We start from the raw sequence: 52,749 nt of genomic DNA, 5'->3' as shown, positions 1-52,749 counted from the left end.
GCCGCGACGGGGCCGCCTTCCGCGTGATCTCGGCCGGCGCGTCCCCGGCCCTGGTCGAAACCTGAAGCGGCCCGGGACCGGCCGCCCCGACTCCCCATTTCCTCGATGACGAGATTTCACACGATGTTTGACAACTACCTGACCCTCGCGATCCCGATCGTTCTGATCCTCGTCGCGCTCATCATCATCGGCATCATCCTGACCCGGCTTTACCGGCGCTCGTCCAAGGAGGTCGCCTTCGTCCGCACCGGCTTCGGCGGCCAGAAGGTGATCGTCGACGGCGGCGCCCTGGTGCTGCCGATCCTGCACGAGATCATCCCGGTCAACATGAACACGCTGCGGCTGGAGGTGCGGCGCGCCAACGAGCAGGCGCTGATCACCCGTGACCGCATGCGCGTCGACGTGCAGGCGGAGTTCTATGTCCGCGTCCAGCCGACGGCCGAGAGCATCGCCAACGCCGCCCAGACCTTGGGCCAGAAGACGATGCATCCGGACCAGCTGAAGGACCTGGTCGAGGGCAAGTTCGTCGACTCGCTGCGCGCCGTGGCCGCCGAGATGGCGATGGAGGAGTTGCACGAGCAACGGGTGAACTTCGTGCAGAAGGTCCAGATGGCGGTGACCGAGGACCTGCTGAAGAACGGGCTTGAGCTGGAGACCGTCTCGCTGACCGGACTGGACCAGACCAACCGCGAGTTCTTCAATCCGAACAACGCCTTCGATGCCGAAGGCCTGACCAAGCTGACGATGGAGATCGAGGAGAAGCGCCGCCGCCGCAACGACATCGAGCAGGACACCGAGGTCGCGGTCCGGCAGAAGAACCTGCAGGCCGAGAAGCTGAAGCTCGATGTCGCCCGCGACGAGGAATACGCGAGGCTGCAGCAGCAGCAGGAGATCGCGATTCGCCGGGCCGAGCAGCAGGCCGGCGTCACCCTGACCGAGGCGCTGAAGCAGCGCGAGGCCGAACAGGCTCGGATCCAGTCCGAGCAGGGGGTGCAGCAGTCCCGCATCCTGGCCGAGCGCCAGGTCGAGGAGGATCGCATCGAGAAGGAGCGGCTGGTGCGCGAGAAAGACATCGCCCGCGAGCGGTCGGTGCAGATCGCCGAGGTCGAGAAGCGCAAGACGCTGGAGCTGGCGGAGCAGGAGCGCGTCATCGCCATCGCCGAGAAGTCGCAGGCCCAGAGTCAGGCCGAGGCCGCGGCGAACGCGGCCCGCGCCGCGGCGGTGCGGTCCGAGGAAGCGGTCACCACGGTGCGTGAAACCGAGATCGCCGAACGCCAGAAGGCGATCGAGCTGGTCGAGGCGCGCAAGGCGGCCGAGCGCGACGCCATCGGCCAGGTGGTCGCGGCCGAGACCGAGAAGCAGGCGGCCGAGGACCGGGCCGAGGCGATCCGCGTTCTCGCTCATGCCGACGCCGAGCGGCACCGCATCGCCGCCGAGGGCGAGAGCGAGGCCGACAAGCTGCGCGCCGCGGCGGCCGAGATCCGCTACGCGATCGACGCGACCGGCCGCAAGGCGCTGAACGAGGCCGAGAACATCCTGTCGTCCGAGATCGTGGCGCTTCGCCTCAAGCTGGCTCTGCTGGAGCGGTTGCCGGAGATCATCGCCCAGAGCGTCAAGCCGATGGAGCGGATCGACGGCATCAAGATCATCCAGGTGGATGGCATCACCGGTGGCGGCAGCGGCTCCGCGGCGGCCGGAGAAGCGGGCGGCAACCTGGCCGACCAGCTGGTCTCCACCGCGCTGCGCTATCGCGGCCAGGCGCCGCTGGTCGACGCGCTGCTGAACGAGATCGGCCTGTCGGGCGGCAGCCTCGACGGGTTGGTGCAGGCCGCAAGGACGGCCCAGCCGCCGGCCAAAGCCAACGGGGCGGCGGATCCGGGCGGCATCGCGCCGCCGGTCCGGTCCGAATAGCCCTCCAGTAACAGAACCGACAATATCCGGGCCCCGCTTCGGCGGGGCCTTCCACATCGGGAACGACCCTGTTCCCGGCACAGCGGCTTCGATTGACAGATGCCGGGCCGCGACCCATGCTGCAACCGGTTCGCCATGGATGCGGAAGCCGGTGCAATTCCGGCACGGTCGCGCCACTGTGACCGGGATGGCGTCGCCGACGCGGTTCCGGAAGTCAGACCTCACCATGGCCCGGTGCACATCAACGGGACGCGTTTATCCCAGGGGAGCGCTATCATGTCCGACATCACTGCCGCGGCACGGCCCATTTCCATCCCCGTCGGCCCGATCCCGGTCGGCGAGGTGCTGCCCTGGGCGGTGTTCGCCGGGCTGATCCTGCTGCTGGCGGTGTATTTCGTCGGCGCCGAGCAGGGCGCGACCGCGCTCTTCTCCGGCAGCTATGTGCACGAATTCGTGCATGACGGCCGCCATCTGCTCGGCTTCCCCTGCCACTGAGGCCAACCGCCATGGTTGGAAGCCTTCTGCTGCGCGGCATGCTGGTCGGCGTGCTGGCGGGGCTGCTCGCCTTCGGCTTCGCTCGGATCTTCGGCGAACCGCAGGTGGACCGGGCCATCGCCCTGGAAGGGACGCTGGGCCATTCGCATGACCATGGCGACCATGACCACGCTGCGGCCCCGGCCGGCGGCGAGGCGGAGGAGCCCGAGCTGGTCAGCCGCGAGACCCAGGCCGGTCTTGGCCTGCTGACCGGCGCGGTTGTCTACGGCGCCGCCATCGGCGGGCTGTTCGCGCTGGTCTTCGCCTTCACCTATGGCCGCGTCGGCCGCCTCGATGCCCGCGCCACCGCGGCGCTGCTGGCGCTGGCCGCCTTCATCGCGCTGGTGGTGGTGCCCGGCCTGAAATATCCGGCCAACCCGCCCGCGGTCGGCAACCCGGACACGATCGGCGAGCGCACCGCGCTGTTCTTCGTCATGCTGGCGATCTCGGTCGCGGCCCTGGTGCTGGCGGTCAACCTCGCCCTCGGCCTGGCCCGGCGCCAGGGCGGCTGGACCGCAGGCCTGATCGCCGGCGCCGTCTACATCGCGATCATCGCCGTCGCGCAGATCGCCCTGCCGGTGGTGAACGATGTGCCGGAGGGCTTCCCGGCCGACCTGCTGTGGCAGTTCCGGATCGCCTCGCTGGGCATGCACGCGGTGCTGTGGGCCACGATCGGCCTGGCCTTCGGCGCCCTGGCCGAGCGGTCCTTCGCCCGCCGCACCGGCGGACGGTTCGCACTGTCCCGCTGACCCGCTACGCCGGCAGCAGATCCGCGAAGCGGCCCAGCCGTGCCGAGTCCTCGACCGGCACGGCCGGGCCGGTGCCCCAGTCGACGATCCGGCAGGGCACCCCGGCCGCCCGGGCGCAGGCCAGGTCGATGCCGGTGTCGCCGACATAGACCGTCTCGCCCGGCGCCACGCCCAGCGCCTCGAGCGTGTGCAGCAGCGGCCGCGGGTCCGGCTTCACATGCGGCGTGGTGTCGGCGCCGACCAACGCGGACAGGTGCTGCAGCAGCCCGAGCCGGTCGAGCACCAGCTCCGCCAGCGCCTGCGGCTTGTTGGTGCAGACCCCGAGCCGGATGCCCGCGGCCCGCAGCGCCGGCAGCGCCGTCGCCGCATCGGCATAGAGCCGGGAGTCCGCCACCGGCCGGGCGGCGTAGTAATCGAGGTAGATCCGGGTGTCGCGGTCGACATCCTCCGCCGGCAGGCCCAGCGCGCGATGCAGCTTGGCCACCAGCGCCCGCGCCCCCTCGCCCACCAGCGTCTCGATGAAGGCCACGGCTTGAGCCGGCGCGCCGCGATCGGCCAGCATACGGTTGACCGCATGGGCGATGTCCGGCGCGCTGTCCACCAGGGTGCCGTCGAGATCGAAGATGGCGGCCTTCATGCCGGATCTGCCTGCTGTGGGTCCGGCCTAGCCGGTGATGAACCGGTAACGGCCGGTGACCGGAAAGTCGAGCAGCCGATCCTCCAGCCGCGTGCCGCCGCCGATGTTGTGGACCACCAGCGGCGCCCCACCGGCGCCGGTTTGGCCGGTGACGATGGCGATGTGCGGCAGATTCCCCGGCAGCATCTGAGTGACCAGGTCGCCCTCGGCGAAGTCCGCCGGCGATTCGGCGGGCAGCGCCCGTCCGTGGCGGCGGAAGAAGGCCTGCAGGTTCGGCACCCGGCGGTGATCGATGTTGCGGTCCGGCCGCGACAACCCCCAGGACCGGGGATAGCGCGAGAAGTTGGTCCGCATGTCCTCGTGGACCAGGCGCTGCAGGTCGATGCCGAAGGCGTCGCGATAGGCGCGGATCACCACATCGGTGCAGACGCCGCGATCGCGCGGCACGTCGCCGTTGGGATAGGCCAGCCGGACATAGGCCGGATCGTAGGTCACGGTCACGCCGATCTGAGCCTCGGCCGCCGCCACCAGCCGTCGCGGCCAGTCCGGCGCCTCGGCCCGGGCGATGCGGCCGGCGACCGGCAGAAGACCGAAAGAGAGGAAGAGGCGACGTCGAAGCATCCGGCGATCGAAGCAGCATCCGATGGCCGGATTGCGGCAGACGGTTCAGCCGATGCGGCGGAACGGATAGGCGTCGCGGATGCGGGCGTTCACGAACCGGCCCTTCGACTCCGCCCGCAGCAGCTGCCGGTAGACGCGGTCCGGGACGGGATAGTAGCGATACACGGCGCCGCCGGCATATTCGACGTCGAGTGCCTTGGTCCGCGGATCATAGCCGACGGAGTTTACGGCGCTGGAGTCGAGTGGAGCCCGCCTGATGCGCGGCATGGCACAGCCTCCTTCCCTCTCGAATGGCCCGCGATCCCGGCGGGTTCCAGCCACGCGGTCGGTCCTGTAAATCCGCCTCTATCCGAACCGCCTCCTGGTGCCCTAATATCGTCGTACAATTTGCCTTTGGTGGGGCGCCGACGCAAAGTGCGGCGCTTGGAGGAAAGAAGACGATGGCCGGCCAAGATCGATCGCGACCGCTGCGGTCCCAGCAGTGGTTCGACAACCCCGACGACCCGGGGATGACTGCCCTGTATATCGAGCGCTACCTGAATTTCGGGATCACGCGCGAGGAGCTCCAGTCCGGCAAGCCGATGATCGGCATCGCCCAGACCGGGTCGGATCTGTCGCCCTGCAACCGGCATCACATCGAGCTGGCGAAGCGGGTCAGCGCCGGCATCCGCGCCGCCGGCGGCGTGCCGTTCGAGTTTCCCTGCCATCCGATCCAGGAAACCGGCAAGCGCCCCTCGGCCACGCTGGACCGCAACCTCACCTACCTGTCGCTGGTCGAGGTGCTGTACGGCTATCCGCTCGACGGCGTCGTGCTGACCGTCGGCTGCGACAAGACCACCCCGGCGCTGCTGATGGCGGCCGCCACCGTCAACATCCCGGCCATCGCCCTGTCGGTCGGGCCGATGCTGAACGGCTGGCACAAGGGCGAGCGGGTCGGGTCCGGCACCATCGTCTGGCGGTCGCGCGAGCGGCTGGCCACCGGCGAGATTAACTACGACGAATTCATGGACATCGTCGCCGCCTCGGCCCCGTCGGTCGGCTACTGCAACACCATGGGCACGGCCTCGACGATGAACTCGCTGGCCGAGGCGCTGGGCATGCAGCTGCCGGGGGCGGCCGCCATCCCGGCCCCCTACCGTGAGCGCGGCCAGATCGCCTATGTGACTGGCCAGCGCATCGTCGAGATGGTCGAGCAGGACATCAAGCCGTCCGACATCATGACCCGCGAAGCGTTCGAGAACGCGATCGTGATCAACTCCGCCATCGGCGGGTCGACCAACGCGCCGATCCATCTGAACGCCATCGCCGGCCATCTCGGCGTGCCGCTCGACAACGATGATTGGGAGAAGATCGGCCACGACATCCCGCTGCTGGTCAACCTGCAGCCGGCCGGGGAGTATCTCGGCGAGGACTTCCATCAGGCGGGCGGCGTGCCGGCGGTGGTGGCGGAGCTGCTGAAGGCCGGCCTGCTGCCGCATCCCGAGGCGGTCACGGTCAACGGCCGCGGCATCGGCGACAACTGCCGCGACGTCGAGAACCTGAACCCCGAGGTGATCCGGCCGGTCGACCGGCCGCTGAAAGCCCATTCGGGCTTCCTGAACCTCAAGGGCAATCTGTTCGACAGCGCGATCATGAAGACCAGCGTGATCTCGCCGGAATTCCGCGACCGCTATCTGGCGAACCCGCAGGACCCGGAGGCCTTCGTCGGCAAGGCCGTGGTCTTCGACGGGCCCGAGGACTACCACCACCGGATCGAGGATCCCTCGCTCGAGATCGACGCGTTCTCGATCCTGGTGATCCGTGGCACCGGGCCGATCGGCTATCCCGGCGCCGCCGAGGTGGTGAACATGCAGCCGCCGGCGCGTCTGATCCAGCAGGGCGTCCACGCCCTGCCCTGCATCGGCGACGGCCGCCAGTCCGGCACCTCGGGGTCGCCCTCGATCCTGAACGCGTCGCCCGAGGCGGCGGCCGGCGGCGGCCTGGCCCTGCTGCAGACCGGCGACAAGGTCCGGGTCGATCTGCGCCAGCGCACTGTGAACGTGCTGGTCTCCGATGAGGAGCTGGCGCGCCGGCGGACCGCGCTGGACGCCCAGGGCGGCTACAAGTACCCGGCGAGCCAGACCCCGTGGCAGGAGATCCAGCGCGGCATGACCGACCAGCTGGCCGGGGGCATGGCGCTCAAGCCGGCGCTGAAGTACCAGCGCGTCGCCCAGACCATGGGCGTGCCGCGCAACAACCACTGAAGTAGGAGCCAGTCCCTTTACTGTCATTGCCGGGCTTGACCCGGCAATCCAGAAGATGTCGACAGCCTCTGGATGCCCGGGTCAAGCCCGGGCATGACAGCTTTGGGTTTCGTTATTGCTCCGAGCGACCTCGATGCGGGGCGATCCTTCAGATCACCCGCACCAGGTCGTGGAACAGCCCGCCCATCCGCTCCGCGGTGCCGCGCGCGACCTCGAGGATGTGCTCGTGGTCGAGATCGGCTCCCGGCAGGCCGGCGGCGAGGTTGGTGACCAGCGATAGGCCCAGCACCTCGGCGCCGAGATGGCGGGCGGCGATCGCCTCCAGCACCGTCGACATGCCGACCATGTCGCCGCCCCAGCGGCCGACCATCTGGATCTCGGCCGGGGTCTCGAACATCGGGCCGGGGAAGCCGACATAGACGCCTTCGGTCAGCGTCGGGTCCAGCGCCTGCGCCGCCTGCCGCAGCCGGGGCGAGTAGCAGCCGGTGAGGTCGACGAAGCGCGGCCCCAGCTTCTCCGGATTCGGCCCGAACAGCGGCGACACGCCGGTGAAGTTGATGTGATCGCGGAGCAGCACCGGCTCGCCCGGCTTCATGCCCGGCCGCAGCCCGCCGCAGGCGTTGGTTAGGACGATGATCTTCGTCCCCGCCAGCACCATGCTGCGCACGCCATGCACCACCTCGGCCGGCGGGTGGCCCTCATAGAGATGCACCCGCCCGGCCATCACCAGGATGCGCCGGTCGCCGGCCCGGACGCTGCGGAACACGCCCTTGTGGCCGAGCACGGTGGTCGGCGGGAAGCCGGGGATCTCGGTGAACGGCACCTCGGCCACGGTCTCGCCGATCCTGTCCACCGCCGGCCCCCAGCCGGAGCCGAGCACGATCGCGGCGTGATGGTCGGCGCCAAGCTTCTGCTTCAGCGCCGCGGCGGCGGCTTCCGCCAGGACATAGGGGTCTTCCATCGCGGCGTCTCCTCTTCGGGCGTTCAGGCCATGGCCCGACGCCGGCGCCGCCCGCGGGCGACGACCAGCGCGACCAGGGTGATGACATAGGGTGCCATATCGGTGAGCTGGTTCGGCAGCCCCCGGCCCTGAAACCGCAGGCCGGCGGCGTCGGCGAAGCCGAACAGCAGGCAGGCCAGTGCGACGCCGACGGGATGGCCGCGGCCCAGCATCACCGCCACCACCGCGATCCAGCCTCGCCCGGCGCTCATATCCTCGGCGAACAGGGTGACGCTGCCGAGCGACAGCTGCGCCCCGGCCAGGCCGCACAGGGCACCGCCGGCCAGCACCGCGGCGACGCGGGTGCGGGCGACATCGGCGCCCAGCGTCTCCGCCGCGTCCGGCCGCTCGCCGACGCCGCGCAGGCGCAGGCCCCAGACCGTGCGGAACAGGAACACGGCGATCACCGCCACCAGGATCCAGGCCGCCCAGGTCAGCACGCTGTGGCTGCCGAAGACGCGGTTGAACCAGGGCACCGCCGCGATCCGCGGCAGCACCACGCGCGGCAGGTCCTGCATGGTCGGGTCGGTGAAGGTGCCGGACATGCCGAACAGGATGCGCAGCAGGAAGGCGGTCAGGCCGGAGGCCAGCAGGTTGAGGCCGATGCCGATGACGATCGGATCGCCGCGGAACCAGGTCGAGCCGAAGGCCAGGATGGCCGAGAACGCCATGGTGCCGATGAGGGCCACAGCCACGCCGCCGGCGACGCTGCCGGTATACCAGGTGCCGGCGATGGCGGCAAAGGCGCCGATCAGCATCTGGCCTTCCAGCGCGATGTTGAACACGCCGGCGCGGTCGCACAGCACGCCGGCCAGGGCGGCCAGCAGGATCGGCGTCACCGCCTGGATGGTCTGGGCGAACAGCACGGCGTTGAACAGCGACAGCCAGTCCATCACCGTCGCCTCAGGCCGTGCCGCATGGCCAGCAGCAGGATGATCACCGCCTGCAGCACCAGGGTCAGCACCCGCGGCACCTCGGTCGCCCGCTCCATGGCGAAGCCGCCGGTCTGCAGCGCGGCGAAGAACAGCCCGGCGCAGACGGCGCCGATCGGCTCGCCCATCGCCAGCAGCGCCGCCATCAGCCCGGACCAGGTGTAGGCCGGCGACAGCAACGCGTTGTCGGTGAAGCGGAACTGGTCGCCCAGCACCAGCATGGCGCCGACCAGCCCGGCGACGGCGCCGCTGGCGAACAGGGTCCGCACCGTCTGGCGGCCGAGATCGACCCCGCCATAGGCGACGAAGCGCGGGTTCAGGCCGCGGAGCCGCAGCTCGTAGCCGGCGGCGCCGCGCCGGTCGACGAACACGGTCACCGCAATCACCAGCAGCAGCAGGACGAGGCCCCAGGTGATCGGCGTGCCCGGCACCAGCACCGGCAGCCGCGCCGCCTCCTCGAGCCGGTAGGTCTCGGGCATGCCGGTCGCCGGGTCGCGCAGCGGGAACCGCGCCAGGTAGGAGCTGACGCCCTGGGCCGGGTAGCTGAGCAGCAGGGTCGAGATCAGCAGCGGCACGCCGAACCGCACCTCACCCCAGGCGGCCAGCGCGGCATAGGCTCCGGAGACGGCCATCGCCGCCAGGATCGCCGCCGCCAGCCGGACCTCGCCGGGGGCCGGCAGGTACAGCGCCACCACCGCCGCCACCAGCCCGCCCAGCACCAGCTGGCCGTCGCCGCCGAGATTGACCATGCCGCCCCGCAGCGGGATGGCGGCGACCAGGGTCATGCCGACCAGCGGCACCGCCCGGGCGACGGTCTCCGCCAGGTTCGGCCCGACCACGGCGCCGGCCAGGATCTCGCCATAGACCGCCACCGGGTCATGCCCGGCGGCCAGGGTGATCAGCGCTCCGATGACGAGCCCGCCGAGGATCGCCCACAGCACGGAAGAGGTCGCGGCGCCGCGGAGAGCAGTGGCGGCGGCGGTCATGAGCGTCTCGGGCGGAGCAAAACCGAGTCCCCCCTCCCCTCCCGCAAGGGGAGGGGGGACAAGAAAGGGAGCCGTCCTGGTGTGAACGCGCCCCTCATGCCGCCGCCCCCGTCACCCCGGCCATCAGCAGGCCGAGGCTGGTCTCGGTGGCCTCGGCGCCCGGCACCTCGGCGATCACCCGGCCTTCGTACATCACCAGGACCCGGTCGGAGAGGGCGAGGATCTCGCCGAGCTCGGCCGAGACCAGCAGCACGGCGCGACCCTTGTCGCGCTCGGCCACCAATTGGCCATGGATGAACTCGATGGCCCCAACATCGACGCCGCGGGTCGGCTGTTCGGCGATCAGCACCGGCGCCTGATGGTCCAGCTCGCGCGCCACCACCACCTTCTGCAGGTTGCCGCCGGACAGGGTGCCGACCGCCACGCCCTCACCCGGGATCTTGATGCCGAAGCGGGCGATCAGGCCGCGCGCCCGGTCGCGCATCGCCGCGCGGTCCAGCACGCCGCGGCGGGACAGCGGCGGCCGGCGGTGGAAGCCCATGGACAGGGTGTCGGCGGCGCTGGCGCGCAACGCCGTGCCGGTGTGGGCCCGGTCCTCCGGCACATAGGCGATGCCGGCAACGCGGCGGCCGGCCACCCCGGCGGCGGTGACGTCGCGCCCGTCGACCCGGATCGACCCGGCATCGGCGGCCCGAAGCCCGGCCACGATCTCGATCAGCTCGGTCTGGCCGTTCCCGGCAATCCCGGCGATGCCGACGATCTCGCCCGCCCGCACGGCGAAGGAGATGCCGTCGACCGCCGGCTTCCCCGGCGCCGCCAGAACCAGCCCCTCGACCTCGAGCAGCGCCCGGCCCGGTTCGGCCGGCGCCTTGTCGACCTTCAGCGTCACGTTGCGGCCGGTCATCGCCCGGATGATCGCCTGCGGGTCGGTCTGGGTCGTGACCATGCGGTCGGCCACGCGGCCGTCGCGCAGCACGGTGATGCGGTCCGTCACCGCCATCACCTCATGGATCTTGTGGGTGACGAACAGGATGGTGCGCCCGTCCGCCGCCAGGCCGCGCATCACCTGGAACAGCCCGTCGCGCTCGCCCGGGGTCAGCACCGCCGTCGGCTCGTCCAGGATCAGGATGTGGGCATCGCGGTACAGCGCCTTCAGGATCTCGATCCGCTGCTTGACCCCGACCGGCAGCGTGCCGACCCGGGCATCGGGATCGATCGGCAGGCGATGGCGCGCCGCCAGCTCCGCAACCTTCCGGCGGGCAGCGGCGCGGTCGATGAACGGCCCGCGCCGCGGCTCGGCCCGGTAGGCCACATTCTCCCAGACCGTCAGGCTGTCGAACAGCTTGAAGGCCTGGTGCACCATGCCGAGGCCGGCGGCGATGGCGTCGATCGGCGAACGGAACGGCCGCTTCCGGCCGTCGATCACGATCTCGCCCTCATCCGGCTGCACCAGCCCGTACAGGATGCCCATCAGGGTCGACTTGCCGGCCCCGTTCTCGCCCATCACCGCATGGATCTCGCCGGCCTCGACCGCCAGGTCGACCCGGTCGTTCGCCAGCACGCCGGGGTAGCGCTTGACGATGCCGCGCATCTCCAGGAACGCCACGGCACCGCCCTCCGCGCGGCGGGTTACTGGCCGGCCGTCAGCGGATCGGCCACCGCCACCGTGCCGGCGGCGATGGCGTCGCGCAGCTCCCGCACCTTGGTGATGACGTCGGGATGTTCGGCAATCAGGCATTTGGAATTGGCGACATCGTCGCCGAGCCCGGTCAGGGTGATGCCGCCCTCCTTCACGCCATAGGAGGTCAGCGGCGCCTGGGTGCCGGCGAGAATGCCCTTCACCGCCTCGACCAGGGCGACGTCGACCTTCTTCTCGATGTTGTCCAGGACCACGCCCGGCGCCAGCGGGCACTGGTTGACGTCGACGCCGAAGACCAGGGTGCCCGGCGTCGCCTCGGCCGCCTTGAAGATGCCGCCATTGCCGCCGGAGGTGGCGGCCAGCACCCGGTCGGCGCCGTCGCTGATCAGCGACACCGCCTGCTGCTGCGCCCGCACCGGATCGGAGAATGGGTTGTCGCCGCCGACCCAGACCGTCGGGCTGACCACGATCTCGTCGTTCACCGCCTTGGCGCCGGCGGCGAAGCCGTCGGTGAAGCGGTGCAGGAACGGGATGTCGAGCGCGCCGACCGAACCGATGGTGCCGCTTTCCGAGGTCAGCGCCGCCTCGGCGCCGGCCAGGTACGCGCCCTCATGCTCGCGGAACACGGCGCAGTAGACGTTCGGCATCGGCTTCTGGATGCACTGGTCGACGATCAGGAACTTGATGTCCGGGAACTTCGCCGCCGCGTCCGGCACGATGTCGCCGAATTCGAAGCCGATCACGATCACCACCGCCGCGCCCTCGCGCGCCGCCGCCTCGACATTCTGGCGGCGGGTGGCGGGGTCGGTGCTCTCGTAGATCCTGGCCTCGCCGCCGATCGCGGCCGCCGCCGCCTCGGCCCCCTTCTTGCCGAGCTTCAGGAAGTCGTTCACCCCGAGCGGGTCGGGCGAGATGAAGACCAGCTTGCCGCCCGCCGCCTGGGCCGGCAGCGCGGCGCCGAGGATCGCGGCCATCACCGCCATCGAACCGATGAGATGCCGCGGACGCCGATGTCTGTGCATGATCTTCCCCATATCCCAAGAGTCCACCTTTGGCGGCTGCCGTTCGATTCGTCAATGCGCGCGGCGGACAGCCTCGCGACTCGGCGCCGATCACCTGGACAGAGTCGGGGAACTGCATTTGTTAAAATTGTATTTATCTGGAGTGCCTTCCACCTTCAGGCCGCGACCTTTGTCGATGGGGTACGGCAGAAGATCGCGGAGGCGCTGGGCTGAAGAACTCGCCCAAGGCAAGTATGCCATCAAGCCATCACCAGCCATCTTGATGGCAGCACATCGCGGGCCTATGATTCTCTTGAATGGAGACCATCATGGCCGAACCCCAACTGTCCGTTCGCAGCGCCAAAGCTCGGGACCTCGCCCATCGTCTCGCACGCCGCGAAAACCGGTCGATTGCCGATATCGTGGAGCGCGCACTGGAGGCATACGAAGTCCGCGAAGCCGGGCGCGAACCCGCAGCTTCGTTCTATGCTCGTCTGGCGAGGGACTGCGGTACAGATATCGATCTTGAGACAGTGATCCGAGGTGCGCGACGCGTCGACCCGGGCCCGGACCTTTGATCTTCCTCGACACCAACGTCGTTTCCGAGACCCTGCGCAGATCGCCGGATCCCTCGGTGGCCAGTTGGCTGCTCAGGCATGACGCCGAACTGGCACTGCCAACTGTGACGATTGCGGAAATCGCCTTCGGCATTCAGAAGATTCTGCCGGATCGGCGCGCCGCGCGGCTGGAGCGGGGACTTTCGGACTGGCGGCGCCGGTTTGCCGACAGGATCTTCGGCCTGACCGAAGAGGCCGCGCTGGCCTATGGAGAGATCATGGGCGCGGCTTCCCGCCAGGGCCTCGGGATGTCGGCCCCCGATGGCATGATCGCCGCCATTGCGCGGGTCAACGGAGGCCGCCTCGCCACCCGCAACCTGACGGATTTCCGGACAACCGGCCTCGACCTCGTGTCGCCGTGGGCTTCATAGCCGAGGACGACGACCTCGCCCCCTATCCGTCAAACCGGGCCGATATCCGATAGGTCCCGAGCAGGGCCTGCCACCATTCGCCGTGGCGCTGCAGGAACACCGGGTCGGGGAAGTGGTGCCGGGCGACATGCTCCTGGGGCACGCTGTCCCAGCCGCGGTGTTCGACGGTCACGCGGGTCTGGTCGTCGACCGGCTCGAACCGGACCTCGACTTCGGTGGCCTGGCTGGGCGTGAAGCTGGCCTGCCGCCACGAGAACACCAGGCGGCTGCCCGGCTCCCACGCCCAGATCCGGCCGATCTCGAAGACGCGCCCGTCCGGATAGGTCTCGGTGAACCGGCCGCCGAGCCGGGGCTCGAAGCCCAGCGTCCCGGCCGGGCCTGGGCTGAACTCGAACAGCGGGTTCGGCTTCCACCACAGGGCGATGTCGCGGACGAAGGCGGTGAAGGCCCGCTCCGGCGTCGCCGGGACGCGCAGCGAGACGAGGATGCGCGAGGTCATTCCGGTCGCTCCAGATGCGCCTTGAACGCGGCGAGCTGATCGGCCCACAGCCGCTCGGTCTCGCCCAGCCAGGCTTTCAGATCGGCCATCGGTTCCGGCCGCAGGCTGTAGATGCGGACACGGGCGTCGAACTCCGGATGCGCCTCCTCGACCAGCCCGCCGGCCTTCAGCGTGCGCAGGTGCCGGCTGAGCGCCGGGGGGTTGAGGCCCAGCGCCTCCGCCAGCTCTCCCGCCCGTCGTGGCCGTTCGCGCAGCAGTTCGACCACCCGCCGGCGATGGGGGTCGGCGAGCGCCGCCAGGGTCTGGTCGAGAGCCGTAGCTGGCTTCACATCCAGCCTTCGATCTTCAGCCCCGATGCCTGCTCGGCCTCCTCCCGCGAGACCTGGCGGACGGTCTGGCCGAAGGTCCAGACATGGCCTTCCGGGTCGGTCGCGCGGTAGGTGCGGTCGCCATAGAACTGGTCGGACGGGCCCTGCAGGACCACCGCCCCGGCCGCCTTGGCCCGGGCGCAGTGCCCGTCGATGTCATGCTGGACGTGAACATGGATCGACTGGGTGTTCTTGCCGCCAACCGAAGCCGGGCTGGCAACGGTCTCCGTCCATTCGGACCCGACATAGATCAGGCCGTCGCCGACCCGCATCTCGGAATGGGCGAGGTTCCCGTCCTGGTCGGTGATGACCATGCTGCGCTCGAAGCCGAAGGCCTTCTCCAGCCAGTCGAGTGCAGACTTGGGATCCTTGTAGAAGACGCTCGGCGCCAGCGCCGGGCGCGAGGCAGACTCAGCCATGGCTCATCTCCTTCACTCCATAGGAAATATTTAACGATAGAGAGAACTATCGAGTCAAGTGGCTTCGGCTGCATCGCCGCCAGCCCGCGTTCCGACCGGACCGCGAGCTAGCGGCCGATCACCTTGGGCGACACCGTCGCCACGATCTTCTCGGCATTGCGTCGGGCGGTGTCCGCATCGTCGGCAACGGACCGAATCGTCAAGAGATCACCATCGCGCAGAATGGTGGCGGTAGAGCCAATGATCGGTCCCATGGACCATTTGGTGATCCAGCCGACCGCGGGGGAAACGCTCAACCCGGTCAGGCTGCAGGCCGGGTCCTTGGCCTGGCAGAGCCGTTCCAGATCGGCCATCGACGTCTGGCCCGAGCGCACGCGCTGCTCCGTGCCGTCGGTCTGGCGGCCGATCTTGATGTCGATCATCGTCCCGCCCTTGCAGCCGGCACAAAACAGCGTGACGCGCCCGGGCTCGGCCTTGTGAGTGAAGCCGGCCCCGAGCGCGACGCTCGCGTCGTCCGCCACGGTCGAAAGATCGTGAACGGCGAAGCCCTCCGCATGGGCTTCCGTCGCGACCAGGACGGCAATGCTCATGACCAGGAAACGCATCGGCGGGCTCCGTTCCGATGAAGACCTTACTTGATCGCCTGCGCCTTCTCGGCGAAGCGCGGGTCCCAGGTCTTGGTCAGGTCGATCTGGGCGTCCTTCAGCTCCGGGCTGAAGCGGTGCAGGATGTCGAGCGCGGTCTGCATCCCCTCCGGCTTGATCAGCCCGTCGCGCGAGTACATCGGCAGCGAGGCCTTCACCGCCGCGACATAGAGGTCGCGGTCGCCCAGCAGGTACTCCTCCGGCACCACCGCGGCCACGTCCTCTGGCGTCGCCGTGGCCAGCCAGCGCAGCGACTTCATGAAGGCGTTGACCAGCGCCTGCGCCGTCTCCGGATTCTCCGCGACGAAATCCGCCTTGGCGTACAGCACGGCCGCCGGCACCGGGCCGCCGAACACCGCCTTCACCCCCTCCTCCGTCCGGGTGTCGACCAGGACGGTGGCGGCGCCGCTGGACTGCAGCTTCGAGATCACCGGGTCGAGATTGGCCATGGCGTCGATCTCGCCATGCTGCATCGCCGCCACGGCGCTGGGACCGCCACCGACCGAGACGAAGGACACGTCGTCCGGCGTCAGCCCCTCCTTGGCCAGCAGCGCATTGACGAAGAAGTTGGTCGAGGAGCCGGGGGCGGTGACGCCGATCTTGCGGCCCTTGAGGTCGGCCACCGACTTGATCTCGCCGGCCAGCGACTGGCGCACCACCAGCACGATGCCGGGGAAGCGGCCGAGCTCGATCAGCGCCCGGATGTCCTGGCCCTTGGCCTGCATCAGGATGGTGTGCTCATAGGCGCCGGTGGTGACGTCGGTCGACCCGCCCATCATCGCCTGCAGGCTCTTGGCGCCGCCGGCGAAGTCGCTGATCTCGACCTCCAGCCCCTCCTCCTGGAAGAAGCCCTTCTTCTCGGCGACGGTCAGCGGCAGGTAGTACAGCAGCGGCTTGCCGCCGACGCCGATAGCGATATGCGTCTTCTCCGGCGCCGCCATGGCCGGAACCGCCAGAGCCAAACCGAGGACCAGCGCGATTCCGCGCAGCAGGGTTCTCATCCGTTTCCTCCTAATCCTTGGGCCGAGGCTGCGGCCGCGCTCTCCGGCCGCCACACCAGGAGCCGCCGTTCGATCACCGAGACGAAAGCATCGATCGCCACCACGAAGGCCGACAGCACCAGCATGCCGGAGAACACGCCGACCACGTCGAACACGCCCTCGGCCTGGGCGATGCGGTAGCCGAGCCCGGCGGTGGCGCCGAGATATTCGCCGACCACGGCGCCGACCAGGGCGAAGCCGACCGAGGTGTGCAGGCTGGAGAACACCCAGGACAGCGCCGAGGGCATGTAGACATGGCGCAGCAGCTGCCGGTCGTTCATCCCCAGCATGCGGGCATTGGCCAGCACGGTCGGGCTGACCTCGCGCACGCCCTGGTAGACGTTGAAGAACACGATGAAGAAGACCAGCGTGACGCCAAGCGCCACCTTCGACCAGATGCCGAGGCCAAACCACAGCGCGAAAATCGGCGCCAGCACCACCCGCGGCAGCGCGTTGGCGGCCTTGATGTAGGGGTCGAACACCGCCGCCGCCATGGCCCGCCGGGCGAACCAGAAGCCCAAGGCCACGCCGGCGGCCGAGCCGATGGCGAAGGCCAGCACCGTCTCCAGCAGGGTGACGCCGAGATGGCGCCAGATCACGCCGGAGGCGAAATCCTTCCAGGTCCGCTCGATCACGCCGAGCGGCGTGGCGAAGAAGAACGGGTCGAGGATCTTGGTGGCGGTCAGGATATGCCAGGTCAGGAGGCAGATCACGGCGACCGCGATCTGCCAGAACAGGATGCGGCCCCGGCCTGCGAAACGCCCCTCAGACGACATCGCCATAGGCCTTCATCACCTCGTCCTTCAACGCTGCCCAGATCGCCCGGTGCAGGGCGGTGAATTCGGGATCGTGCCGGGATTCGGCCAATTCGCGCGGCCGGGCAAGCCCGACCCGGTGGTCGGCGATGATACGCGCCTGCGGCCCGGCCGACAGCACCACCACCCGGTCGGCCAGGGCGATCGCCTCTTCCAAATCGTGTGTCACAAACAGCACCGCCTTGCGCTCGGCCGACCACAGCGACAGCAGCAGGTCGCCCATCACGATCCGGGTCTGGGCGTCGAGCGGGCCGAAGGGCTCGTCCATCAGCAGCAGCTTCGGCTCCAGGATCAGCATCTGGGCCAGGGCGACGCGCTTCTTCTGGCCGCCGGACAGCTGGTGCGGGTAGCGGTCGCCCATCGATGCCAGCCCGACCCGCGTCAGCCACGCCTGGGCCCGGTCCCGCGCCTCGCTCCCCGCCACGCCGCGCACCGACAGGCCGACGGCGACATTGTCGCGCGCGGTCTTCCACGGCATCAGGGAGTCGGCCTGGAACAGGTAGCCCGCGTCGCGGTTCAGCCCCTGCAGCTTCCGGCCGAACACGGTGCAGCCGCCGGACGCCGCCGGCACCAGACCGGCGGCGACGTTCAGCAGGGTCGACTTGCCGCAGCCGGTCGGGCCGACGATGGCGGTGAACTCGCCGTCGGCCACCACCAGGTCGGTCTCGCCCAGCGCGACGTAGCGCCCGCCGCCCTTCAGCGGATAGGCGACGGAAATCCCGGAAAACGCGATGGCCGGCGGGGCCTCTCCGCCGCGCGCCGCCTCGGCGACTCTCTGCACTCCTGGCTTCCCTCGGATGATCGGCCCTGGGCGGGCCTCTTGGGACTCGGGCGGCAGTCTGTCCCAGATCCGGTCCGGCTTTCCAGTCAAACGCGCTCGACAATCGCGATATGTCCGATCAATTTGGGCGTCCCATCCCGACCCGATACGGACCGACGATGAAAGCGATCCTCTGCGAGAAGCCCGAGACCCTGCGCCTGATCGACCGGCCGGAGCCGCAGCGCCGCCCGGGCGAGGTGCTGGTGCGGATCCGCCGGGTCGGCATCTGCGGCACCGACTATCACATCTACAAGGGCAACCAGCCTTACTTCGAGTATCCGCGGGTCATCGGCCATGAGCTCGGCGCCGAGGTGGTGGAGGCCGATGCCGGCAGCGCCTTCCGCCCGGGCCAGGTCGTCGCCATCCAGCCCTATCTGCATTGCGGCAGCTGCGGCGCCTGCCGGCGCGGCCGCACCAATTGCTGCAAGACCCTGTCGGTGCTGGGCGTGCATCGCGACGGGGGCCTGTGCGAATTCCTGTCGGTGCCGGAGCAGAATGTCGTGCCGGCGGAGGGCTTGAGCCTCGACCAGGCGGCGATGGTCGAGTTCCTGGCGATCGGCGCGCATGGCATCCGCCGCGGCGCGCCGGGCGAAGGTGACCGGGTGCTGGTGGTCGGCGCCGGGCCGATCGGCATCGCCGCGACCATCTTCGCCAGGCTGCGCGGCGCCCATGTCAGCGTGCTGGACCTCAATCCGGGCCGCCTCGCCTTCAGCCGCGACGTGCTGCGGGCCGATGCGGTGTTCGAGGGCGGCGGCGACATCGACGACCGACTGCGGCAGGCGACCGACGGCGACTTCTTCGACCTGGTGGTCGACGCCACCGGCAGCCCGGCGGCGATGCGCAAGGGCTTCTCCTACGTCGCCCATGCCGGCGCCTATGTGCTGCTGGGCATCGTCCTCGGCGAGATCGGCTTCTCCGATCCCGAATTCCACAAGCGCGAGACCACGCTGCTGGCCAGCCGCAACGCCACGCGCGAGGATTTCGAACATGTGCTGGCGTCGATGCGGGCCGGGCATGTGCCGACCGCGGCCCTCGGCACCCATCGCGGCAGCCTCGCCGACGTGCCGACCCAGGTGCCGGGCTGGAGCCGTCCCGAGGCCGGAGTGATCAAGGCGCTGGTCGAAGTCTAGCCGACTCGCGCCATCGGCATCCGGTCGGAGGCCACTTCCGGCGGCGCCGAAATCGCCATCCGCTTCGCCTCCCTGGCGATGACGTGCCCGAGCCCGCGGCGGATCTCCTCCGCCTCGCGGCCGGTCAGCGGCGTGACCGGCATCGGACCGGTGAACACGACCGCCCGACGCTCGGTCGGCAGCTCGAGATAGTTCAGCGCGGAGATGGCGCCTTCCGGAATCCCGCGTTGCAGGAAGTCATACCCACGGCGCAGGAAGTGAACCTCCCAGTGGTCCAGGGCAATGTCGAGCTTCTGCAAATACCGCTCCGCCAACGGAGCCGAGAAGAGATCATAATAACTGGATATTTCCCCGCACATGCGAACTACCCCTGCTGATCCGGCTCACCCCCGGCAGCGCCATCATTGACGGCAATCGTGAATTGTTCGTGAACTCTGACATGCGCTTGCACAGCGACGTGATCACGATCGATCAGCCTGACACGGCCGGGGACTTTTCGTCGGCCGGGCGAAACGGTTGGGTTCGCAGGTCGAGCCGCCGCTTCAGCCGCCGGATCTCCTCCTGCAGCCGGGCGTTCTCGCTGCGCAGCTGCCGCATCCGCGAATCCGGGCAGCGAGCCGGTCGGTGAGCGGATCCACCGGTTGCGCCCGGACCGGCCGCGACACCCGGGCCGGCGCCAGCAGGTCTGACCAGTTCCAACCGCTGCCGCGCACCAGCCGGTCCGCCGCCAGGGCTGCCGCCGCCCGCTCCCCGTCATGGTCGGAGCCGAGCATCCCCAGGATCCGGATCAGCCGCGTCAGATCGCCCCTGCGCATCCCTTCTGTCCCCTCGCCGCCGCACGCCCTCTGAAATGGCGGGCGAGCCGGCGGTGGCAAGCCTGCGCCCGGCCGGATCTGGCCTGCGGCTTCTCGGCTGGTCGGCCGCGGCCGGATTTGGTATGGTTCGATCGTCGCAAAGGCAGCGGGCCGCACCGGGACACCGGCGCGGCCCGTTCCGTTTCCGGGATGGCTGCAGGACCGCTTGCAGCAGACCGGCCCTGCCCGCACCATGGCAGCGAGGAAACGCCGGACCGGACACCGATGAGCGAGACGCGCCGCCGCCTGGAGACCGCGAAGACCCGTCCGCGAGTGTCGGAGTCAGATTCGGCCGACCTCCCGGTCGACCCCGAGCAGCAGCAGCAGATCCGGATCGCCTGGGCCTATTTCGTCGAAGGCCTGACCCAAGCCGAGATCGCCGAGCGCCTGGGCCTGACCCGGCTGCGGGTCAACCGCATCCTGCAGATCTGCCGCGAGGCCGGGCTGATCCAGATCCGCATCCAGTCTCCCCTCGCCTCCTGCGTGGCGCTGGAGCGGGCGCTGATCCGGCGCTACGGGCTGCGCGACGCGGTGGTGGTGCCGACACCGCGCGACGAGGACAAGATCCGCGCCGCCATCGGCGTCGCCCTAGGCGGCTATGTCGAGAACACCGTGCATGACGGCATGCTGGTCGGCATCGGCTGGGGCCTGACCCTGCGCCTCGGCCTGCAGTCGATCCGGCGGCGGCGGATGACCGACCTGTCGGTGGTCTCGCTGATTGGCAGCATGACCCGCGGCTCGGGCGAGAACACCTTCGAGATCGTCTCGCGCTTCGCCGACCTGCACGACGCCGAGCGCTTCTATCTCGCCGCCCCGGTCTATGCCGATGACGAGGCCCAGCGCGACGGCCTGTTGGCCCGTGGCGTGCTGCGCGAGATCTACGACAAGGCGAAGGCGGCCGACATGGCGCTGATCAGCGTCGGCAACGTCTCCGACCAGAACCTGATGCTGGCTCTGGGAGTCGTCGACCGCGAGGCTGCGGCGCTGCGGGCGACCGGCGCCGTCGGCGACGTGCTGGGCAACTGGCTGGACGCCGAGGGCCGGCCGGTCGACCACCCGCTGAACCGGCGCATGGTGTCGCTGTCGCTGGACGACCTGTCCCGGATCCCGACCGTGGTGCTGGCGTCGGGCGGCAGCTACAAGTTCGGGATCATCCGCGCCGCGCTGCGCCGCCGCTGCGTCAACGTCCTGATCACCGACGAGAAGCTGGCGGAACGGCTTGCGGAAGACCGCGAAGGCTGAGATGACTCGGCTCCGCATCGGCGCCCACCGCGCCGCCCCTCTCCGGATCGCGGGCTGAGACCATGGACTTCCAAGGCAGGCACTTCCTCTCGACGCGCGAGCTGACCCTCGACTCGCTCGCCGCGGTGTTCCGCGTCGCCGATCTCCTGACCCCGGTCGCCCAGGGCCGCGCCACCACCCGGGTGCTGGAAGGGGCGGTGCTGGGCAGCCTGTTCTTCGAGGCGTCGACCCGCACCCGGCTCAGCTTCGAGGCCGCCTTCCAGCGCCTCGGCGGCGCCGTCGTCAACACCACCGGCTTCACCTTCTCCTCGATCGCCAAGGGCGAGTCGATCTACGACACTGCCCGGGTGGTCGCCGGCTATGTCGACACGGTGGTGATGCGCCATCCGGAGGAGCGGGCGATCCACGAATTCGCCGCCGCCACCCACATCCCGGTGATCAATGGCGGCAACGGCGCCGGCGAGCACCCGACCCAGGCGCTGCTCGACATCTACACCATCGAGAAGGAGTTCGCGCGCATCGGCCGGCCGGTCGACGGCGCCCGCATCGCCCTGGTCGGCGATCTGAAATACGGCCGCACGGTGCATTCGCTGATCCACATCCTGTCGCTCTATCAGGGCCTGACGCTAAGCCTGGTCTCGCCCGAGCCGCTGCGGATGCCGGCCGAGCTGGTCGAGCACGCCCGCAGCCGCGGCCACACGGTGGAGGAGCATGACGAGGTGACGCGCGGCGTGACCAAGGCCGACCTTATCTACGCCACCAGGGTGCAGAAGGAGCGCTTCGCCGAGGGCGAGATCTCGGCCGACTATGCGCCTGACTTCCAGATCAGCCTCGGCATCCTGAATGCCCACGGCATGCCGCACACGGTGGTGATGCACCCGCTGCCGCGCGACAGCCGGCCGGGCGCCAATGACCTGGCGCAGGACCTGAACACCGACCCGCGGCTGGCGATCTTCCGCCAGACCGACAACGGCGTGCCGGTGCGCATGGCGCTGTTCGCCCTGACCCTCGGCGTGGCCGACGGCATCGAGAAGACCTTCCAGCCGGCCCGCTGGTGGCGGCCGGAGCGCATCGGCCCGGACGACGCCGCGTTCTACCGGCCGGGGAAGAGCTGAGCCGACCCTTGTCGCGCCGCATGGCGATGATATATGATATTGATATCATATATGAGAAATCGCCATGCGCACCCTTGTCGACATTCCCAACGAGCAGCTTGAGGAGCTGACGGAGATCAGCGCCCGGGAGAACACCTCCCGGGCGGCCATCATCCGTGAGGCGATCGCCAGCTATCTCGCGAAGCGGCGCAAGATTGGCGCAAAGGACGCCTTTGGCCTCTGGCGTCGCGAGGGCCAGGACGTCGTGGACGGCGTCGACTACCAGAAGGCCCTGCGCGGCGAATGGTGAGCGCCGTTTTCGACACCAACATCCTGATCGACTACCTGAACGGCATTTCCGACGCCCGGGGCGAGTTGGACCGGCATGCGGACAAGGCGATCAGCGTCGTGACGTGGATGGAGGTGATGGTGGGAACCGCTCCGGCGACGGAGCAGGCGACCAGAGACTTTCTGCGCGGCTTCGCTCTGATCGAGCTGGACGATGGCGTCGCCGAAGAGGCGGTGACGCTCCGCAAGGCGCATCGCATCAAGCTGCCGGATGCGATCGTCTGGGCGTCCGCCCGCCGCCGATCAGCCCTGCTGGTGACCCGCAACAGCAAGGACTTCCCCGTGGGCGACCCCGGCATTCGGATGCCCTATTCGGTCTGACGCCCCTACTTCACCGCGCCCATGGTCAGGCCGCGCACCAACTGGCGTGAGACGATCAGGGCGAAGACGATCACCGGCAGCACGATCAGCGTGCCGGTGGCCATGATCTGGCCCCAGGGCAGGTCGTAGCCGCTCATGAAGCTGGTCGCCGCCACCGGCGCGGTGCGGCTGGCGCTGCGCGTCAGGACAAGGGCGTAGAGCAGCTCGTTCCAGGAGAAGATGAAGGAGAAGATCGCCGAGACGGCGACGCCCGGCGCCGCCAGCGGCAGGGCGATGCGCCAGAACACGGTGAAGCGCGAGGCGCCGTCGATCCGCGCCGCATCGTCCAGGTCGCGCGGGATGCCACGGAACTGGTCGGCGCAGATCCACACCACGATCGGCAGGTTGAAGGTCAGGTACAGCAGGATCAGCACCAGATGGGTGTCGATCAGGTTCAGGTTGCGGGCCAGCATGAAGATCGGCAAGGCCAGCACGATCGGGCTGACCATGCGGTTGGTGATGAACCAGAACCACAGGTCGGATTTGCCGCGGAACTCGAACCGCGCCAGGGCATAGGCCGCCGGCGTGCCGAGCAGGATGGCCAGCGCCGTGGTCGAGACCGCGACGATGATCGAGTTCAGCAGGCTGGGGCCGACATCCTTCGGGCCCAGCACCATGCGGTAGTGGTCCAGCGTCGGCTCGAACAGCCAGACCGGCGGCGAGGCCAGCGCCACCGCCTGGTCCTTCAGGCTGGTCGTCACCATCCAGTAGAACGGGAAGACGCAGACCAGCGCGATCGCGATCAGCGCGATCGCATGCCAGGGCGACACTCGCACGCGGGCCCTGGCCGGCCGCGATGCCGCCCGATCCACCGTCACCGACGCGGCCATCACTCGACCTCCTGATAGACGAGGCGGATATACATCCGCGACAGCACGATGGTGAGGACCAGGAGCAGGATCGCCTGGGCCGAGGCGACGCCCTGGTCGAACACCCGGAAGCCGATGCGCTGGATGGTGATCGAGATCAGCTCCGTCGCCGCCCCCGGCCCACCGCGGGTCATGGTGAAGATCATGTCGAACAGCTTCAGCGTGTCGGCCGTGCGCAGGATCAGGACGGCGGTGATGCCGGGCAGCAGGAACGGCAGCTGGACATGGCGCAGGATATGCCGAAACCGCTTCGTCTCCAGCCGCGCCGCCTCCTCGATCTCCGGCGGCACCATGGTCAGCCCGGCCAGCAGCACCAGGGCGCAGAACGGCGTCCACTGCCAGATGTCCATCAGCGCGATCGAGACGAAGGCCCAGGTCGGGTCGCCCAGCCATTCGACCGGGCCGATCCCGACCAGGCCGAGGAACCAGTTCACCACGCCGAAGTCGCGGTTGAAGATCAGCCGGCCGATCAGCCCGACCACGGCATAGGTGGTGGCCATCGGGATGACCAGGCTGAGCCGGGCCAGGGTCTTCAGCAGTGGCAGGCCCGGCTTGTGCAGCAGCAGGGCGACGCCCAAGCCCAGCAGCAGCTCCGCCGGCAGCACGATGGCCAGGAACACGAGCGTACGGCCGAGCGCGTCCCAGAAGGTCGGATCGGTCAGCACCGCGAGGTAGTTGCCGAGGCCGACGAAGGGCGTCCCTTCGCGCGGGATCTTCGGCAGGATCACCTGGTGCAGCGAGTTCCACAGCGCGTAGAGCGTCGGGAAGATGCCGATCACGAACAGGGCGATCACGGCCGGGGCGAGGAACCAGACCGGGGTCCAGCGGCTGTCGAGACGGTGCGACATAGGTCTACTCGAGATTGGTGTGCCGGGCCCGCATCGCCTCGGGCGCGACGCCGAGCCGGTCGCGCAGCTGCAGCACGACCAGCTCGAACAGCAGGAATTGCGCGCCCTCGTACAGGCTGCCCATGGGCAGCACCGAGGCGACGGCGGGGCCTGTATCATTCGCCATCGTCTGGGCCGGCAGCACGAAGACGGTGTCGGCCAGAGCGGCGGCGCTGCCCTGCGGCTGGGCGGTGAACAGGAGGGTGTGTGCCCCGGCGTCGCGGGCGATGCGCATCAGCCCGTCGATGGTGGCGAAGCCGCCCGGCCCGGCGCTGACCGCCAGCAGGTCGCCCGGCCCGACCGGCGGCGCCGACATGTCGCCGGCGACATGGGCGTCGAGGCCGAGATGGTACAGGCGCATGGCCAGCGCCCGCATCATCAGCCCCTCGCGGCCGACGCCGTGGCAGACGATTCGATGGGCGCCGGCCAGGGCGTCGAGCACCGGTTCGATCGCGCCGGGGGCGAGCCGGCCGAAGACGCCGCGGATCTCGTCCAGCGCCCCGTCCGCCAGGGCGCCCAGGCTGTCGGGCATGGGGTGGTCTCCGATCACGATCGTCGGTTCGTTGTTTTGCCTCTCCCGCTTGCGGGAGAGGTCGGGCGTCCGCAGGACGACCGGGTGAGGGCTGGCACAGGCGGAGGGAAAGGGCCCTCACCCGGAGCCGCTTCGCGTCTCCGACCTCTCCCGCAAGCGGGAGAGGCAACGCGAAACGACCACCCGGTGACAGCCCAACCCTCAGGCCAGCCTACTGCAGCTTCTCCTTCTTGCCGTCGTAGTAGCCGGCCTTCTGCAGCACCGCCTCCATGCGCTCGCCGATCTTCTGGGCGCCGGATTCCGTGGTCTCCTCGCCCAGCATGATCTTGGTGCCGAATTCGGCGACGATCTCTGAGATCGCCGGCCATTCCGGGAAGCGCGGCCGGAACGATGGCACGCCGCCCTGCCAGGACGCCACGGTCGGCTCGACGAAGGCGTATTTCGCCTTGATCGCCGGGTCGTCATAGATCGCGGTGCGGCCGGAGACGCCGCCGGCCTCGACATAGGGCTTGGCCATCGCCTCCGACGTCACCCACTGGATGAACAGCCAGGAGGCCTTCTGCTCCGCCTCGCTGGCCTGCGACGCGACGCCGAGCGAGAAGCCGCCCAGCGCCGGCTTCAGCCCGGCCTCGCCCTTCGGCTCGGTGGCGACGCCGAGGCAGTCGCCCAGCTTCGAGGTCGCCGGGTCGACCAGGGTCGAATAGAACGACGACCATTCGGTGATCATCGCCACCTGCCCCTGGGCCAGGGCGTTCACCGCCTCGGCGTGGTCGTAGTCGACGATGCCCGGCGGCATGATCTTCATCAGATCCTGCCGGAACTTCAGCCCCTTCTGCGACTCGACGGAGGTGAGATTGGACTTGAAGTCGGCGTTCAGCAGCGACCCGCCGAAGGGCCACAGCACGCGCATGAAGCTGTCGGCCGACTGGGTCTCGCCGCGGCGCGACTGCAGGGCGTAGGCGTACTTGCCGTCATGGGTGAGCTTCGGCCCGTAAGTGGTCAGCAGCTCGTCCCAGGTGGCCGGCGGCTTGTCGAAGCCGGCATCCTTGAGCATGCACTTGTTGTAGAACAGCAGGCCCGAATAATTGTCGAAGGGCAGGCCGTACAGTTCCTTGTTCCAGGTGCCGAAGCTCTCCAGCAGGATCGGGAAGAAGCCCTTCAGGTTCAGCGCCGGATCGGCCAGGGCCGGGTCGTCGGTGAACTTCTTCAGCGGCACCAGCCAGCCGCTGTCGGCATATTCGCCGATCCAGACGACGTCGGTCAGGACCACGTCGATTTCGCCGCCGGCCGTGAAATCAAGGACTTCGCGCTCGCGGCTGTTTTCATAGGGCAGGATTTCGTATTCGACCTTGATCCCGGTCTCCTGCTCGAATTGCGGCAGCAGCTGGATCGCGGCGCGATAGCCCGGCCGGTCGAGGAAGATCGCCTTGATCGTGGTGCCCTTGAAGGGCTCCGCCGCCTCCTTCAGGCTCCAGGCCATGGCTTGGCCGGCAGTCAGCAGCGCAGCGATCGCGGCGCCGGAAAACAATAGCTTCTTCATTGGGTTCGCCTCCCTTTCTGGCATCTCATGCTCGGCCGTTATCGCCTGCGTGGCAAGATCCCGACCGCGCCCTTGGTAAACATTTGTATCCCACCAGATACAATCGTCCAGCCCTCGTTCGGGTGTCAAGCCGCGCCGCTATCGCCGCAGCACTCCGCGGCAGGCGCCGAGCCGGGATTGCCAGCCATCGCGTTCCAGTTCCGGCACCGGCTCCTCCGACTCCGGAAAACCAAGGCAGAGATAGCCGATCAGATGCCAGTCCGGCGGCACGTCGAGCAGCGCCGCCACCGCCTGCGGTTCCAGGATCGAGACCCAGCCGAGCCCGACGCCCTCGATCCGGGCGGCCAGCCACAGCGTATGGATGGCGGTGACGGCAGAATGGTCCAGCGTCTCCGGCATGGTCTGCCGGCCCAGCCCGTGCCCCTGCCCGGTCGACCGGTCGCAGAACACCGCGAGCTGAACCGGCGCCTCCTCCAGCCCCGCCAGCTTCAGCCGGCGGTAATGCGCCGCGCGCTCGCCCTCATAGCCGGAGGCGGCAGTGTCGTTGCAGTGGCCGAACACGGTTCGCACCGCGGCCCGCCGCACCTCGTCCTCGACCAGGACGAAGCGCCAGGGCTGGCTGTTGCCGACCGAGGGAGCCAGGCAGGCGAGGTCGAGCAGCCGGTCCAGCAGCCCCGGTGGCAGCGGGTCGCGGCGGAAGCGGCGGACGTCGCGGCGCCAGCGCAGCAGCTCGGTGAAACGGTCACGGAACTCGGACGGGAAGTCGGGGCTGGCCATGGCGTCCTCGGGGCGGCGATGCCCCAGCTATAGCCGCCCGATCAGGGGCCAGGGAACAGCGTGTCGATGCGGTCCGTCGCCCAGTAGGCAAGCAGACCGACCCATTCGTGCAACGCGATGTTCAGCACCGCCATCTGTTCGACCAGATTGGCCCTGGGCAACAGCTGCGGCGGCAGGCCGTAATAGTCGACCGGCCAAGGCACCACCTCCCAGCCGGCCTTGGCGAACAGGCCCATCGACCGTGGCATGTGATAGGCGCTGGTGACCACCACCCAATGCTGCCCGGCTTGCGGCTGCAGCATCTGCTTCAGCAGCCAGATGGTCTCGTCGGTGTTGCGGGCCTGTCCTTCCAGGATCATCCGCTGTTCCGGCAGCCCCGCCATCATCATGGCGTCGCGGAAGATGTCCGATTGCGGCGGGATGCCGTTCCACGGATCGCCGAGCCCGCCGGAGAACACCACCGGCGTATCGGGGTAGCGGCGAGCCAGATCGAGGGCCGCGAACAGCCGCTCGGCAGCGTTGTTCAGCGACGGCTCGCCACGCGCGCCGGACATCCTGTTCTCCTCGGCCCCGCCGAGGACGATGATCCCGTCCAGCGTCGCCGGCAGCCGGTCCGGCTTCTGAAACCGGTTCTCCAGCGGCAGCATGATGAGATCGCCGACCGGCAGCAGGCAGATCGCGGCGAAGCCGATGGCCGTGGCGATCGCCAGGCGCCGCGCCAGGCGCCGCGAGCGGAACAGGAATCCGGCCATCACCGCCAGCAGCGCCAGCAGCAAGACGCCGAGCGGCTGGATGAAGAACCAGATCAGTTTCGACAGGAAGAAGAACACAGCGCCCCCACCCAGTGCCCTTCCGAGCAATGGCGGATTGCGGCCGAAGATGCAACCCGCGGGGCCATGCGCGGGTTGACGCGGAGACGCCGCGTCCGCACATGGGCTAGGCTATACGTCCCAGGCCACCGGAGCCCGTCGCCCGTTCATGGAGCTGTTCCCCACCGACCTACTCGATCGGGCCGGCGAGCTGTTCGACCGTCGCATCCGCCTCGGCGTCACCGGGCTGAGCCGTTCCGGCAAATCGGTGTTCATCGCCGCGCTGGTGCACGGGCTGACCGATCCGCGGCGCTTCGGGCTGCTCGACGCCGTGGCCGAGGACCGGCTGCGCGCGGCGGTGCTGCGGCCGCAGCCGCATCTCGAGCTGCCGCGCTTCGCCTATGAGGAGGCGGTGGCGCGGCTGACCGGCGCCGGCGGGCACCCGGACTGGCCGGCCGGCACCCGCAACGTCGCCGAGCTGCGCCTGTCGCTGCGCTTCGCCCCGAAGAGCGGCCTGCGCAGCCTGCTCGGCGACCAGGTGCTGCATCTCGACATCTTCGACTATCCCGGCGAATGGCTGATCGACCTGCCGCTGCTGGAGCGCGACTACGCCGGCTGGGCCGAGGAGGCGATGGCCCTGGCGACGGCCGGCGTGCGGGCGCCGCTGTCGCAGGGCTGGCGCGACGCCGTCGCCAGGCTCGACCCCGCCGGGCCGGCCGAGGAGACCGCCGCGATCGAGGCGGCGCGGCTGTACACCGATTATCTGCGCGCCTGCCGCACCCATGCGATCCCCTTGAGCCGGCTGCAGCCTGGCCGCTTCCTGCTGCCGGGCGACCTGGAGGGGTCCCCCGCCCTCACCTTCTGCCCGCTGCCACGGCCGCGCGAGACGCCGCGCGGGTCACTGTGGCGGCTGATGGAGGAGCGGTTCGAGGCCTACAAGGCCAAGGTGATTCGCCCCTTCTTCAACGACCATTTCAGCCGGCTGGACCGCCAGATCGTGCTGGTCGACCTGCTGGCCCATCTCGCCGCCGGGCCGGAGAGTCTGGACGATCTGGGCCGGGCCATGGACGACATCCTGACCTGCTTCAAGACCGGCGGCATCAACTGGCTGTGGCCGTTCGAGTCTCGCATCCGCCGCGTGCTGTTCGCCGCCACCAAGGCCGACCACCTGCCGCGCAACGGGCATGAGCCGCTGGTCGGGCTGATGGACGAGCTGCTGCAGCAGAGCGTCCTCCGCACCGCCTTCCAGGGCGCCACCGCCCGGTCGATGGCGATCGCCTCGCTGCGCGCCACCCGCGAGGTCGACGTCAAGCATGAGGGCGAGACCTTGCGCTGCGTCGCCGGGGTGATCGAGCCGGGCGGCAAGCCGGTCGCGGCCTATCCCGGCGCGCTGCCGCGCAGCCTGCGCGAGGCCCGCGGCGGCGGCCGCTTCGGCGCCCAGCGCTTCCTGCCGCCGGCCGATCTCGGCGTCGACGGCCAGCCCTGGCCGCATATCCGGCTGGACGGGGCGCTGCAGTTCCTGATCGGCGAGGATCTGGCGTGAGCCGCCCGCCACTGATCCTGGACCAGCCGCCGGAGCCGGAGCGCGCGTCTCGCCGGCCGCCGGCCGTGTTCGCGCTCGACCAGGCCGAGGCGGTGGCGGTGGAGGATGCGCCGGTTCCGGCCGCGCCCGACGCGATCGACCCCGGGCTGCGCCGGCGCCGCAGCCCCGGCAGCGTGGCGCTGCGCATCGCCTTCGGAGCGCTGGTCGGGCTGATCGGCCTGGGCATCGGCCTGTGGGTCGAGCGGCTGGTCACCGACCTCTTGAACCAGGGCGGGCCGCTGCAGGCCGCCACGCTGGCGCTGCTGGCCGTGGCCGGGGCCGGGATTCTCGTTTGGGCGGGGTGGGAGCTGCTGGCGCTGCGCCGGCTCGGCCGAGTCGAGGAGATCCGCAGCCAGGGCCGGGCGGCGGCGGGCGGCGACGCCGCCGCGGCTGACGCCGTGATCGCCCGTTTCCGCCGGCTGCACGGCGACGGTCCGGCGGCCGACGGCCTGGCCCGGCTGGAACGCGAGCGCGACGAGCTGCGCGACCCGGCGGAGCTGATCGCCCTCCTGGAGCTGCACGCCCAGCGGCCGATCGACGCCGCCTGCCGCGCCGCCATCGCCGCCACGGCCCGGCGCACGGCGCTGATCACCACGGTCACGCCCTTCGCCATCGTCGACATGGTGGCATCGGGTGCCTTGAACCTGCGGATGATCCGGCGAATCGCCGAGATCCAGGGCTTCCGCCCCGGCCTGTTCGCGACGCTGGCGCTGATCCGGCGGGTGGCGACGACGCTCTTGATCGCCGGCGGCATCGAGGCAGCCAACGACTATCTCGGCGACTTCCTCGGCGCCGGCCTCTTGCGCGCCTTCGGCCGCCGCGCCGGCGAGGGCGCGATCAACGGCATCCTCAGCGTCCGCATCGGCGTCGCCGCGATGAAGGTGTGCCGCCCCCTACCCTATCTGCGCGACACCCCGCCCGGCACGATGAGCCTGGCCAAGGCGATCTTCGGGGCGGAGGCGGCGCCGAAGGGGAGGGATTAGGCGTTCTCGGACAGACCCATCTGCCCGCCCAGCAGCGCCTCGTAGTCGCGCCCGCCGTAGAAAACCCGGAGGATTGCGAGGTCAACGCCTTCAGTCCGGTACGCGATGACGACCCGCCGGCGGAATGGGACGATTCTCAGTCCGATCCCAAGATCCTCTCTGGCGCGCCCCAGATGGGGTTGCCGGCAAAGATCCCGGCAGCGCTGTTCGATTGCGCCGACGAAGATGCGGGCTGCAGATGGGTTGTCGTCGGCGATGTGGCGTAAGATTGAACGCAGATCTGCCAGCGCGTCCGGCGTATAGACAAGCCTAAGCGGCATCGCCGCGAAGGCCCGCGATCTCCCGATCCAACTCGTTCAGGCTTTCCGAGACCTCTTCGGCGGTCAGCCGCTGGGGGTTGGCGGCCGCTGCGGCGAGCTGATCGCGGATCGTAGCCAGCCTTTCGCTCCGGCTCGCCTCGAAATCCTCCAGAAGCCGCAGCCCGGCACGCACCACTTCGCTGGCGTTCTGGTACCGCCCACCCGTCAGCTGCTCCTGGACGAAGCGCTCAAAATGAGGCCCGAGGCTGACATTCGGCATGAGGAACTCCAGCAATGGATGTCATTAGATAGCACAATCATCCCCTGATTGCCAGGAAACCCCGGCCATTTCACGATCCCGAAACGCTCGCGAGCCCGGCGAATGATCGCCGGACTCGCCACTCATGTGCTCTTCAGTTCTGCTTCATCCCCGCGACCAGAAGCGAAATGTTATATCGAAACATCTTCGCATAAGTCGAAGCCGGCCCGTCTTCGGTCGACAGCGCCTCGGCATAGAGCTCGCCGCCCATCTCGGCGCCGGAGGCCTTGGCCACCTGCTGCACCAGGCGCGGGTCGGTGGCGTTCTCGATGAACACCGCCTTGATGTGCTCCTGCTTGATCTGGTCGATCAGCTTGGCGATGTCGCCGGCCGAGGCCTCGCTCTCGGTCGAGAAGCCGACCGGGGCGTGGAACTCGATGCCATAGGCGGCGCCGAGATAGCCGAAGGCGTCGTGGCTGGTGATGACCTTGCGCTTGGCCGCCGGGATGGCCGCCACCTCGCTGCGGGCCCAGGCGTCCAGCGCCTTCAGCTCGGCCTCGTATTTGGCGCCGTTGGCCTGGTAGGTCGCGGCGTGGGCCGGGTCGGCGACGGTCAGCGCCTTGGTGATGTTGGCGGCGTAGATCGCGCCGTTGGCCGCGCTGTTCCAGGCGTGCGGGTCGGTGATCTCCTGCCCGTCCTCGTCCATCTTCCGGGTCGGCACGCCCTCGGTGGCGACGACGACCGTGGCCTTGGTGCCGGAGGCGGCGACCAGCCGGTCCATCCAGCCCTCGAGCTCCAGCCCGTTGACGACGACGAGATTGGCCTTGGTCACCGCCTGGGCATCCTGCGGCGTCGGCTCGTAGACATGGGCGTCGCCATTGGGGCCGACCAGGCTGCGGACCTCGACAGTATCGCCGCCGACCTGCTTCGCGATGTCGGCGAGGACGGTGATGCTGGTGACGACCTGCAGCTTGTCCGCCGCCGCGGGCAGCGACAGGACGGCAAGCGACAGGCCGAGCAGGCCGACGCGGAACGGTATCCTCATGCGATGACTCCGTGGGAGTTCAGTGCGCGAAATGCGCGGTGGGCAGGTATCGGGCCCGCAGGCTGTCATGCGTCCCGAAGATCAGCGACAGCAGGTAGAAGCCGCCGGCTGTCAGCACGATGCTGGGGCCGGAGGGCAGACTGCCGTGATAGGAGACCAGGAGGCCGGAATAGCCGGACAGCAGCGCGAGGCCGGCCGCCCAGGCGAACAGCGACCATAGCGACCGGCTCCAGAACCGCGCCGCCGCCGCCGGCAGCATCATCAGCCCGACCACCATCAGGGTGCCGAGCGCCTGGAAGCCGCCGACCAGGTTCAAGACCACCAGCATCAGGAAGGCGAAGTGGACCAGGGCGCCGACGCCGCCGACCATGCGGAGGTAGCCGGGGTCGAAGCATTCCACCACCAGCGGCCGGTACAGCAGCGCCAGCGCGATCAGGGTGATCGTGGCGATGCCGGCCATCAGCAGCAGCGCCGCGTCGTCGACCGCCAGGATGGTGCCGAACAGCACATGCATCAGGTCGACATTGCTGCCGCGGGTCGAGACGATCAGCACGCCGGCGGCCAGGGCGATCAGGTAGAAGGCGGCGAAGGCGGCATCCTCGCGCAGCGCCGTGACCCGGGTGACCGCGCCGGCCAGCAGCGCGACGGCCAGGCCGGCGATCAGCCCGCCCAGCCCCATCGACCACAGCGACAATCCGGAGACCAGGAACCCGACCGCGGCGCCGGGCAGCACGGCATGCGACATGGCATCGCCGACCAGGCTCATCCGCCGCAGCACCAGCAGCACGCCGACCGGGCCGCAGCCCAGCGACAGCGCCAGGCAGGCCACCAGCGCCCGCTGCATGAAGGCGTAGTCGAGGAAGGGCGTGACCAGGAAGTCCCACATCGCCGTCACGCCGCGCTCCGCCGGCACGGTTCGCCGCGATCGTGCCAGGCCTCGGCCATGGCGCGGGCGCGCAGCAGGTTCTCGGCGCACAGCACGTCGCCGGTGGGGCCCCAGCCGATCGGGTCGCGGGCCAGCAGCAGCGTGTCCGGGCAGACCTCGCGCACTTGGTCCAGATCGTGCAGCACGGTGATGACGGTGCGGCCCTCGCCATGCCAGCGCCGGACCACGTCGACCAGGTCGCGCGTGGTCTTGGCGTCGAGCGCGGTGAACGGCTCGTCCAGCATGATCACCCGGCCGTCCTGCAGCAGCAGCCGCGCGAACAGCACGCGCTGGAACTGGCCGGCGGAGAGGCTGCCGATCGGCCGCACCTCGAAGCCGCCGAGGCCGACCGCCTCCAGCGCCTCTTCCGCCCGGTGGCGCAGGTCCTTGGAGACGCCGCCGAACATCCCGGTCCGGGCCCAGCCGCCGAGCAGCACGGTGTCGGCGACCGAGATCGGGAAGCTGCGGTCGATCTCCGCCAGCTGCGGCAGATAGGCGATGTCGCGCCGGCGCAGCCCGCCGCGGTCGACCTGGCCGGACAAGGGTGCCAGCAACCCGGCGATGGTCTTCAGCAGGGTCGACTTGCCGGCGCCGTTCGGGCCGACGATGGCGGTCAGCGTCCCCGGCTCGAAGCTGCCATTGACATGATGCACCGCCGGATGCCGCTCATAACCGGCGGTCAGGTTGGCGAGGCGGATGCGGCCGACACTCATGGCGCGGCTCCGAACCAGCCCATGGCCCAGGCCACGGCGAGCCACAGCACCGCGATCAGCGCGAAGGCGACGACCAGGCGGACCCCGACCGGCGCGGCCAGGGCCGACGGCCCGATCTCCCCGGCCCGGCGGGCGGCATGGGCGGGGTGGTGATGCGACACGGTCATGAATCAGCCGATGGCGTAAGAAGGTCAGGCACCATAGCGCCAAGCGGGCGCGGCACCATTGACGTTAATGTATAACATCTTTGCGCTATCGGAAAGCGCTGCTCGGACGGATATCGACCAAGGGAGTATGCCGACGGCCCCTGAGATCGACTCCTCAGCCCCTTCTCGTCACGGCGAGCCATCACACGCCGGTGCCCGGCCCGGGAAGGGAAAGAAAGTTTTAACTTCTTCAAGAGGAGGCGCAGCGCCGTGGCCATCCATGGGCCGGTGCATCGGGTAGGAGGGGGCCTCGCGGCGCCCCTCCTCCCACACCACCGTGCGTACGGTTCCGTACACGGCGGTTCATGGAGCGTGGAGTAGACGCTGATGCTCTTTGAGGAGCGAGATCAGCCCGAGGGTGTCGAAGAAGGATTTCCGGAAGGCGTCGTTCATGTGGGAAGCCCCGGCGTTCCACCAGGGTCCCCGGCCATTGTTGGCCGCGAGCCACGCCCGCTGCCTGTCCAGTCCCCGCTGTATCAGTCGTTGGACGCGGGTCCAAGGTCGTTTCCATTGCCGCCATAGGATGCAGCGCAGCTTGCGCCGCAGCCAGCCGTCCAGATCCTCGAACACGCCCCTGGCCTCCGCGAACCGGAAGTACGCCGTCCAGCCGCGCAGAATCGGGGTGAGATCATCGACGGTGGCGGCGAGGTTCTGACCCCGTCCCGCCCGGAAGCTCGCCCGCAGCTTGGCCTTGCACCGCTTCACGCTCGACGCCGGCACCGTGAGGCGCGGCTTCTGGTGATGGGTCATGCCGTAGCCCAGGAAGCTCCGGTTCCACGGTCGATCCACGGCGCTCTTGGCGACGTTGACCGACAGCCTCAGCCGCTCGCCCAGGAACCGGGTCAGCGACGCCATCACCCGCTCGCCGGCGCGCCGCGACCGCACATAGACGTTGCAGTCGTCCGCATACCGGCAGAAGGCGTGGCCCCGCCGTTCCAATTCCCGATCGAGGTCATCGAGCAGGATGTTCGACAAGAGCGGCGACAAGGGACCGCCCTGCGGCGTCCCTTCCGTCCGCGCCGTCGCCACCCCGCCCGCCATCAACCCGGCCTGCAGGTAGCGGCGGATCAGCCGCAGCACCCGCTTATCCGCGACCTTGCGCGCCACCCGTGCCATCAGCACGTCGTGGTCCACCCGGTCGAAGAACTTCTCCAGATCGAGATCGGCCACGAAGCGCCGACCGGCAGCCACGTGGGACCGCGCGGCCAAGACCGCCTCATGGGCGCTCCGCCCCGGCCGGAAGCCGTAGGAGGAGTTGGAGAAGTCCGGATCGAAGATCGGCATCAGCACCTGATGCACCGCCTGCTGGATGAACCGGTCCAGCACCGTCGGGATGCCTAGAAGGCGCATCCCACCGCCGGGCTTGGGGATCTCCACCCCGCGCACCGGCGCCGGCCGGTATCGGCCCGTCAACAGGTCCTCCCTGATGCGCGACCAATGCTCCTCCAGGTGGGACCACGGCTGGCCGACGGTCATCCTGTCGATGCCCGGCGCCCCTCTGTTGGCCTTCACCCTGCAGTAGGCCGTCATCAGGTTCTCGCGGCTGAGAATACGCTCCATCAGTCGCTCATCCGCCTCCGGTCGCGAGGGCTCCGGCTCTGCCGTGACGTTTGCCGCACCCATGGCGTACTCTCGCGGCTTCCGGCCGCTACCCTCCGCCCGGGCACCGGGCATCCCAGCCCGGTCTTCTGCGTCTGCTCTCGTCATCGAAGGGCCCACCTCCGTCCGGCACTCCATGTTCGGCCCTTCGCCGCCTGGTCGCGGCTCCTATGGCCTCTGCTGACTTCTGCCGCCCCATCCCGGCGCCTCTCGACGCCGGTAGCTCACCTGTCGCCAGGGGCAGTGCGGCAGACCTCCCAGGGTAAGACGCGTGACCTTCATGCCATGTACCTGGCGCATATACGGCCGCACCCTCCGGGTGATATCGGGCTTCGGGTCCAGCGACCCCCTCGCCCGGGTACGGACGCCTCCTATGCGCTTCCTGTTCGTCAGGCCGGCACTTTGCCTACAGCTTCCTTCAGACCCGCCTCGCGACGACGCCCTTGCTGTTCAGCTATCGGTTCCCATCACCAGGGCCCGAGGCAGGACTCTCACCTCCAAGTCTTCGGCCGGATACCACCATCCCGGCCGAACAGAGCCTCTCGGCTCATACGCGCCATGCCTGGCGCACCGCTGGGATGGCCACGCCCCTGCGGGGCTCGCCATGACGAATCAAGATTTCGGGCTGCTCGTATACGGCGTCACTCCGCGGGCTTCCCCGGCAGATCCTCGAGGTGACGGAGCCAGGGCAAGGCCGAGCGGCACCACATCTGCCGCCTGGGCACCAGTTGCTCGCGCTGGCGGATGCTGCCCCAGCGGATGCCCCACACTTCGGCATCGGCCCCCTCGCCGGTGACGAACAGCGGCGACCCGCATTCCGGGCAGAAAGACTGCAGCCGCCGGCGGCCGCTGTCACCGACCTTCACATAGACCTTCGGCTCATGCGCGGTCAGCCGGATGCGGTCGCGCGATGCGGTCACCGTGACCCGGAAGGCCGAGCCGGTCAGCACCTGGCAATCGGTGCAGTGGCAGATCCCCACCCGCTCCGGGTCGATCTCCGCCTCATAGGCGACATGGCCGCAATGGCACTGGCCGTCGATCCGCATCATGGCGCGCCCCATCCGACATCCGAACCGGGCAGCAGCCTAGCCTATCGCCGTCCGGGCTGCAGCCGGCGCAGCACCAGATGCTTCAGGGCCGGCGGGATATGGCCCGGCGACGGCCAGTGCACCGCCAAGCCCAGGGCGGCGCATTCGGCCGCGATCTGGCGCCCGTTCTCGTAGCGGATCTGGCCGAGTCGCGGCAGCGCGTCGGCGCGGCGGTGGTCGAACGGCCGGCCGGACTGTGCCTCGCGGAAGCCGTGGTGGAAATCGGGATGGCTCAGCACCTGCCGCGCCTCGGGCCAATGCCGGGCCCGGCGGGTGGCGACGTCGGACGGGTCCCTCACGGCTGCAGGTCGACCAGCGTCGCCCGGCCGCCGGCATCGCCCGCCGCCAGCCAGCGCCCGTCGGGCGAGAAGGCCAGCGCCTCGACCGCGGCGCCGTTCGGGCGCAGCACCGGGACATAGCCGCTGCCGTCCAGCGGCATCAGCGCGACGAAGCCGTCCTTGGCGCCGGCCGCCGCGACCGGCAGCTGCGGATGCGCCGCGACCCGGGTGATCGGCACGCCGCGGGCCCAGCCGCTTTCGCTGGCGGTGCCGCCCATCGGGCCGTCGCGGCCGGTGAAGCGCCAGGACACCACGCCTTCGGAGCCGGAGGTCAGCAGCGCCCGGCCGCCATCGGCCCAGGCCAGCGACCGCGGCTTGGTCGGATAGCCCGGCATCTGCATGTGCACGCCGTCCGACAGGCGCCACGCGTGCAGCGCCTTCTCCTGCATCGCCGAGACGACGAAGCGCGACCGCGGATGCCAGAGCGCCGCCAGATGCGCGCCCTGCCAGCCATACAGCTTCGCCGCCCAGGCGCGCTTGCGCGGTGACCAGACGGTGACGCCGCCGTAATGCGCCGCGGCGATGCGCCGGCCACGCGGGTCGAAGACGGCGCCGTCCAGCCCGGCCGGGCCTTGCAGCCGCGTCACCGGCGCGCCGTCCGCGTCGAACACCAGCACCTCGCTGCCGGCAACGGCGAGGCGCCACCCGGTGGCGGGCGCGGCGTCGACGGCACTGATCCATCGCCCCGGCACGGCGGCGATCTCGGCCGCGGTGCCGTCCGGCGCGGTGTGCAACAGGCGGCCGTCATCGCCGCCGCTGAGAAAGCCGCCGGCGACATCCGGGACCAGCGCCAGCACGGCGCCGCGATGTGCCGGCACGACGGCGGCCTCGGACGCCTCGGGCGACGCCAGCCGGATGGTGCCGTCGCCCAGTCCGAAGGCGAGATGCCCCGCCGCGTCGAAGGCCGCGGCCACCGCCGGCGCCGGCCAGGCCCAGATCGTGCCCCTCTCCTCCGCCAGGGCGCGCGGCGGCAGCAGCAGGCTCATGCGGCAGCGCAGCCTTCGAAGCCGGCACGCAGCACCCCGGCGTCGAGGTTGCGGCCGATCAGCACCAGCCGGCTCTCGCGCGGCTGGCCGGGCCGCCAGGCCGGGGCGAAATCGCCCTCCTGCAGCATGTGCACGCCCTGGAACACGAAGGGCCGGTCCTCGCCGGCGAAGGCGAGGATGCCCTTGCTGCGCAGGATGTCGGCGCCGCGGATCGCCAGCAGCATGCCGATCCAGTCGACGAAGCGGCGGCCGTCGAGCGGCCGGTCGATCCGGAAGGAGACGCTGCCGACGCCCTGGTCATGCTCGTGATGATGATGGCCATGGCCGTCGAGCAGGTCGGGCTCGAGCCCCAGCAGCCGGTCGAGATCGAAGGCACCGTCCAGCACGGTGCCGAGATCGGCGTCGCAGCGCCTCGTGCGGATCAGCCGCGCCACCGGGTTGATGGCGCGCAGCCGCGCCTCCACCGTTGCCAGCCCGGCCTCGTCCGCCAGGTCGGTCTTGTTGACCAGGATGGTGTCGGCGAAGGCCACCTGCTCCTCCGCCTCGTCGCTGTCGGCCAGCCGCGCCTCGATGTTGCGGGCGTCGACCACGGTGACGATCGAGTCGAGGGCGGTGCGCTCGCGCACCTCGTCATCGACCAGGAAGGTCTGCGCCACCGGCGCCGGGTCGGCCAGGCCCGTGGTCTCGACCAGGATGCGGTCGAAGCTGCCGGCCCGCTTCATCAGCCCGCCGATGATCCGGATCAGGTCGCCGCGCACCGAGCAGCACAGGCAGCCATTGTTCAGCGCGAACACCTCCTCGTCGGCGCCGACCACCAGGTCGCCGTCGATGCCGATCTCGCCGAACTCGTTGACGATCACGGCATAGCGCCGGCCATGCGCCTCGGAAAGAATCCGGTTCAAGAGCGTGGTCTTGCCGGCGCCGAGAGTGCCGGTCAGCAGGGTGACGGGGATGCGGGACATGGGGAGCCTCGGGCTTCGGGAATTTAAATGTTATTATATAACATAATAGCAAGACGCAAGCCTGTCGCCCATCGGCCGATGGGATGCTATGGACGGACTCGCATCCGGTCACCGCCTCGGCATCGCGCCCCAGAATCGCCCAGATTCTCCCGAGGGACGTTGCCGGGCGGCCGATCCGCCGTCCCGTCATTCGAGGACCGACATGCCCGTTCCCGCCCCGTCCCGCCGCGCCTTCCTGCATGGCTGCGCCGCCGGCCTGTCCCTGGCCCTGATTCGGCCGGCCCTGGCCCAGGATGCGGAGACGCCGCCGCCGCTGGGCTTCCGCGAGCTGGCCGATGGCGTCTGGCTGCACACCAGTTGGCGGAAGGCAGACCAGGGCTGGATCGCATCCAACGGCCTGGCCGTGATCGGACCCGAAGAGGTGCTGCTGATCGACGCGGCCTGGGGTCCGGCGCAGACCGTGGCGCTGCTGGAGCGGGTGGCGGAGGCCGCGCCGAACCGGCCGGTCAACCTGGTGGTGACGCATGCGCATGACGACCGCCTGGCCGGGCTAGCGGCGGTGCATGCCCGCGGCGGTTGGTCGCTGGCCCGCGACGAGACGGCGAAGGAGGCTGCCGGCGCCGCCAGCGTCCAGCGCAGCTGGGGTGGCGAGTCGACCACCATCACCGGCGGCGGCCGCGCGATCGAGCTGTTCTATCCCGGCCCGGCGGACACCCGCGACAACACGGTGGCCTTCCTGCCGGACAGCGCCGTGCTGTTCGGCGGCTGCATGATCCGGGGGGCCGAGCAGGCCAATCTCGCCGCCGTCCCCGACTCCGACATCTGCCGCTGGCCGCAATCGGTCGAGGCGGTGATCGCCCGCTACGGCAAGGCGGCGAAGGTGGTGGTGCCGGACCAGGGTGAGCCCGGCGATGCCGGGCTGCTGTCCCACACCTACCGGCTGGCCAAGGCCGAAGCGGCGAAGAGCTGCAGCCCGGCGGGCTAGCCGGCGGCGGCTACCGCCCCGGCGGCGCAGTCGCGGCAGCGGCCCAGGATCTCGATGGTCCGGCTGTCGGCGACGAAGCCTATCCGCCCGGTCCAGGCCTCGATCAGCCCGTCCACCGCGGCGTCGGTGATCTCCTCCACCCGGCCGCAGTCTCGGCAGATGGCGAATTGCGCCGGATGGGTGTGGTGGTGGTCCGGCCCGCCGCACACCACATAGGCGTTGAGCGATTCGATCCGGTGCACCAAGCCGCGGTCGAGCAGCCCCTTCAGCGCCCGATACACCACCGGCGGGGCGGTGATGCCGTCGTCCTTCATCTCGCGCAGGATGTCGTAGGCGCTGGCCGGCTCGGCGCTGGCCCGCACCAGGTCGAGCACCCGCTGCTGCCAGTGCGACAGACCGGCGCGGGGGGGCCGGCCACGACGGGTCGTGCCCGTCGCCGTCTTCAGTGCCGCGGCGGCCTTGCCCTTCGGCGCCGCACCTTCCAGCTTCTGTCTCATGCGTCGAGTGATAGCATGCGGCCGCTCCCGAACGCCACGCCCGGCCCGATCTTGAAACCGACCGGTCACCCCCCAATTTGCTAAATAACGAGAGTGGGGATGCCGCGTGGTCTCTGCTCCGCAGGCGCCGGACAACCGGGCCGCCCGAGCCGGGGGTTCCGGCAAGCTCGCTCTCAGGAGGAGTGACCATGACGCGGGTGTCGCTGTTCAACAGCCCGCTCCTGCTCGGCTTCGAGCAGTTCGAGCGGACGCTCGACCGGATCGGCAGGACGCCGAGCGACGGCTATCCGCCATACAACATCGAGCAGCTCGGCGAGGACCAGCTGCGCATCACCCTGGCGGTCGCCGGTTTCACCGATGCCGACCTGACGGTGCAGATCGAGGACAACCAGCTGGTGGTCCGCGGCAAGCAGGCCGACGACAAGGAGCGCATGTTCCTGCATCGCGGCATCGCCGCCCGCCAATTCCAGCGCGCCTTTGTGCTGGCCGAGGGCATCGAGGTGACCGGGGCCTCGCTCGACAACGGGCTCCTGAACATCGATCTCCGCCGGCCGGTGCCCGAGGCCAAGGTCCGGACCATCGCCATCAATCGTTCTGCGGCGAAACCCAACGGCAAGACCGCGATCGACGTCTCATCCGACGTCGAAGGTTGAACCGAAACACCTGGTGACCATCATGAACACCGACACCATTCCGACCTTCACCCAGATGTCGCCGACCGATTTCGCGGCGATCGGCCTGAACCAGATCGCCTTCGTCAAGCCGGTGGTGGTCGAGGGCGAGCCCGCCTTCGCCGTGCACGGTGCCGACGGCACCCCGCTGGCCATGGTCAAGGACCGGGACCTCGCCTTCGCCGTGGTCCGCCAGAACGACATGGAGCCGGTCAGCGCCCACTGACCCCGGCCACCTGATGAGTGGATGCGAAAGCCCCGCCGCCGGCGGGGCTTTTTCTATTTCACGGCACCCGCGGTCAGCCCGGCGATGAACCAGCGGCCGACGATGCCGAACAGCAGCACCACCGGCACCGTCGCCAGCGTGGCCCCGGCCAGCAGCAGGCCCCAGTCGATCTGGTACTGGCCGATGATGCCGGCGAAGCCGACCGGCAGGGTGCGGTTGGCGTCGGACAGGATCAGCACCGAGGCGAACAGATATTCGGTCCAGCTGGCGATGAAGGCGAAGATGGCAACGCTGGCGATGCCGGGCGCCGCCAGCGGCACCATGATCCTGAGCAGGATCGCCAGGCGCGAGGCGCCGTCGATCAGCGCCGCCTCCTCCAGCTCCGCCGGGATCGAAGCGAAGAAGCTGCGCATCATCCAGATCGCGAAAGGCGAGGCGAAGGTGACGTTGACGATCATCAGCGCCGCCGGCGTGTCGATCAGCCCGGCCTGCGACATCATCCCGTAGAGCGGGATCAGGATCAGGATGCCCGGGAAGGCATAGGCCACCAGCACCGCCCGGAACAGCAGGTCGCGCCCGGGAAAGCGCAGCCGGTAGAAGCCGTAGGCGGCCAGCACCGACAGCACCACGGTGATCGCGGTCGAGCCCAGCCCGACCACCAGGCTGTTGCCGAGATAGCGCGGATAGTCCGAGGCGCCGAGCAGCTTTTCGAAATGCCGCAGGGTGAAGCTGTGCGGCACCAGGGTCGGCACCCGGGCGATGATCTCCCGCGGCGCCTTGATCGCGCCGGTGGCGATGAACCAGAAGGGCAGCAGCACGATGACGGCGAGGCCGAGCAGCCCGCCGCCGATCGCCAGGGACTGGCCCAGGCTGCGCCTCATGCTTCGCCCTTCGGCGCCAGCGCCCGGGTCAGCAGCACCGCCAGCGCCATCAGGAGCAGGCTGACCAGCACCGACATCGCTGCCGCCTGGCCCAGCCGGTACGATTTGAACGCGGTCTCGTAGATCAGCACCGGCAACGTCTGGGTGGCGCCGGACGGCCCGCCCGCCGTGGTCAGCCAGATGATGTCGAAGACGTTGAAGGACAGCAGCGTGCCGACCACGCCGAGCACCAGCAGGGTCGGCTGCAGCAGCGGCCAGGTGATGCGGCGGAAGCGCTGCCAGGGGCCGGCGCCGTCGATCGCCGCGGCCTCGTACAGGTCCGCCGGGATGCGCTGCAGCCCGGCCAGCAGCATCACCGCGACGAAGGGGAACCAGCGCCAGGAGTTGATCACCACCAGCGACGTCATGGCGCTGCCCGGCCCGGCGAAAAAGCCGATCGGTCGATCGGTCAATCCCAGCGAGACCAGCAGATGGTTCACCATGCCGCCGGAGGTGCCGAGCAGCCAGCGCCAGATGATGACGACGACGATGGTCGGCACGATCCACGACAGGATCACCCAGACCCGCACCAGCCGGACGCCGCGGAAGCGCTGGTTCAGCAGCAGCGCAGTGCCCAGGGCCAGCAGCGTCTGCAGCACGGCATTGCCGGCGACCCAGACCAGGCTGCGCCCCAGCGCCGCCCACAGCCGGGCCATCTGCAGCACGTCCTGGTAGTTGCCGAGCCCGACGAAGCCGCCGTCGGAGCCGATGATACGGATGTCGCGCAGGCTGATCGCCACAGCGGCGCCGAGCGGATACAGGATGGTCGCCGCCAGCCATATCAGCACCGGCGCCACCATCAGCATCCCGGCGATCGCCTCGGACCGGTTGCGGGACACGCGGCGACGAGGGACGGCAGTCACGGCACGGCCTACCCCGCCCGAAACGTCAGCGCACCGCCTCCTGCATCCGGGCCTGACCCGCTTTGACCGCATCCGCGGCGGGCATCTCGTCGACCACGATCTTCTGCAGCGTCTCGGCCAGGATGTTCTGGGCCGAGATCGCGGCGATGCTGGGGAAGGTGTGGCCGCCGGTGAAGCCGAACAGGGCGCCGTTGCGGCTGTTTGCGATCATCGCCTCGATCTGCGGCTTGTACTTCACCACCAGCGGGTCGCTCCACAGGCTCTTGGCCTTGGCGCCGTCGGTGGTGACCGGCAGAAACAGCCCCGGCTCCATGTTCAGGAAACGGCCATAGGTCTCCGGCTCCAGCAGCCAGGCGATGAAGGTCTCGGCCGCCTTTCGCTTGGCCTCGTCCTTGGCCAGGATCATCACCGCGTTGGAATAGGCGATGGTGCCCGATTCCGTGCGATCGTCGGCATGCGGGATCGGTGCCACGCCGAGGTCCTGGGCGTCGCCCTCGGCCTGGCTGTCATAGGTGCTGATCACGGTGAACTGCAGGATCATGCCGCAGCCGCCGCTGGCGAAGCAGGCCTCGGCCTCGCCCCAGGTCCAGCTCGGCGCATCGGCGGCGGAGAACTGGTACAGCTCCTTGTAGAAGTCGTAAGCCTTCACCGTCTGCGGGTTGTCGAAGCGCAGCGTGCCGTCCGGATTGTAGATGTCGGCGGCGCCGGCATTGACCATCAGGTCGTAGACGGTCTGGTCGGTGTAGAGCTGCTTGTTGGCCGGCAGGCCGATGCCGTAGCGGCCGTCGGCCGTCAGCTTCTCCGCCGCCGCCTTCCACTCGCTCCAGGTCTTCGGCGGCTTCAGCCCGGCCTGCTCGAACACGCTCTTCCGGTACCACAGCGACATCGCCATGTTGTACAGCGGCACCGCCCAGACGCCGCCGTCATAGCTGTAGGGCGCCAGGGCGCTGGGCACGAAGTGATGCTGCGCGTCGAGTTGCTTGACGAAGCCGTCGATCGATTGCAGAGCGCCGAGATTCTTCAGGATCGGGGTGAAGTCCGGGATCGCGAACAGCATGTCCGGCGCATTGCCGGCGGCGATCGCGGCCGGCGCCTTGGCGTAGATCTCGCCCCAGCTCTGCGGCTCCTGCTTCACCGCGATGTCCGGATGGCTCTTGTTGAAGGCGTCGATCAGCTCCTGCACCCGCGCCACGCGCTGCGGCGGCTGCTCCATGTGCCACAGCACCAGCTGCACCGGCTCCGCCTGGGCAGCAGCGGCACCCCAGATCAGCGCGGCCGCGGCCAGACCCGACACGATCGACCATCTCGTCGCCATTGCCCTCTCCCCTGCTTGTCCTGCGGCCCGGATGCGGCACCTCGTTGATCGGGCGTCCGCCGAGGCCGCGTTACAGATGCGGATTGCGCGTCCGGTAGCGTTCCACCAGCGCGGCGTTTCGTTCCTTCGACCCCGGCATGTTCGAGCTGATATAGGCCGGCGCCACCTCGCCCGATGCCGCCATCCGGGCCACCGTCTCGGTCAGCACCGCGTTCCAGATCGCGGCGCCCAGCACGGTGGAGATCGGTCCGACGACCAGCCCCTCGGCGGCGGTCACCAGGGCATCGCCTGGCGGCCCCTGGTTGTCGATGGCAATGTCGGCGGTCTCGGCCAGGGTCGGCCGGCCGGCGGCGGCCGCCTGCGAATAGGCGATCGAGGTCACCGCCACCACCATGGCCCCCTTGTCCCGGCCGTGGCGCGCCGCCTCGACCGGCACGGCGTTGACGCCGCTGTTGGAGAACACGAACAGCGTGTCGGCCGGCCCGATCGGATAGCGGCCGAGCAGCGGCGCCGCCAGGCCGGGCATCCGCTCCAGCGCGCCGGAGACCACCGCGCCTTCATGCAGCATCACCGAGGATGCCAGTATCGGCACCACGCAGGCCAGTCCGCCGGCGCGGAAATGCCCTTCCTCCGCCATCAGATGCGAATGGCCGGTGCCGAAGATGTAGATCAGCCCGTCGCGCCGGATGGTGTCGACGCAGGCGGTCGCCGCGGCACCGATCGCCTCGCCCTGGGTCGCGGTCAGGGCGGCGATGCGGTCGGCGATGCCGGCGAGGTAGGCGGCGGCGCCGGAAAGGGCTGTCGAGGTCATGAGTCCGATGTGTCCGGTGGGGAAAGCCGTGCCCGCATCTTGTAGCGGTCGCCGCGATAGGCGGAGCGGACGAATTCGATGACGTGACCGTCGGCATCGGCGGTGCGCCGGGTGAACACCAGCACCGGCGCACTGCGCGGGATGTCGAGCGCGCCGGCGGTCATGGCGTCGGGCAGGTCGGCCTCGACCGTCTGCTCGGCCTGCCAGGGTACCAGCCCGTAATCGTGGCGCATCACCTCGTACAGCGAGGCGGTGCGGAAATCGTTGCGGTCGAGGATGCCGGGCACCAGCGCCTCGTTCAGCCAGGTAACCTCGAACGCCATCGGCACGGCGTCGGCCAGGCGGACGCGCTCGAGCAGCACCAGCGGCGCGCCCTCGGCCACGCCCAGCGCCTCGCGCGCCTCGCCCGCCGCCGGCACCACGGCCTGGCGCAGGATCACGCTGGCGGCACGGCGGCCCAGCCGGGCCATGTCCTCGCTGAAGCCGGTCAGGCGCTGCAGCTTCTGGTCAACCTTAGACCGGGCGACGAAGCAGCCGCGGCCGATCCGGCTCTCGATCAGCCCGGCATCGGTCAGGCTCTTGAAGGCTTGGCGCACGGTCATCCGGCTGATGCCGAGCTGGTCCGCCAGATCGCGCTCGGAGGGCAGCCGGTCGCCCACGGCAAAGCCGCCGGCGCGGATGCGGTCGGCCAGATTCTCGGCGATCTGCTGGTAGATCGGCTTGTCCGTCGGACTCGGCTGTAGGTCGGTCATTGGCGGGCCCTGGTGGTCTAGACCACAATCGGCATGATGCAGGCCGATCCGGACCTCGTCAAGAAAGGTCGGACATAGGTGCGGGCATGCGCAGCAGCGCATCGCGATGCTCACCGTAGCGCCGATAGGCGGCGTCATAGGCCTCCCGCAGCGCCGGATCGGGGCGATGCGTGCGCCGGATCGTGCGGACCCGGCGCGACGCATCGCCGATCGAGGGATACCATCCGATGCCGGTCCCGGCCAACAGGGCCGCGCCGCAGGCCCCGTATTCGCCGCCGTCGGGGATCTCGACCGGCAGGTCCAGTACATCGGCGATCATCTGCGACCAGAACCGGCTGCGACCGCCGCCGCCGGACAGCAGGACGCTTTGCGGCCGCTCCGCCATCGCCGCGAAGCAGTCGCGGATGGCATAGGCCAGCCCCTCATAGACGGCGCGCACCAACTCGGGCCGGCCGTGTCCCGGGACCAGCCCGGCGAACTGGGCCCGGGCCGAAGCCGAGACCGCCGGGGCAATGATCCCGACCTCGCTGAGATAAGGCAGGTAGATGGCGCCGCCGGCGCCCGGCGGCGCCGCCTCGGCCAGCGCCTCCAGCGCGGCATAGGGGTCGGGGTCCCGGGCCAGGTCGGGGCATAGGCTGCGCAGGACCCAGTCGAGGTTGCTGGTGCCGGCGACATTGACCATGCAGCGCAGCCACAGCCGGCCCGGCAGGCTGAACAGCAGGCCGAGATCCGGCGGCTCGAAGGACGGTGCGTCGAGCACCACGCCGTTCAGGCAGGTGGTGCCGAGCACGGTGCAGGCCGAGCCGGCGGCGAGCCCGCCCGAGCCGATGACGCTGGCCGCGACGTCGCCAGCGCCTGTGACGACCGGTGTGCCGGGCCGCAGCCCCGTCTCCACGGCAGCCGCATCGGTGACTGTCCCGGCGATCGCCTCGGACGGCAGCACCGGCGGCAGCAAATGCCGGTGCGGGCCGAGGCCGAACAGCTCCAGCATCGCCGCGCTGCGGTCCTGGGATCGGGCGTCGCCCGGCGCCACCGCCGTCTCGGTAGGGTCGGCGGCGCGCCGGCCGGTCAGGCGGAAGCGCAGATAGTCCTTGCAGCCGAACACGCAGTCGGCCTTGGCCATCACCTCGGGCTCATGGTCCAGCAGCCAGCGCAGCACCGGCAAGGTGCAGCCCTGCTGCATGACCGAGCCCGAGGAGGCGAAGATGCGGGACATGAAGGCGGGATCACCGGCCAGCCTCGCCTCGATCCAGGGCTGGCTGCGGCCGTCGTCCCACAGGATGCCGGGGCGCAGGGGCCGGCCCTCGGCGTCGATCACCCAGGCGCCGACCATGGCCCCGGTGACGCCGATGGCGGCGACGGCGGACCCGTCCACCCCGGCCTCGGCCAGGACTTGGCGGATTACCGCCGCGGTGGCCGCCCAGGCAGTCTCGGGGTCGCTTTCCGACCAGGCGGGATGCGGATGGGAGACCGTGGTGCGCCGGGACGCGGCGGCGCGCTGCCGGCCGTCGCGCCCGAACAGCGCGGCCTTGATGACCGAGGTGCCGGCGTCGAGGCCGAGCAGGAGCATGGCGGTACCGCAGGCGGAGGCCGATCCGCTCCGGCTAGCGGAGCGGAAGGCCGGCGGTCAAGCGGCGTTCACCGACTCGCTCTGCGACAGCAGGGCGAAGATGGCATCGGCGGTCTGGCAGCCGCGCAGCTTTTCGCACAGACTGTCGTCGCGCAGCATGCGGCTGATCCGGGCCAGCGCCTTCAGATGGTCCGCCCCCGCCCCTTCCGGGGCCAGCAGCAGGAACACCAGGTCGACCGGCTGCTCGTCGACCGCGTCGAAGTCGATCGGCCGCTCCAGCCGGGCGAAGGCGCCGAGCACGCCCTGCAGATGCGGCAGCTTGCCGTGCGGGATGGCGATGCCGCGGCCGACGCCGGTCGACCCCAGCCGCTCGCGCTCCAGCAGCACGTCGAAGATGAAGCGCTCGTGCTGGCCGGTCAGTTCGGCTGCACGGCGGGCCAGTTCCTGCAGCGCCTGCTTCTTGCTGGCAGCCTTCAGGTTGGCGAGAATCGCCTCGGGGCGTAGGAAATCGATCATGACGGATCGGATGCGCCGCCCTCAGGCGGCGACATCCTCGGTCCCTTTCGGATCGACCCAGCCGATGTTCCCGTCCGGTCGGCGGAACACCATGTTGAGCCGGCCATGGGCCTGGTTGCGGAACATCAGCGCCGGCAGGTCGCCCAGGTCGAGGCGCATCACCGCCTGCAGCACCGTCAGGCTCTCGATCGAGGTCGAGACATCGGCGATGACGATCGGCTGGTTCGGCTCCTCGCCGTTCAGCCACTCCTCGGATTCGGCCTCGAGGATGTAGGCCTGCGCCGGCAGGGCCGGCTGCTGGGCGTCGCCGTTGTGGTGGTCGCGCAGCCGGCGCTTGTAGCGGCGCAGCCGCTTGGCCAGCTTGTCGGCCGCAGCGTCGAAGGCGTGATACGGGCTCTCGGCCTCCGCAGTGCTCTGCAGGAGGATGTTGCGGCCGACATGGACCGACAGGTCGCTCCGGATCAGATGGGCGTTGCGGGAAAAGACGACATTCGCCTCGATCGCGTTGTTGAAGTACTTCGCGGTCGTGCTGGTGAGGGCGTCGCTGACATGGGTGCGCAATGCGTCACCGACGTCGATCTGCTTGCCTCGAACGGTCAGTTGCATGGCTGTCGCTTTACTGCTGCACGATAAGATACGGGCGCCCAAAAAGAACGGGGCGGCCTGTGAGGGCCGCCTTCGGGCGGCGACCATAGGGATGGGGCGCCTTCCTGTCAATGAAGGGGGCCCGGTCGCGGGCTGCGGGGGGAGCGCTCATCGGCTCAGACCCTTCTCTCGCCGTCGCTGGACGGAGGATGGTATCCGCATCCCCTCACGGTACTTGGCGACGGTCCGCCGTGCAATGTCGATCCCCTCTCCGCGCAGGATTTCGACGATCCGGTCGTCGGACAGGACGGCGTCGGCCGGCTCGGCGTCGATCATGACGCGGATGCGGTGGCGCACCGCCTCGGCCGAATGCGCGTCGCCACCGCCCGCGCCCTGGATCGCCTGGGTGAAGAAATATTTCAGCTCGAACACGCCGCGCGGGGTGGCGATCACCTTGTTGGTGGTCACCCGGCTGATCGTGCTTTCGTGCATGTCGACCGTCTCGGCCACGTCCTTCAGCGTCAGCGGCTTCAGGTGCTGCACGCCGCGGACGAAGAAGGCGTCCTGCCGGCGCACGATCTCGGATGCGACCTTGAGGATGGTGTTGGCCCGCTGGTCCAGGGCGCGGACCAGCCAGTTGGCATCGGCCAGACAGGTGCCGACATAGTCGCGGTCGACCTTGCTGCGGGTGCCGCGGCTGATCTCGGCATGGTAGCGGCGGTTGATCAGCACCCGCGGCAGGGTGTCGGCGTTCAGTTCGACCACCCAGCCGACTTCCGGCTCGGCCCGCATCAGGATGTCCGGGATCAGGGTCTGCGCGATCTCATGATCGAAGGCCGCGCCCGGCTTGGGGTCGAGGGCGCGGATCTCGGCGATCATCTCGGCCAGGTCCTCGGCATCGACGCCGCACAGCCGCATCACTGCGCCCAGGTCGCGCCGCGCCAGCAGGTCGAGATGGTCGAGCAGCGTGCGCATCGCCGGATCCAGGCGGTTGCGCTCGGCCAGCTGGATGCCCAAGCATTCGGCCAGGCTGCGGGCGAAGACGCCGGGCGGGTCCAGCCGCTGGCAGCGGCGCAGCACCGCCTCGACCCGCTCGGGCGGGCAGCCGAGGCCGGCCGCCACCTCCTCGACCGTGGCGCCGAGATAGCCGGTCTGCTCCAACAGGTCGACCAGCCGCGCCGCGATCAGCCGGTCGGCCGGGGCGATGAACTCGATGGCGATCTGGCTCAGCAGATGGTCGCGCAGACTCGTCCGCTCGGCCAGCGTTTCCTCAAGCCCCGGCAGGTCGTCGGCGAAATCCATCCGGCCACGCCCGGCGCCGGCGAACTGCGCCTCGCCGCCATACTCGTCATTGCGGTCGGTGCTGCTGGACCCGGTGAACAGGTTGCTCCAATCGGTGTCGAGCGGCGCGTCGGCCGAGACGATGCCTGGCGACTCCGGCGCGGTCAGGGCAACGTCCGACGCCACCGCCCCCGCCGATACGGAACCAGGGGACTCGGCGTCGTTCCGGTCGCTGGTGCTGTCGCCGCCGTCATCACCGCGCTCGCCCTCCTCCCGTTCCAGGAGCGGGTTGCGCTCAAGCTCCGTCTCGACGAAGGCGGAAAGCTCGATGTTGGACAGCTGCAGCAGCTTGATCGACTGCTGCAGCTGCGGCGTCATGACCAGCGCCTGGCTCTGCCTGAGCCCGAGGCGTTGCGAAATGGCCATGGCTGCCCAGTGGTCTACAGGCTGAAACGTTCGCCCAGATACACGCGCCGCACCTCCTCATTGCCGACGATGTCCGATGGCAGTCCTTCCATCAGAACACGGCCGTCGTGGAGGATATAGGCCCGATCGACGATATCGAGGGTCTCACGCACATTGTGGTCGGTGATCAGCACGCCGATGCCGCGGTCGCGCAGATGCGCCACCAGGTCGCGGATGTCGCCGACCGCGATCGGGTCGATGCCGGCCAGCGGCTCGTCCAGCAGCATGAAATGCGGATGGCTGGCCAGCGCGCGGGCGATCTCGACGCGCCGGCGCTCGCCGCCCGACAGCGCCAGGGCCGGGGTGCGGCGCAGATGGCTGATCGAGAACTCGGCCAGCAGGTCCTCCAGCACCGCATCGCGGGTCGAGCGGTCGGGCTCGGAGATCTCCAGCACGGCACGGATATTCTGCTCGACCGTCAGGCCGCGGAAGATCGACGCCTCCTGCGGCAGGTAGCCGATGCCGAGCCGGGCGCGGCGGTACATCGGCAGATCGGTCAGCTCCTGCCCGTCCAAGAGGATGGTGCCGTAATCCGGCTGGATCAGGCCGGTGATCATGTAGAAGCAGGTGGTCTTGCCGGCGCCATTGGGGCCTAGCAGGCCGACCGCCTCGCCGCGCTGCACCTGCAGGCTAACGTCGCGCAGCACCGGGCGCTTCTTGTATTGCTTGCCGAGATTGCGGGCGACCAGCCCATCATTCTTGGCGACGAGGCGCGGCGCGGTCGTCGTCTCGGACGGCAGCGGGTTGATCGGCTTGGTCATCGCCCGCCCCTACGGCTTCGGTGCCGGCTGCGCCGGCGCGACGGGCTGGCCGGGCAGGCCCGGCTGGCCCTGGTTGTTCTGCTCGGGCACCAGCAGGGCCCGGGCGCGGCCACCTTGGCCCGGCCGGGTCAACAGCTTGCTGACGCCGCTGGCCATGTCGACCTCGGCGTAATCGCCATTCAGCTGGTTGCCGCCGCGGGTCATGCGGACATCGTCGCTGATGGTCGCGAACTGGCTCTTGACGTCGTAGCGGCCGGTCCGGCCGGTGACCACGTCGGTCGGCGTCGTCAGCTTGACGTTGCCATCGGCATCGACCACCGACAGCTCCTTCTCGCCCTTCTCGTTCGGGGCGAAATGGCCGGTCAGCGTGTCGGCGCGCAGCGTCTTCTGCTCCTTGGGGCGGGTCGCCGTGGCATTGCCGCGGGCGATCGCCACATCCTCGGCCTGACGGTACACCATGCTGTCGGTGGCGGTGATCACGTCGTCATTGTTGACGAATTTCAGGTTGCCGCCGGTCAGGGTGAAGGTCTGGGAATCGAGCTCGTAGACCCCCTTGCCGCCGGTGGCGCTGGTGGTGTCGCCGCGGGTGATCAGCACGTTGCCCTCGGCAAGGGCCCGGAAGATCTCGGTGCTCTTGTCCGGCAGCTCGCGGTAATAGGCGGTCAGCACATCGGCCTTCACCGTCAGCTCGCCGCGCTTGTACACGGCGTTGCCGCGGGCGATGTAGGTCTTCTCGTTCTGGTGCCACTCCAGCGCGTCATCGGCCTGGATCTCGGACGGCTCGTCCTTGCCGCCGCCGAGCTGCAGCTGCTGTTGCGCCAGGGCGGGCAGGGCCGCGGCACTGAGCAGGACAGCGAGAATCAGCGGACGGATCATTGCGGCGTTCCTTCGAAGGCCTTGTCGGCGCCGGGCTTGAGAAACAGCTTGGTCGGGCCGGTGAAGATAATGACGTCGCCCTGCTGCTCGACCTTGAAGCCCCCGGCCGACAGAGTACCGAAAGGTCCCTCCGCCGTCACGGGCGTGCTGCTGCGCGCGCCCTTGTCGGCCAGATCGATGTCCGCCGAGTCGGTGACCATGGTGGTGCCGTCGCTGCGGCGCAGGGTGACATTGCCGCTGAGATGCACCGATTTGCTGCTGCGGTCCAGCTTGCCGGCCTGGGCGTCCAGATTCAGCACCAGGCCGTTTTGCAGCTTCAACTCCCCCTTCGGGCGGTTCAGGTCGAAGATCTCGTCCTGCACCTGCTTCGCCAGCGTGGCCC

64 protein-coding genes (2 of these 64 only partly in view) are annotated in these 52,749 nt (G+C 69.6%); 17 read left to right on the top strand and 47 right to left on the bottom strand.

Features of this window, described 5'->3' with window-relative positions:
• The 4 genes from QFZ27_RS18910 to QFZ27_RS18895 form a co-directional block, all read left to right on the top strand.
• On the top strand, positions 1 to 65 hold the 3' portion of the coding sequence (locus QFZ27_RS18910; protein WP_429227923.1) for a YqiJ family protein. Its footprint begins 610 nt before the window's first position; only the last 65 of its 675 coding nucleotides appear in the window; its start codon lies beyond the left edge, outside the window; its stop codon occupies positions 63 to 65.
• A 58-nt stretch (positions 66 to 123) separates the two neighbouring features.
• Positions 124 to 1,911, top strand: coding sequence for a flotillin family protein (locus tag QFZ27_RS18905; protein ID WP_429227922.1), 1,788 nt, complete (start codon positions 124 to 126; stop codon positions 1,909 to 1,911).
• Between the two features lie 276 nt (positions 1,912 to 2,187).
• Positions 2,188 to 2,406 (top strand): CbtB domain-containing protein, encoded by a 219-nt coding sequence (locus QFZ27_RS18900; protein ID WP_429227921.1) that lies wholly within the window; start codon positions 2,188 to 2,190, stop codon positions 2,404 to 2,406.
• 11 nt (positions 2,407 to 2,417) lie between these two features.
• Positions 2,418 to 3,194, top strand: a complete 777-nt coding sequence (locus tag QFZ27_RS18895; protein WP_429227920.1) for a CbtA family protein — start codon at positions 2,418 to 2,420, stop codon at positions 3,192 to 3,194.
• Positions 3,195 to 3,198: 4 nt separating this feature from the next.
• Here QFZ27_RS18895 and gph read toward each other — a convergent pair whose 3' ends face one another.
• From gph to QFZ27_RS18880, 3 genes are read right to left on the bottom strand one after another with little or no spacing between them, the layout of a single operon-like run.
• On the bottom strand, positions 3,199 to 3,831 hold the full coding sequence (gene gph / locus QFZ27_RS18890) for a phosphoglycolate phosphatase (protein ID WP_429227919.1): 633 nt from the start codon (positions 3,829 to 3,831) through the stop codon (positions 3,199 to 3,201).
• Between the two features lie 27 nt (positions 3,832 to 3,858).
• Positions 3,859 to 4,452 (bottom strand): DUF1287 domain-containing protein, encoded by a 594-nt coding sequence (locus QFZ27_RS18885; protein WP_429227918.1) that lies wholly within the window; start codon positions 4,450 to 4,452, stop codon positions 3,859 to 3,861.
• Positions 4,453 to 4,497: 45 nt separating this feature from the next.
• The gene (locus QFZ27_RS18880; protein WP_429227917.1) at positions 4,498 to 4,719 is read right to left on the bottom strand and encodes a KTSC domain-containing protein; all 222 of its coding nucleotides are present in this window, start codon (positions 4,717 to 4,719) and stop codon (positions 4,498 to 4,500) included.
• Between the two features lie 173 nt (positions 4,720 to 4,892).
• Between QFZ27_RS18880 and QFZ27_RS18875 the strand changes: the two genes are divergently transcribed.
• Complete coding sequence (locus QFZ27_RS18875; RefSeq protein WP_429227916.1) at positions 4,893 to 6,695, top strand: IlvD/Edd family dehydratase; 1,803 nt, start codon at positions 4,893 to 4,895, stop codon at positions 6,693 to 6,695.
• 148 nt (positions 6,696 to 6,843) lie between these two features.
• On the opposite strand, the gene QFZ27_RS18870 is transcribed toward QFZ27_RS18875, so the two are convergent.
• The 5 genes from QFZ27_RS18870 to QFZ27_RS18850 form a co-directional block, all read right to left on the bottom strand.
• Positions 6,844 to 7,656: a purine-nucleoside phosphorylase gene (locus tag QFZ27_RS18870; RefSeq protein WP_429227915.1), complete on the bottom strand. Its 813-nt coding sequence runs from the start codon at positions 7,654 to 7,656 to the stop codon at positions 6,844 to 6,846.
• Between the two features lie 23 nt (positions 7,657 to 7,679).
• Positions 7,680 to 8,588, bottom strand: coding sequence for an ABC transporter permease (locus tag QFZ27_RS18865; protein ID WP_429227914.1), 909 nt, complete (start codon positions 8,586 to 8,588; stop codon positions 7,680 to 7,682).
• A complete protein-coding gene (locus tag QFZ27_RS18860) occupies positions 8,588 to 9,613 on the bottom strand; it encodes an ABC transporter permease (protein ID WP_429227913.1) in 1,026 nt (341 codons plus the stop codon). Before QFZ27_RS18860 ends, QFZ27_RS18865 begins: the two co-directional genes overlap by 1 nt.
• Before the next feature lie 94 nt (positions 9,614 to 9,707).
• On the bottom strand, positions 9,708 to 11,219 hold the full coding sequence (locus QFZ27_RS18855; RefSeq protein ID WP_429227912.1) for an ABC transporter ATP-binding protein: 1,512 nt from the start codon (positions 11,217 to 11,219) through the stop codon (positions 9,708 to 9,710).
• A 23-nt stretch (positions 11,220 to 11,242) separates the two neighbouring features.
• Positions 11,243 to 12,226 (bottom strand): BMP family ABC transporter substrate-binding protein, encoded by a 984-nt coding sequence (locus QFZ27_RS18850; protein WP_429227911.1) that lies wholly within the window; start codon positions 12,224 to 12,226, stop codon positions 11,243 to 11,245.
• 356 nt (positions 12,227 to 12,582) lie between these two features.
• Here QFZ27_RS18850 and QFZ27_RS18845 point away from each other — a divergent pair, with 356 nt between their 5' ends.
• Together QFZ27_RS18845 and QFZ27_RS18840 are read left to right on the top strand one after the other, a co-directional pair.
• The gene (locus QFZ27_RS18845; RefSeq protein ID WP_429227910.1) at positions 12,583 to 12,831 is read left to right on the top strand and encodes a type II toxin-antitoxin system VapB family antitoxin; all 249 of its coding nucleotides are present in this window, start codon (positions 12,583 to 12,585) and stop codon (positions 12,829 to 12,831) included.
• Entirely contained in the window at positions 12,828 to 13,241 is a 414-nt protein-coding gene (locus QFZ27_RS18840) for a type II toxin-antitoxin system VapC family toxin (protein ID WP_429227909.1), read from the top strand. The genes QFZ27_RS18845 and QFZ27_RS18840 overlap by 4 nt, the downstream gene beginning before the upstream one ends.
• A gap of 22 nt (positions 13,242 to 13,263) precedes the next feature.
• Here the strand turns inward: QFZ27_RS18840 and QFZ27_RS18835 are convergent, their stop codons facing one another.
• The 7 genes from QFZ27_RS18835 to QFZ27_RS18805 all read right to left on the bottom strand — a co-directional run bounded on the left by QFZ27_RS18835 (position 13,264) and on the right by QFZ27_RS18805 (position 17,807).
• Positions 13,264 to 13,740, bottom strand: a complete 477-nt coding sequence (locus tag QFZ27_RS18835) for an SRPBCC family protein (RefSeq protein ID WP_429227908.1) — start codon at positions 13,738 to 13,740, stop codon at positions 13,264 to 13,266.
• On the bottom strand, positions 13,737 to 14,069 hold the full coding sequence (locus QFZ27_RS18830) for an ArsR/SmtB family transcription factor (RefSeq protein WP_429227907.1): 333 nt from the start codon (positions 14,067 to 14,069) through the stop codon (positions 13,737 to 13,739). The genes QFZ27_RS18835 and QFZ27_RS18830 overlap by 4 nt, the downstream gene beginning before the upstream one ends.
• Positions 14,066 to 14,527: a VOC family protein gene (locus tag QFZ27_RS18825; protein ID WP_429227906.1), complete on the bottom strand. Its 462-nt coding sequence runs from the start codon at positions 14,525 to 14,527 to the stop codon at positions 14,066 to 14,068. The genes QFZ27_RS18830 and QFZ27_RS18825 overlap by 4 nt, the downstream gene beginning before the upstream one ends.
• Before the next feature lie 107 nt (positions 14,528 to 14,634).
• The gene (locus tag QFZ27_RS18820; protein WP_429227905.1) at positions 14,635 to 15,132 is read right to left on the bottom strand and encodes a hypothetical protein; all 498 of its coding nucleotides are present in this window, start codon (positions 15,130 to 15,132) and stop codon (positions 14,635 to 14,637) included.
• Positions 15,133 to 15,158: 26 nt separating this feature from the next.
• The gene (locus QFZ27_RS18815) at positions 15,159 to 16,172 is read right to left on the bottom strand and encodes an ABC transporter substrate-binding protein (protein ID WP_429227904.1); all 1,014 of its coding nucleotides are present in this window, start codon (positions 16,170 to 16,172) and stop codon (positions 15,159 to 15,161) included.
• Positions 16,169 to 16,993, bottom strand: a complete 825-nt coding sequence (locus QFZ27_RS18810; protein WP_429227903.1) for an ABC transporter permease — start codon at positions 16,991 to 16,993, stop codon at positions 16,169 to 16,171. Before QFZ27_RS18810 ends, QFZ27_RS18815 begins: the two co-directional genes overlap by 4 nt.
• Positions 16,977 to 17,807: an ABC transporter ATP-binding protein gene (locus QFZ27_RS18805; protein WP_429227902.1), complete on the bottom strand. Its 831-nt coding sequence runs from the start codon at positions 17,805 to 17,807 to the stop codon at positions 16,977 to 16,979. Before QFZ27_RS18805 ends, QFZ27_RS18810 begins: the two co-directional genes overlap by 17 nt.
• Before the next feature lie 158 nt (positions 17,808 to 17,965).
• Here QFZ27_RS18805 and QFZ27_RS18800 point away from each other — a divergent pair, with 158 nt between their 5' ends.
• Positions 17,966 to 18,976 carry a zinc-binding alcohol dehydrogenase family protein gene (locus tag QFZ27_RS18800; protein WP_429227901.1) on the top strand — a complete coding sequence of 337 codons (1,011 nt, stop codon included), beginning with the start codon at positions 17,966 to 17,968 and terminating at the stop codon, positions 18,974 to 18,976.
• Here the strand turns inward: QFZ27_RS18800 and QFZ27_RS18795 are convergent.
• Positions 18,973 to 19,275, bottom strand: a complete 303-nt coding sequence (locus QFZ27_RS18795) for a hypothetical protein (protein WP_429227900.1) — start codon at positions 19,273 to 19,275, stop codon at positions 18,973 to 18,975. The genes QFZ27_RS18800 and QFZ27_RS18795 overlap by 4 nt on opposite strands.
• Before the next feature lie 243 nt (positions 19,276 to 19,518).
• Positions 19,519 to 19,791: a hypothetical protein gene (locus QFZ27_RS18790; RefSeq protein ID WP_429227899.1), complete on the bottom strand. Its 273-nt coding sequence runs from the start codon at positions 19,789 to 19,791 to the stop codon at positions 19,519 to 19,521.
• A gap of 264 nt (positions 19,792 to 20,055) precedes the next feature.
• Between QFZ27_RS18790 and QFZ27_RS18785 the strand changes: the two genes are divergently transcribed.
• The 4 genes from QFZ27_RS18785 to QFZ27_RS18770 all read left to right on the top strand — a co-directional run bounded on the left by QFZ27_RS18785 (position 20,056) and on the right by QFZ27_RS18770 (position 22,835).
• Positions 20,056 to 21,072: a sugar-binding transcriptional regulator gene (locus QFZ27_RS18785; protein WP_429227898.1), complete on the top strand. Its 1,017-nt coding sequence runs from the start codon at positions 20,056 to 20,058 to the stop codon at positions 21,070 to 21,072.
• Between the two features lie 62 nt (positions 21,073 to 21,134).
• A complete protein-coding gene (gene pyrB / locus QFZ27_RS18780; RefSeq protein WP_429227897.1) occupies positions 21,135 to 22,187 on the top strand; it encodes an aspartate carbamoyltransferase in 1,053 nt (350 codons plus the stop codon).
• A gap of 64 nt (positions 22,188 to 22,251) precedes the next feature.
• Entirely contained in the window at positions 22,252 to 22,476 is a 225-nt protein-coding gene (locus QFZ27_RS18775) for a ribbon-helix-helix protein, CopG family (RefSeq protein WP_429227896.1), read from the top strand.
• Entirely contained in the window at positions 22,470 to 22,835 is a 366-nt protein-coding gene (locus QFZ27_RS18770; protein WP_429227895.1) for a type II toxin-antitoxin system VapC family toxin, read from the top strand. The genes QFZ27_RS18775 and QFZ27_RS18770 overlap by 7 nt, the downstream gene beginning before the upstream one ends.
• 5 nt (positions 22,836 to 22,840) lie before the next feature.
• Here the strand turns inward: QFZ27_RS18770 and QFZ27_RS18765 are convergent, their stop codons facing one another.
• From QFZ27_RS18765 to QFZ27_RS18740, 6 genes are all read right to left on the bottom strand, one after another.
• Positions 22,841 to 23,704, bottom strand: coding sequence for a carbohydrate ABC transporter permease (locus QFZ27_RS18765; protein WP_429227894.1), 864 nt, complete (start codon positions 23,702 to 23,704; stop codon positions 22,841 to 22,843).
• Positions 23,704 to 24,591 carry a carbohydrate ABC transporter permease gene (locus tag QFZ27_RS18760; protein WP_429227893.1) on the bottom strand — a complete coding sequence of 296 codons (888 nt, stop codon included), beginning with the start codon at positions 24,589 to 24,591 and terminating at the stop codon, positions 23,704 to 23,706. The genes QFZ27_RS18765 and QFZ27_RS18760 overlap by 1 nt, the downstream gene beginning before the upstream one ends.
• Before the next feature lie 4 nt (positions 24,592 to 24,595).
• A complete protein-coding gene (locus QFZ27_RS18755) occupies positions 24,596 to 25,162 on the bottom strand; it encodes an SIS domain-containing protein (RefSeq protein ID WP_429227892.1) in 567 nt (188 codons plus the stop codon).
• Between the two features lie 211 nt (positions 25,163 to 25,373).
• Positions 25,374 to 26,702, bottom strand: coding sequence for an ABC transporter substrate-binding protein (locus QFZ27_RS18750; protein WP_429227891.1), 1,329 nt, complete (start codon positions 26,700 to 26,702; stop codon positions 25,374 to 25,376).
• A gap of 138 nt (positions 26,703 to 26,840) precedes the next feature.
• Complete coding sequence (gene bluB / locus QFZ27_RS18745; protein WP_429227890.1) at positions 26,841 to 27,479, bottom strand: 5,6-dimethylbenzimidazole synthase; 639 nt, start codon at positions 27,477 to 27,479, stop codon at positions 26,841 to 26,843.
• Between the two features lie 41 nt (positions 27,480 to 27,520).
• A complete protein-coding gene (locus QFZ27_RS18740; protein ID WP_429227889.1) occupies positions 27,521 to 28,309 on the bottom strand; it encodes a YdcF family protein in 789 nt (262 codons plus the stop codon).
• A gap of 148 nt (positions 28,310 to 28,457) precedes the next feature.
• Here QFZ27_RS18740 and QFZ27_RS18735 point away from each other — a divergent pair, with 148 nt between their 5' ends.
• Positions 28,458 to 29,831 carry a YcjX family GTP-binding protein gene (locus QFZ27_RS18735; protein WP_429227888.1) on the top strand — a complete coding sequence of 458 codons (1,374 nt, stop codon included), beginning with the start codon at positions 28,458 to 28,460 and terminating at the stop codon, positions 29,829 to 29,831.
• A complete protein-coding gene (locus tag QFZ27_RS18730) occupies positions 29,828 to 30,853 on the top strand; it encodes a TIGR01620 family protein (RefSeq protein ID WP_429227887.1) in 1,026 nt (341 codons plus the stop codon). The genes QFZ27_RS18735 and QFZ27_RS18730 overlap by 4 nt, the downstream gene beginning before the upstream one ends.
• Here the strand turns inward: QFZ27_RS18730 and QFZ27_RS18725 are convergent.
• The 11 genes from QFZ27_RS18725 to QFZ27_RS18675 all read right to left on the bottom strand — a co-directional run bounded on the left by QFZ27_RS18725 (position 30,850) and on the right by QFZ27_RS18675 (position 39,273).
• Positions 30,850 to 31,173: a type II toxin-antitoxin system RelE/ParE family toxin gene (locus tag QFZ27_RS18725; RefSeq protein WP_429227886.1), complete on the bottom strand. Its 324-nt coding sequence runs from the start codon at positions 31,171 to 31,173 to the stop codon at positions 30,850 to 30,852. The two genes, QFZ27_RS18730 and QFZ27_RS18725, sit on opposite strands and share 4 nt — an antisense overlap.
• Positions 31,163 to 31,432 (bottom strand): type II toxin-antitoxin system ParD family antitoxin, encoded by a 270-nt coding sequence (locus QFZ27_RS18720; protein WP_429227885.1) that lies wholly within the window; start codon positions 31,430 to 31,432, stop codon positions 31,163 to 31,165. The genes QFZ27_RS18725 and QFZ27_RS18720 overlap by 11 nt, the downstream gene beginning before the upstream one ends.
• Positions 31,433 to 31,565: 133 nt before the next feature.
• Positions 31,566 to 32,456 carry a metal ABC transporter substrate-binding protein gene (locus QFZ27_RS18715; RefSeq protein WP_429227884.1) on the bottom strand — a complete coding sequence of 297 codons (891 nt, stop codon included), beginning with the start codon at positions 32,454 to 32,456 and terminating at the stop codon, positions 31,566 to 31,568.
• A gap of 19 nt (positions 32,457 to 32,475) precedes the next feature.
• Complete coding sequence (locus QFZ27_RS18710; RefSeq protein WP_429232474.1) at positions 32,476 to 33,342, bottom strand: metal ABC transporter permease; 867 nt, start codon at positions 33,340 to 33,342, stop codon at positions 32,476 to 32,478.
• Positions 33,343 to 33,347: 5 nt separating this feature from the next.
• Positions 33,348 to 34,094 (bottom strand): metal ABC transporter ATP-binding protein, encoded by a 747-nt coding sequence (locus QFZ27_RS18705; RefSeq protein ID WP_429227883.1) that lies wholly within the window; start codon positions 34,092 to 34,094, stop codon positions 33,348 to 33,350.
• Complete coding sequence (locus QFZ27_RS18700) at positions 34,091 to 34,261, bottom strand: hypothetical protein (RefSeq protein WP_429227882.1); 171 nt, start codon at positions 34,259 to 34,261, stop codon at positions 34,091 to 34,093. Before QFZ27_RS18700 ends, QFZ27_RS18705 begins: the two co-directional genes overlap by 4 nt.
• Before the next feature lie 342 nt (positions 34,262 to 34,603).
• Positions 34,604 to 35,860: a group II intron reverse transcriptase/maturase gene (gene ltrA, locus QFZ27_RS18695; RefSeq protein WP_429227881.1), complete on the bottom strand. Its 1,257-nt coding sequence runs from the start codon at positions 35,858 to 35,860 to the stop codon at positions 34,604 to 34,606.
• 680 nt (positions 35,861 to 36,540) lie between these two features.
• A complete protein-coding gene (locus tag QFZ27_RS18690) occupies positions 36,541 to 36,948 on the bottom strand; it encodes a GFA family protein (protein ID WP_429227880.1) in 408 nt (135 codons plus the stop codon).
• 41 nt (positions 36,949 to 36,989) lie between these two features.
• Entirely contained in the window at positions 36,990 to 37,286 is a 297-nt protein-coding gene (locus tag QFZ27_RS18685; RefSeq protein WP_429227879.1) for a hypothetical protein, read from the bottom strand.
• On the bottom strand, positions 37,283 to 38,311 hold the full coding sequence (locus tag QFZ27_RS18680; protein ID WP_429227878.1) for a WD40 repeat domain-containing protein: 1,029 nt from the start codon (positions 38,309 to 38,311) through the stop codon (positions 37,283 to 37,285). Before QFZ27_RS18680 ends, QFZ27_RS18685 begins: the two co-directional genes overlap by 4 nt.
• Positions 38,308 to 39,273 (bottom strand): CobW family GTP-binding protein, encoded by a 966-nt coding sequence (locus QFZ27_RS18675; RefSeq protein WP_429227877.1) that lies wholly within the window; start codon positions 39,271 to 39,273, stop codon positions 38,308 to 38,310. Before QFZ27_RS18675 ends, QFZ27_RS18680 begins: the two co-directional genes overlap by 4 nt.
• 202 nt (positions 39,274 to 39,475) lie before the next feature.
• Between QFZ27_RS18675 and QFZ27_RS18670 the strand changes: the two genes are divergently transcribed.
• Positions 39,476 to 40,258, top strand: coding sequence for an MBL fold metallo-hydrolase (locus QFZ27_RS18670; RefSeq protein ID WP_429227876.1), 783 nt, complete (start codon positions 39,476 to 39,478; stop codon positions 40,256 to 40,258).
• Here QFZ27_RS18670 and QFZ27_RS18665 read toward each other — a convergent pair.
• On the bottom strand, positions 40,255 to 40,755 hold the full coding sequence (locus tag QFZ27_RS18665; protein ID WP_429227875.1) for a Fur family transcriptional regulator: 501 nt from the start codon (positions 40,753 to 40,755) through the stop codon (positions 40,255 to 40,257). The two genes, QFZ27_RS18670 and QFZ27_RS18665, sit on opposite strands and share 4 nt — an antisense overlap.
• A 188-nt stretch (positions 40,756 to 40,943) precedes the next feature.
• Here QFZ27_RS18665 and QFZ27_RS18660 point away from each other — a divergent pair, with 188 nt between their 5' ends.
• Entirely contained in the window at positions 40,944 to 41,408 is a 465-nt protein-coding gene (locus QFZ27_RS18660; RefSeq protein WP_429227874.1) for an Hsp20 family protein, read from the top strand.
• A 22-nt stretch (positions 41,409 to 41,430) separates the two neighbouring features.
• Positions 41,431 to 41,652 carry a DUF1150 family protein gene (locus QFZ27_RS18655; protein ID WP_429232473.1) on the top strand — a complete coding sequence of 74 codons (222 nt, stop codon included), beginning with the start codon at positions 41,431 to 41,433 and terminating at the stop codon, positions 41,650 to 41,652.
• A 53-nt stretch (positions 41,653 to 41,705) separates the two neighbouring features.
• Here the strand turns inward: QFZ27_RS18655 and QFZ27_RS18650 are convergent, their stop codons facing one another.
• From QFZ27_RS18650 to lptC, 12 genes are all read right to left on the bottom strand, one after another.
• A complete protein-coding gene (locus QFZ27_RS18650) occupies positions 41,706 to 42,533 on the bottom strand; it encodes a carbohydrate ABC transporter permease (protein WP_429227873.1) in 828 nt (275 codons plus the stop codon).
• Positions 42,530 to 43,435, bottom strand: a complete 906-nt coding sequence (locus QFZ27_RS18645; RefSeq protein WP_429227872.1) for a carbohydrate ABC transporter permease — start codon at positions 43,433 to 43,435, stop codon at positions 42,530 to 42,532. Before QFZ27_RS18645 ends, QFZ27_RS18650 begins: the two co-directional genes overlap by 4 nt.
• A 25-nt stretch (positions 43,436 to 43,460) precedes the next feature.
• Complete coding sequence (locus tag QFZ27_RS18640) at positions 43,461 to 44,750, bottom strand: ABC transporter substrate-binding protein (protein WP_429227871.1); 1,290 nt, start codon at positions 44,748 to 44,750, stop codon at positions 43,461 to 43,463.
• 70 nt (positions 44,751 to 44,820) lie between these two features.
• Complete coding sequence (locus QFZ27_RS18635; protein WP_429227870.1) at positions 44,821 to 45,561, bottom strand: SIS domain-containing protein; 741 nt, start codon at positions 45,559 to 45,561, stop codon at positions 44,821 to 44,823.
• Positions 45,558 to 46,313, bottom strand: a complete 756-nt coding sequence (locus QFZ27_RS18630; RefSeq protein WP_429227869.1) for a GntR family transcriptional regulator — start codon at positions 46,311 to 46,313, stop codon at positions 45,558 to 45,560. Before QFZ27_RS18630 ends, QFZ27_RS18635 begins: the two co-directional genes overlap by 4 nt.
• A gap of 58 nt (positions 46,314 to 46,371) precedes the next feature.
• On the bottom strand, positions 46,372 to 47,883 hold the full coding sequence (locus tag QFZ27_RS18625) for an FGGY-family carbohydrate kinase (RefSeq protein ID WP_429227868.1): 1,512 nt from the start codon (positions 47,881 to 47,883) through the stop codon (positions 46,372 to 46,374).
• Positions 47,884 to 47,940: 57 nt separating this feature from the next.
• The gene (ptsN, locus tag QFZ27_RS18620; protein ID WP_429227867.1) at positions 47,941 to 48,399 is read right to left on the bottom strand and encodes a PTS IIA-like nitrogen regulatory protein PtsN; all 459 of its coding nucleotides are present in this window, start codon (positions 48,397 to 48,399) and stop codon (positions 47,941 to 47,943) included.
• Positions 48,400 to 48,420: 21 nt separating this feature from the next.
• Complete coding sequence (hpf, locus tag QFZ27_RS18615; RefSeq protein ID WP_429227866.1) at positions 48,421 to 49,005, bottom strand: ribosome hibernation-promoting factor, HPF/YfiA family; 585 nt, start codon at positions 49,003 to 49,005, stop codon at positions 48,421 to 48,423.
• Between the two features lie 147 nt (positions 49,006 to 49,152).
• A complete protein-coding gene (gene rpoN / locus QFZ27_RS18610) occupies positions 49,153 to 50,691 on the bottom strand; it encodes an RNA polymerase factor sigma-54 (RefSeq protein WP_429227865.1) in 1,539 nt (512 codons plus the stop codon).
• Between the two features lie 14 nt (positions 50,692 to 50,705).
• Entirely contained in the window at positions 50,706 to 51,491 is a 786-nt protein-coding gene (gene lptB / locus QFZ27_RS18605; protein ID WP_429227864.1) for an LPS export ABC transporter ATP-binding protein, read from the bottom strand.
• A 9-nt stretch (positions 51,492 to 51,500) separates the two neighbouring features.
• Positions 51,501 to 52,367: an LptA/OstA family protein gene (locus QFZ27_RS18600; protein WP_429227863.1), complete on the bottom strand. Its 867-nt coding sequence runs from the start codon at positions 52,365 to 52,367 to the stop codon at positions 51,501 to 51,503.
• Positions 52,364 to 52,749, bottom strand: partial view of an LPS export ABC transporter periplasmic protein LptC gene (gene lptC / locus QFZ27_RS18595; protein WP_429227862.1) — the 3' portion only. It continues 313 nt past the right edge of the window; only the last 386 of its 699 coding nucleotides appear in the window; its start codon lies beyond the right edge, outside the window; the stop codon is at positions 52,364 to 52,366. The genes QFZ27_RS18600 and lptC overlap by 4 nt, the downstream gene beginning before the upstream one ends.

Origin of the sequence: Inquilinus ginsengisoli (genome assembly GCF_050434925.1) — a bacterium.
GTDB classification, from domain to species: domain Bacteria; phylum Pseudomonadota; class Alphaproteobacteria; order DSM-16000; family Inquilinaceae; genus Inquilinus; species Inquilinus ginsengisoli_B.
This window is presented reverse-complemented; position numbering and strand designations above follow the sequence as displayed.

Bases quoted from the DNA above. Each gene is read 5' to 3' on its own strand.
- QFZ27_RS18660 (WP_429227874.1), top strand. From the start codon at position 40,944: ATGACGCGGGTGTCGCTGTTCAACAGCCCGCTCCTGCTCGGCTTCGAG.
- QFZ27_RS18630 (WP_429227869.1), bottom strand. From the start codon at position 46,313: ATGACCGACCTACAGCCGAGTCCGACGGACAAGCCGATCTACCAGCAG.
- QFZ27_RS18810 (WP_429227903.1), bottom strand. From the start codon at position 16,993: ATGGCGATGTCGTCTGAGGGGCGTTTCGCAGGCCGGGGCCGCATCCTG.
- QFZ27_RS18770 (WP_429227895.1), top strand. From the start codon at position 22,470: ATGGTGAGCGCCGTTTTCGACACCAACATCCTGATCGACTACCTGAAC.
- QFZ27_RS18825 (WP_429227906.1), bottom strand. From the start codon at position 14,527: ATGGCTGAGTCTGCCTCGCGCCCGGCGCTGGCGCCGAGCGTCTTCTAC.
- QFZ27_RS18600 (WP_429227863.1), bottom strand. From the start codon at position 52,367: ATGATCCGTCCGCTGATTCTCGCTGTCCTGCTCAGTGCCGCGGCCCTG.
- QFZ27_RS18635 (WP_429227870.1), bottom strand. From the start codon at position 45,561: ATGACCTCGACAGCCCTTTCCGGCGCCGCCGCCTACCTCGCCGGCATC.
- QFZ27_RS18875 (WP_429227916.1), top strand. From the start codon at position 4,893: ATGGCCGGCCAAGATCGATCGCGACCGCTGCGGTCCCAGCAGTGGTTC.
- QFZ27_RS18880 (WP_429227917.1), bottom strand. From the start codon at position 4,719: ATGCCGCGCATCAGGCGGGCTCCACTCGACTCCAGCGCCGTAAACTCC.
- QFZ27_RS18835 (WP_429227908.1), bottom strand. From the start codon at position 13,740: ATGACCTCGCGCATCCTCGTCTCGCTGCGCGTCCCGGCGACGCCGGAG.
- bluB (WP_429227890.1), bottom strand. From the start codon at position 27,479: ATGGCCAGCCCCGACTTCCCGTCCGAGTTCCGTGACCGTTTCACCGAG.
- QFZ27_RS18790 (WP_429227899.1), bottom strand. From the start codon at position 19,791: ATGCGCAGGGGCGATCTGACGCGGCTGATCCGGATCCTGGGGATGCTC.
- QFZ27_RS18765 (WP_429227894.1), bottom strand. From the start codon at position 23,704: ATGGCCGCGTCGGTGACGGTGGATCGGGCGGCATCGCGGCCGGCCAGG.
- QFZ27_RS18710 (WP_429232474.1), bottom strand. From the start codon at position 33,342: ATGTGGGACTTCCTGGTCACGCCCTTCCTCGACTACGCCTTCATGCAG.
- QFZ27_RS18865 (WP_429227914.1), bottom strand. From the start codon at position 8,588: ATGGACTGGCTGTCGCTGTTCAACGCCGTGCTGTTCGCCCAGACCATC.
- QFZ27_RS18725 (WP_429227886.1), bottom strand. From the start codon at position 31,173: ATGCCGCTTAGGCTTGTCTATACGCCGGACGCGCTGGCAGATCTGCGT.
- QFZ27_RS18800 (WP_429227901.1), top strand. From the start codon at position 17,966: ATGAAAGCGATCCTCTGCGAGAAGCCCGAGACCCTGCGCCTGATCGAC.
- QFZ27_RS18705 (WP_429227883.1), bottom strand. From the start codon at position 34,094: ATGAGTGTCGGCCGCATCCGCCTCGCCAACCTGACCGCCGGTTATGAG.
- rpoN (WP_429227865.1), bottom strand. From the start codon at position 50,691: ATGGCCATTTCGCAACGCCTCGGGCTCAGGCAGAGCCAGGCGCTGGTC.
- QFZ27_RS18785 (WP_429227898.1), top strand. From the start codon at position 20,056: ATGAGCGAGACGCGCCGCCGCCTGGAGACCGCGAAGACCCGTCCGCGA.
- QFZ27_RS18720 (WP_429227885.1), bottom strand. From the start codon at position 31,432: ATGCCGAATGTCAGCCTCGGGCCTCATTTTGAGCGCTTCGTCCAGGAG.
- pyrB (WP_429227897.1), top strand. From the start codon at position 21,135: ATGGACTTCCAAGGCAGGCACTTCCTCTCGACGCGCGAGCTGACCCTC.
- QFZ27_RS18845 (WP_429227910.1), top strand. From the start codon at position 12,583: ATGGCCGAACCCCAACTGTCCGTTCGCAGCGCCAAAGCTCGGGACCTC.
- QFZ27_RS18775 (WP_429227896.1), top strand. From the start codon at position 22,252: ATGCGCACCCTTGTCGACATTCCCAACGAGCAGCTTGAGGAGCTGACG.
- QFZ27_RS18900 (WP_429227921.1), top strand. From the start codon at position 2,188: ATGTCCGACATCACTGCCGCGGCACGGCCCATTTCCATCCCCGTCGGC.
- QFZ27_RS18665 (WP_429227875.1), bottom strand. From the start codon at position 40,755: ATGAGACAGAAGCTGGAAGGTGCGGCGCCGAAGGGCAAGGCCGCCGCG.
- QFZ27_RS18755 (WP_429227892.1), bottom strand. From the start codon at position 25,162: ATGCCCGACAGCCTGGGCGCCCTGGCGGACGGGGCGCTGGACGAGATC.
- QFZ27_RS18735 (WP_429227888.1), top strand. From the start codon at position 28,458: ATGGAGCTGTTCCCCACCGACCTACTCGATCGGGCCGGCGAGCTGTTC.
- QFZ27_RS18650 (WP_429227873.1), bottom strand. From the start codon at position 42,533: ATGAGGCGCAGCCTGGGCCAGTCCCTGGCGATCGGCGGCGGGCTGCTC.
- QFZ27_RS18885 (WP_429227918.1), bottom strand. From the start codon at position 4,452: ATGCTTCGACGTCGCCTCTTCCTCTCTTTCGGTCTTCTGCCGGTCGCC.
- QFZ27_RS18860 (WP_429227913.1), bottom strand. From the start codon at position 9,613: ATGACCGCCGCCGCCACTGCTCTCCGCGGCGCCGCGACCTCTTCCGTG.
- gph (WP_429227919.1), bottom strand. From the start codon at position 3,831: ATGAAGGCCGCCATCTTCGATCTCGACGGCACCCTGGTGGACAGCGCG.
- QFZ27_RS18640 (WP_429227871.1), bottom strand. From the start codon at position 44,750: ATGGCGACGAGATGGTCGATCGTGTCGGGTCTGGCCGCGGCCGCGCTG.
- QFZ27_RS18820 (WP_429227905.1), bottom strand. From the start codon at position 15,132: ATGCGTTTCCTGGTCATGAGCATTGCCGTCCTGGTCGCGACGGAAGCC.
- QFZ27_RS18895 (WP_429227920.1), top strand. From the start codon at position 2,418: ATGGTTGGAAGCCTTCTGCTGCGCGGCATGCTGGTCGGCGTGCTGGCG.
- hpf (WP_429227866.1), bottom strand. From the start codon at position 49,005: ATGCAACTGACCGTTCGAGGCAAGCAGATCGACGTCGGTGACGCATTG.
- QFZ27_RS18675 (WP_429227877.1), bottom strand. From the start codon at position 39,273: ATGTCCCGCATCCCCGTCACCCTGCTGACCGGCACTCTCGGCGCCGGC.
- QFZ27_RS18670 (WP_429227876.1), top strand. From the start codon at position 39,476: ATGCCCGTTCCCGCCCCGTCCCGCCGCGCCTTCCTGCATGGCTGCGCC.
- QFZ27_RS18655 (WP_429232473.1), top strand. From the start codon at position 41,431: ATGAACACCGACACCATTCCGACCTTCACCCAGATGTCGCCGACCGAT.
- QFZ27_RS18680 (WP_429227878.1), bottom strand. From the start codon at position 38,311: ATGAGCCTGCTGCTGCCGCCGCGCGCCCTGGCGGAGGAGAGGGGCACG.
- QFZ27_RS18715 (WP_429227884.1), bottom strand. From the start codon at position 32,456: ATGAGGATACCGTTCCGCGTCGGCCTGCTCGGCCTGTCGCTTGCCGTC.
- QFZ27_RS18760 (WP_429227893.1), bottom strand. From the start codon at position 24,591: ATGTCGCACCGTCTCGACAGCCGCTGGACCCCGGTCTGGTTCCTCGCC.
- QFZ27_RS18870 (WP_429227915.1), bottom strand. From the start codon at position 7,656: ATGGAAGACCCCTATGTCCTGGCGGAAGCCGCCGCCGCGGCGCTGAAG.
- QFZ27_RS18750 (WP_429227891.1), bottom strand. From the start codon at position 26,702: ATGAAGAAGCTATTGTTTTCCGGCGCCGCGATCGCTGCGCTGCTGACT.
- QFZ27_RS18815 (WP_429227904.1), bottom strand. From the start codon at position 16,172: ATGAGAACCCTGCTGCGCGGAATCGCGCTGGTCCTCGGTTTGGCTCTG.
- ltrA (WP_429227881.1), bottom strand. From the start codon at position 35,860: ATGGAGCGTATTCTCAGCCGCGAGAACCTGATGACGGCCTACTGCAGG.
- QFZ27_RS18700 (WP_429227882.1), bottom strand. From the start codon at position 34,261: ATGACCGTGTCGCATCACCACCCCGCCCATGCCGCCCGCCGGGCCGGG.
- lptB (WP_429227864.1), bottom strand. From the start codon at position 51,491: ATGACCAAGCCGATCAACCCGCTGCCGTCCGAGACGACGACCGCGCCG.
- QFZ27_RS18625 (WP_429227868.1), bottom strand. From the start codon at position 47,883: ATGCTCCTGCTCGGCCTCGACGCCGGCACCTCGGTCATCAAGGCCGCG.
- QFZ27_RS18850 (WP_429227911.1), bottom strand. From the start codon at position 12,226: ATGGCCGCGATCCTCGGCGCCGCGCTGCCGGCCCAGGCGGCGGGCGGC.
- QFZ27_RS18905 (WP_429227922.1), top strand. From the start codon at position 124: ATGTTTGACAACTACCTGACCCTCGCGATCCCGATCGTTCTGATCCTC.
- QFZ27_RS18690 (WP_429227880.1), bottom strand. From the start codon at position 36,948: ATGATGCGGATCGACGGCCAGTGCCATTGCGGCCATGTCGCCTATGAG.
- ptsN (WP_429227867.1), bottom strand. From the start codon at position 48,399: ATGATCGATTTCCTACGCCCCGAGGCGATTCTCGCCAACCTGAAGGCT.